General features: G+C 53.4%; 46 protein-coding genes and 2 pseudogenes (2 of these 48 only partly in view). 27 read left to right on the forward strand and 21 right to left on the reverse strand.

Annotated features, from left to right (window positions below):
* Window positions 1-181 carry the final stretch of a LutB/LldF family L-lactate oxidation iron-sulfur protein gene (locus WJU22_RS03680; protein ID WP_341841929.1) on the forward strand. Its footprint begins 1199 nt before the window's first position, so only the last 181 of its 1380 coding nucleotides appear in the window; its start codon lies beyond the left edge, outside the window; its stop codon occupies window positions 179-181.
* A 53-nt stretch (window positions 182-234) separates the two neighbouring features.
* On the opposite strand, the gene WJU22_RS03685 is transcribed toward WJU22_RS03680, so the two are convergent.
* The 7 genes and pseudogenes from WJU22_RS03685 to WJU22_RS03715 all read right to left on the reverse strand — a co-directional run bounded on the left by WJU22_RS03685 (window position 235) and on the right by WJU22_RS03715 (window position 11116).
* A complete protein-coding gene (locus WJU22_RS03685) occupies window positions 235-1656 on the reverse strand; it encodes a carboxypeptidase-like regulatory domain-containing protein (RefSeq protein ID WP_341841930.1) in 1422 nt (473 codons plus the stop codon).
* On the reverse strand, window positions 1657-2226 hold the full coding sequence (locus WJU22_RS03690; RefSeq protein ID WP_341841931.1) for a sigma-70 family RNA polymerase sigma factor: 570 nt from the start codon (window positions 2224-2226) through the stop codon (window positions 1657-1659).
* Window positions 2227-3169: 943 nt separating this feature from the next.
* Window positions 3170-4687, reverse strand: coding sequence for a bifunctional phosphoribosylaminoimidazolecarboxamide formyltransferase/IMP cyclohydrolase (gene purH, locus WJU22_RS03695; RefSeq protein ID WP_341841932.1), 1518 nt, complete (start codon window positions 4685-4687; stop codon window positions 3170-3172).
* A 12-nt stretch (window positions 4688-4699) separates the two neighbouring features.
* Complete coding sequence (locus WJU22_RS03700; protein ID WP_341841933.1) at window positions 4700-6739, reverse strand: ComEC/Rec2 family competence protein; 2040 nt, start codon at window positions 6737-6739, stop codon at window positions 4700-4702.
* Between the two features lie 139 nt (window positions 6740-6878).
* Window positions 6879-9694, reverse strand: a pseudogene (gene carB, locus WJU22_RS03705) (carbamoyl-phosphate synthase large subunit).
* Window positions 9695-9866: 172 nt separating this feature from the next.
* Complete coding sequence (locus tag WJU22_RS03710) at window positions 9867-10298, reverse strand: hypothetical protein (protein WP_341841934.1); 432 nt, start codon at window positions 10296-10298, stop codon at window positions 9867-9869.
* Window positions 10299-10540: 242 nt separating this feature from the next.
* Window positions 10541-11116, reverse strand: a complete 576-nt coding sequence (locus WJU22_RS03715; protein WP_341841935.1) for a helix-turn-helix transcriptional regulator — start codon at window positions 11114-11116, stop codon at window positions 10541-10543.
* A 122-nt stretch (window positions 11117-11238) separates the two neighbouring features.
* Between WJU22_RS03715 and WJU22_RS03720 the strand changes: the two genes are divergently transcribed.
* The 5 genes from WJU22_RS03720 (at window position 11239) to acs (ending at window position 17668) form a co-directional block, all read left to right on the forward strand.
* Window positions 11239-11481: a hypothetical protein gene (locus tag WJU22_RS03720; RefSeq protein WP_126244610.1), complete on the forward strand. Its 243-nt coding sequence runs from the start codon at window positions 11239-11241 to the stop codon at window positions 11479-11481.
* A 97-nt stretch (window positions 11482-11578) separates the two neighbouring features.
* The gene (locus WJU22_RS03725) at window positions 11579-11863 is read left to right on the forward strand and encodes a hypothetical protein (protein WP_341841936.1); all 285 of its coding nucleotides are present in this window, start codon (window positions 11579-11581) and stop codon (window positions 11861-11863) included.
* Window positions 11864-11977: 114 nt separating this feature from the next.
* Window positions 11978-14506: a mechanosensitive ion channel family protein gene (locus WJU22_RS03730; protein WP_341841937.1), complete on the forward strand. Its 2529-nt coding sequence runs from the start codon at window positions 11978-11980 to the stop codon at window positions 14504-14506.
* The gene (locus WJU22_RS03735) at window positions 14445-15587 is read left to right on the forward strand and encodes a hypothetical protein (protein WP_341841938.1); all 1143 of its coding nucleotides are present in this window, start codon (window positions 14445-14447) and stop codon (window positions 15585-15587) included. Before WJU22_RS03730 ends, WJU22_RS03735 begins: the two co-directional genes overlap by 62 nt.
* A gap of 167 nt (window positions 15588-15754) precedes the next feature.
* Window positions 15755-17668, forward strand: a complete 1914-nt coding sequence (gene acs, locus WJU22_RS03740; RefSeq protein ID WP_341841939.1) for an acetate--CoA ligase — start codon at window positions 15755-15757, stop codon at window positions 17666-17668.
* A gap of 82 nt (window positions 17669-17750) precedes the next feature.
* Here the strand turns inward: acs and WJU22_RS03745 are convergent, their stop codons facing one another.
* The 6 genes from WJU22_RS03745 to WJU22_RS03770 all read right to left on the reverse strand — a co-directional run bounded on the left by WJU22_RS03745 (window position 17751) and on the right by WJU22_RS03770 (window position 24438).
* Window positions 17751-18305 carry a L,D-transpeptidase gene (locus WJU22_RS03745; protein ID WP_341841940.1) on the reverse strand — a complete coding sequence of 185 codons (555 nt, stop codon included), beginning with the start codon at window positions 18303-18305 and terminating at the stop codon, window positions 17751-17753.
* 121 nt (window positions 18306-18426) lie between these two features.
* Entirely contained in the window at window positions 18427-21366 is a 2940-nt protein-coding gene (locus WJU22_RS03750) for a M16 family metallopeptidase (RefSeq protein ID WP_341841941.1), read from the reverse strand.
* A gap of 86 nt (window positions 21367-21452) precedes the next feature.
* Window positions 21453-21785, reverse strand: a complete 333-nt coding sequence (locus tag WJU22_RS03755) for a hypothetical protein (RefSeq protein ID WP_341841942.1) — start codon at window positions 21783-21785, stop codon at window positions 21453-21455.
* 109 nt (window positions 21786-21894) lie between these two features.
* Complete coding sequence (locus tag WJU22_RS03760) at window positions 21895-22842, reverse strand: outer membrane beta-barrel protein (protein WP_341841943.1); 948 nt, start codon at window positions 22840-22842, stop codon at window positions 21895-21897.
* A gap of 32 nt (window positions 22843-22874) precedes the next feature.
* Window positions 22875-23927, reverse strand: coding sequence for a hypothetical protein (locus tag WJU22_RS03765; protein WP_341841944.1), 1053 nt, complete (start codon window positions 23925-23927; stop codon window positions 22875-22877).
* Window positions 23928-23952: 25 nt separating this feature from the next.
* On the reverse strand, window positions 23953-24438 hold the full coding sequence (locus WJU22_RS03770; RefSeq protein ID WP_341841945.1) for an RNA polymerase sigma factor: 486 nt from the start codon (window positions 24436-24438) through the stop codon (window positions 23953-23955).
* 369 nt (window positions 24439-24807) lie between these two features.
* Between WJU22_RS03770 and WJU22_RS03775 the strand changes: the two are divergent.
* The 6 genes and pseudogenes from WJU22_RS03775 to WJU22_RS03800 all read left to right on the forward strand — a co-directional run.
* A pseudogene (locus WJU22_RS03775) lies at window positions 24808-25278 on the forward strand (aminotransferase class I/II-fold pyridoxal phosphate-dependent enzyme); the annotation flags it as partial.
* A 61-nt stretch (window positions 25279-25339) separates the two neighbouring features.
* Window positions 25340-26011: an aminotransferase class I/II-fold pyridoxal phosphate-dependent enzyme gene (locus WJU22_RS03780; RefSeq protein WP_341841946.1), complete on the forward strand. Its 672-nt coding sequence runs from the start codon at window positions 25340-25342 to the stop codon at window positions 26009-26011.
* A 140-nt stretch (window positions 26012-26151) separates the two neighbouring features.
* Window positions 26152-26916 carry a penicillin-binding transpeptidase domain-containing protein gene (locus WJU22_RS03785; protein WP_341843755.1) on the forward strand — a complete coding sequence of 255 codons (765 nt, stop codon included), beginning with the start codon at window positions 26152-26154 and terminating at the stop codon, window positions 26914-26916.
* Between the two features lie 108 nt (window positions 26917-27024).
* Window positions 27025-28065, forward strand: coding sequence for a VWA domain-containing protein (locus WJU22_RS03790; protein ID WP_341841947.1), 1041 nt, complete (start codon window positions 27025-27027; stop codon window positions 28063-28065).
* Window positions 28062-28814, forward strand: a complete 753-nt coding sequence (locus tag WJU22_RS03795; protein ID WP_341841948.1) for a tetratricopeptide repeat protein — start codon at window positions 28062-28064, stop codon at window positions 28812-28814. Before WJU22_RS03790 ends, WJU22_RS03795 begins: the two co-directional genes overlap by 4 nt.
* Before the next feature lie 27 nt (window positions 28815-28841).
* On the forward strand, window positions 28842-29678 hold the full coding sequence (locus WJU22_RS03800) for a YitT family protein (RefSeq protein ID WP_341841949.1): 837 nt from the start codon (window positions 28842-28844) through the stop codon (window positions 29676-29678).
* Window positions 29679-29841: 163 nt separating this feature from the next.
* On the opposite strand, the gene WJU22_RS03805 is transcribed toward WJU22_RS03800, so the two are convergent.
* Entirely contained in the window at window positions 29842-30702 is an 861-nt protein-coding gene (locus WJU22_RS03805) for a helix-turn-helix domain-containing protein (protein WP_341841950.1), read from the reverse strand.
* Window positions 30703-30999: 297 nt separating this feature from the next.
* Between WJU22_RS03805 and ispG the strand changes: the two genes are divergently transcribed.
* Together ispG and WJU22_RS03815 are read left to right on the forward strand one after the other, a co-directional pair.
* Entirely contained in the window at window positions 31000-32937 is a 1938-nt protein-coding gene (gene ispG / locus WJU22_RS03810) for a (E)-4-hydroxy-3-methylbut-2-enyl-diphosphate synthase (protein ID WP_341841951.1), read from the forward strand.
* Window positions 32938-33240: 303 nt separating this feature from the next.
* A complete protein-coding gene (locus tag WJU22_RS03815; protein ID WP_341841952.1) occupies window positions 33241-33780 on the forward strand; it encodes a hypothetical protein in 540 nt (179 codons plus the stop codon).
* A 68-nt stretch (window positions 33781-33848) separates the two neighbouring features.
* Here WJU22_RS03815 and metH read toward each other — a convergent pair whose 3' ends face one another.
* Complete coding sequence (gene metH, locus WJU22_RS03820; RefSeq protein ID WP_341841953.1) at window positions 33849-36548, reverse strand: methionine synthase; 2700 nt, start codon at window positions 36546-36548, stop codon at window positions 33849-33851.
* An 18-nt stretch (window positions 36549-36566) separates the two neighbouring features.
* Window positions 36567-37583: a homocysteine S-methyltransferase family protein gene (locus tag WJU22_RS03825; protein ID WP_341841954.1), complete on the reverse strand. Its 1017-nt coding sequence runs from the start codon at window positions 37581-37583 to the stop codon at window positions 36567-36569.
* A gap of 453 nt (window positions 37584-38036) precedes the next feature.
* Here WJU22_RS03825 and WJU22_RS03830 point away from each other — a divergent pair, with 453 nt between their 5' ends.
* A complete protein-coding gene (locus WJU22_RS03830) occupies window positions 38037-38222 on the forward strand; it encodes a hypothetical protein (protein WP_341841955.1) in 186 nt (61 codons plus the stop codon).
* Between the two features lie 238 nt (window positions 38223-38460).
* Here WJU22_RS03830 and WJU22_RS03835 read toward each other — a convergent pair whose 3' ends face one another.
* Window positions 38461-39144: a ComF family protein gene (locus tag WJU22_RS03835; RefSeq protein WP_341841956.1), complete on the reverse strand. Its 684-nt coding sequence runs from the start codon at window positions 39142-39144 to the stop codon at window positions 38461-38463.
* 41 nt (window positions 39145-39185) lie between these two features.
* A complete protein-coding gene (gene radA / locus WJU22_RS03840) occupies window positions 39186-40559 on the reverse strand; it encodes a DNA repair protein RadA (protein WP_341841957.1) in 1374 nt (457 codons plus the stop codon).
* 528 nt (window positions 40560-41087) lie between these two features.
* Between radA and WJU22_RS03845 the strand changes: the two genes are divergently transcribed.
* The 6 genes from WJU22_RS03845 (at window position 41088) to pyrH (ending at window position 45717) form a co-directional block, all read left to right on the forward strand.
* The gene (locus WJU22_RS03845) at window positions 41088-41777 is read left to right on the forward strand and encodes a zinc metallopeptidase (RefSeq protein WP_341841958.1); all 690 of its coding nucleotides are present in this window, start codon (window positions 41088-41090) and stop codon (window positions 41775-41777) included.
* A 246-nt stretch (window positions 41778-42023) separates the two neighbouring features.
* Window positions 42024-42467 (forward strand): 50S ribosomal protein L13, encoded by a 444-nt coding sequence (gene rplM, locus WJU22_RS03850; protein WP_126244656.1) that lies wholly within the window; start codon window positions 42024-42026, stop codon window positions 42465-42467.
* 13 nt (window positions 42468-42480) lie between these two features.
* Complete coding sequence (gene rpsI / locus WJU22_RS03855; protein WP_126244658.1) at window positions 42481-42870, forward strand: 30S ribosomal protein S9; 390 nt, start codon at window positions 42481-42483, stop codon at window positions 42868-42870.
* Between the two features lie 129 nt (window positions 42871-42999).
* Complete coding sequence (gene rpsB, locus WJU22_RS03860; RefSeq protein ID WP_341841959.1) at window positions 43000-43917, forward strand: 30S ribosomal protein S2; 918 nt, start codon at window positions 43000-43002, stop codon at window positions 43915-43917.
* A gap of 185 nt (window positions 43918-44102) precedes the next feature.
* The gene (gene tsf, locus WJU22_RS03865; RefSeq protein ID WP_341841960.1) at window positions 44103-44870 is read left to right on the forward strand and encodes a translation elongation factor Ts; all 768 of its coding nucleotides are present in this window, start codon (window positions 44103-44105) and stop codon (window positions 44868-44870) included.
* 133 nt (window positions 44871-45003) lie between these two features.
* Entirely contained in the window at window positions 45004-45717 is a 714-nt protein-coding gene (pyrH, locus tag WJU22_RS03870) for a UMP kinase (protein WP_126244662.1), read from the forward strand.
* Window positions 45718-50327: 4610 nt separating this feature from the next.
* On the opposite strand, the gene WJU22_RS03875 is transcribed toward pyrH, so the two are convergent.
* Entirely contained in the window at window positions 50328-51002 is a 675-nt protein-coding gene (locus WJU22_RS03875) for a hypothetical protein (protein ID WP_341841961.1), read from the reverse strand.
* Between the two features lie 748 nt (window positions 51003-51750).
* On the reverse strand, window positions 51751-53691 hold the full coding sequence (locus WJU22_RS03880; protein WP_341841962.1) for a tetratricopeptide repeat-containing sensor histidine kinase: 1941 nt from the start codon (window positions 53689-53691) through the stop codon (window positions 51751-51753).
* A gap of 387 nt (window positions 53692-54078) precedes the next feature.
* Between WJU22_RS03880 and WJU22_RS03885 the strand changes: the two genes are divergently transcribed.
* From WJU22_RS03885 to WJU22_RS03910, 6 genes are all read left to right on the forward strand, one after another.
* Window positions 54079-54360 carry a hypothetical protein gene (locus WJU22_RS03885; protein ID WP_341841963.1) on the forward strand — a complete coding sequence of 94 codons (282 nt, stop codon included), beginning with the start codon at window positions 54079-54081 and terminating at the stop codon, window positions 54358-54360.
* A gap of 70 nt (window positions 54361-54430) precedes the next feature.
* On the forward strand, window positions 54431-54655 hold the full coding sequence (locus WJU22_RS03890; protein ID WP_126244671.1) for a hypothetical protein: 225 nt from the start codon (window positions 54431-54433) through the stop codon (window positions 54653-54655).
* Between the two features lie 422 nt (window positions 54656-55077).
* Window positions 55078-55848 (forward strand): exodeoxyribonuclease III, encoded by a 771-nt coding sequence (locus WJU22_RS03895; RefSeq protein ID WP_341841964.1) that lies wholly within the window; start codon window positions 55078-55080, stop codon window positions 55846-55848.
* Window positions 55845-56147 carry a DUF4286 family protein gene (locus WJU22_RS03900; RefSeq protein WP_341841965.1) on the forward strand — a complete coding sequence of 101 codons (303 nt, stop codon included), beginning with the start codon at window positions 55845-55847 and terminating at the stop codon, window positions 56145-56147. Before WJU22_RS03895 ends, WJU22_RS03900 begins: the two co-directional genes overlap by 4 nt.
* Window positions 56148-56443: 296 nt before the next feature.
* Window positions 56444-56713: an HU family DNA-binding protein gene (locus tag WJU22_RS03905; protein ID WP_126244677.1), complete on the forward strand. Its 270-nt coding sequence runs from the start codon at window positions 56444-56446 to the stop codon at window positions 56711-56713.
* Between the two features lie 129 nt (window positions 56714-56842).
* Window positions 56843-56962, forward strand: coding sequence for a 30S ribosomal protein THX (locus WJU22_RS03910; RefSeq protein ID WP_126244800.1), 120 nt, complete (start codon window positions 56843-56845; stop codon window positions 56960-56962).
* A gap of 84 nt (window positions 56963-57046) precedes the next feature.
* Here WJU22_RS03910 and pdxH read toward each other — a convergent pair whose 3' ends face one another.
* A protein-coding gene (gene pdxH, locus WJU22_RS03915; protein WP_341841966.1) for a pyridoxamine 5'-phosphate oxidase crosses the window boundary here: on the reverse strand, window positions 57047-57671 show its 3' portion. The gene runs 23 nt beyond the window's last position; only the last 625 of its 648 coding nucleotides appear in the window; the start codon falls outside the window, past its right edge — the gene reads right to left on this strand; its stop codon occupies window positions 57047-57049.

The following is a 57671-nucleotide window of genomic DNA, read 5'->3' on the forward strand; positions in this document are numbered from 1 at the left end:
GGGATGGTTCGGCTGGAAACAGGCTTGCCTCAGCCGCAGGATGATGAATCTCGTGGGTGGAAAGACGAAGAACTTCGTGATCGGCAAACTGTTCGGCAGCGCCTGGGGCGACGATGAACGTGGGCTCCCCATTTTCGCGGCGAAATCTTTCAACCAGCTTTGGAAGGAAAGGAAGAAATAATTGATTTGAATGCTTGAATAATAGTGGAAAGGCCGGCGTTTTGCCGGTCTTTTTTATTTCATGGGGATGAGCTTCACCGGCACGTTGACCTCCGCTTTACGCTTGCGCCCGCTCACCGGCACCCATTTGGGGCCTTCTTCCACACGCTTCACGGCGGCTTCACCTGCGGCGGGATGGAACGGACGATCGGCTTTTACATTATGCAAAGAACCGTCGGGATGTACGGTGAACGTTACCCGCACTTCACCGGAAAGCGAGTCGGGCAGGGCGGTAACGGGCACTGGCGGCAGGAGGTCGAGATACTGGCGGTATGCGGCCTGGCCCAATCCTGGCTGGGGCGTTGCGCGGCCTTTGGCATATCCGACTACGACCGTTTCAGACAGGGCGTTTTCGTCGGTCGGGAGATAGATATCGAGCGAATTATTGTTTTCCGGGACGTTTACGACCGTGTTTTTGTATCCGAGCAGCGAAACGTCGAGGCTGGTACGGGCAGCGGACTTTACAGTGAAAGCGAACTGGCCGGCACTATCTGTCATCACGCGTTTATTGGTGGAACGTTCGTGCACGATGGCACCACGCATGAGCTCACCGGTAGACGCGTCGAGCACCTTGCCGCTGATGAGGCGGAGGTCGTGCGCTTCGTGATAAGACGAATAATTGGATTCCACACCCGCTACTTTGCCTTGCATTTTGCTGGCGATATCATCTGACTGCGGGTTTTTCCGCATGAGTTCGGAAGGTTTCCGGCCGATGTAAATCGTGTCGGTCACTTTTGCCTTGTTGACAAATCCGGATCCGAAAACGGCAGCTGGCGGAGGCGGCGGGGGCGCGAGCGCGGGAGCAGGCGCTGCCGCCAGTGCGGGTGCTGCTTCTGCGGCTCTATCTTCGGCAACGCGGGATTGCGCTGTTTTGCGGAATGCCTGATCTTTTTCTTCTGTAGCGTGTTGGCGGGCCGCTTTTGCCTTGCGGGACGCTGTAACGGCTTTCTTTTCCGCTTGAGCTTTGGGCTGATCTGCGGAGGAATTAGCGATGATGGCTTTGGCGGATTCCGGTTGCGCTGCGGCGGGAGCCGGCAGGGCTTGCGGTGTGGCGGAGTCCTGGGCTTGCGGGGCCGCGGGGAGTTCCTGGGCCACATCTTTCACGGAGGGGCCGCGGTTGATGAGGAATACGGCTGAAATGGCGATAAGGAGCAATACGCTTGCGGCGGCCAGCCAGCGGCGGTCGATGCGGCGTACAGTACCTGTGGGCGCGACGGGCGGTTGAGCCACGCGTTGCTGCAGGCGGGCGCGGAGAACGTTCAGCGCGGGCTCCTGGGCATGGGGGCTTTTGCCATATCCCTGAATCGCTTCGGCCAGGAAGGGGTCTTCCAGGGCCTGGCGCTCCAGGGCGTGCATGGTTTTATCGTCCAGCTCGCCTGCCAGGTACCGGCGGATAATGTCCGCAGTGGGCTCGATATGTTTTTTCGGCGTTGCCATTTATTTTTTCTCCATACAGATCTTCAGATTTCTCTTTCCGTTCTGGATGTAGCTTTTCACTTTGTTCATGTCGTAGCCGGTGATTTCGGCTACTTCGCGGTAGCTTTTTTCCTGCAGGTAAAACAGGTCTACGCTCTTTTTCTGTTCTTCGGGCAGGTGCTCCATACAGCGTTCCATGGCCTGGAGGTTATCTTCCAGCCCGTTCCCACTATCCGGATGAAAAAAAGGCCCGGATTCCACAAATCCCTCGTCATCCATTTCCACGATCCTGCCCCGGGTGCCGGCGGCACGGATCTTCATGAGGCAATGGTTCCTGGCCAGGACGTGCAGCCACCCTCTAAACGATTGAATTTCATGCTGTTTCACTTTCCCTATCAACTCTTCGAAAATCTGCATGACGGCATCCTTGGCGCTGTCTTCGTCCAGGTATTTGAGGCAAACACCGTATACGAGGTCCATATACCGCTCATAAAGCGCGGCCAAAGTCTCCAGCTGACCGGATTCCTTGTATTCCCGGACCAGCGCGGCGTCATCGGCTTCCTTCCTCGTATGTTGCTGTATAAAGGGCATTTGCTGTGTGGCAATAGTACAAAATTATTGGGCTGGGTGATGCGGAAAACAACGGGAAAAATAGAGATGAAAAAAAATCCGAGCTGCTTACGAAAAGGAAAAGTAATTCAAATCTTCCCGCAATGTTAATCAGGAATTTACAAAAAGCCAGTAGTATGTTGTTGAAAAACAATGATTTATGAACAGCGCAAGAAACATCTTTAACAAATAACTAACTATGTTAAAGATGATATTTTAAGAATTTGCAGGATACTGTAAATGAAAGGGCCGCTATTAAAGCGACCCCTGGTTTATGGAATACAAACCACCGAGGCAATTGCCTCAGAAAAATGGCTCAGACGGATTCGACCAGCTGATGCTGTGGATTATCCGTGGAGTAGTTGCGATAAAACTCATCGAACACCTCCTTTCCTGAACCTCGCCCCCTTTCGTTACTGCGATTGGGGGTTTTTATTTTAAGTATTTACGGGATGAATGTGATTCAATAGCTTTCAAAACAGCGTTGCTGTTGAGACTGTAATTAGAACTGAATGCCTTGTAATGAATTTTCCATTTGTCTTGCAAAAGTGTTGTCATCTTAAATTTCCAATGCTCGGACTACCCGAAGTACTTGTAAATTCGCTACTGTCTAAAGCACGTCAAACAAACTATTCCAAATTTATACAAAAGTAAAGTTGTACAACTTTACAACTAGTTGCGGCTTTGTTAACGGAAGCCTTCATGCAATTGATTATCAGAAATTTAACCCGTTTTTTTGTTAACGCCAGCTTAACATTTGAGAATTTTGTGCGAATTTATTCGCTATCGGGAGAATTTACTGATATATAAATCTCAATATGATACAATTTAAATCGTTAGCATCTGCGATACTCTTCTTCTTTTATAAAACAAAGGCCACCTGATCAGGTGGCCTTTGTTTTATAAAGTGACTTGGTCTTTACGATTAGTGACGGAAGTGACGCATTCCCGTAACGATCATCACCATGCCGTTTTCTTTGGCGAAGTTGATGGAATCGGCGTCGCGGATGGAGCCGCCGGGCTGGATCACGGCGTTGATGCCTTCTGCATGTGCGATGCGCACGCAATCGTCGAAGGGGAAGAACGCGTCAGACGCCATAGCAGCGCCTTCCAGGCTGAAGTTGAATTGTTTGGCTTTCTCGATCGCATGACGGAGCGCGTCGATGCGGGAGGTTTGGCCGCAGCCTTTACCTACGAGCTGACGATCTTTCACCAGCGCAATGGCGTTGGATTTGAGGTGTTTGCAGACGATGTTGGCAAACTCCAGGTCGGCACGCTGTGCGGCTGTGGCGGGCTGAGCGCCGGTATCGTTCCATTCTTTGAAGCTGCCTTCGTCGTTATCCTGCACCAGCACGCCGTTCAGTACGTTTTTGAACATGCTGGGGGATTTCAGGGGCTGTTTTTGCAGGAGGAGGATGCGGTTCTTCTTGGCCTGGAGAATTTCCAGAGCTGCGGGCTCAAAGCCGGGGGCGATGAGGATTTCGAAGAAAATCTCGTTGATGGATTGCGCCGTAGCCGCGTCTACCACCTTATTGCAGGCGAGCACGCCGCCGAAGGCGGATTCCTTGTCGCCGGCGAGCGCGGCTTCCCAGGCTTCGGAAAGCGTTGCACGGCTGGCGATGCCGCAGACGTTGGTGTGTTTGATCACGGCGAAAGTGGTTTCGCTGAATTCAGCGATCAGCTGAACGGCCGCGTCCACGTCTACCAGGTTGTTATAGGAAAGCTCCTTGCCGTGGAGCTTGTCGAACATTTCTGTGAGGTTGCCATAGAAAACGCCTTTCTGGTGGGGGTTTTCGCCGTAGCGGCACACCTGGCCCTGGGGAACGGAAAGCTGGAAATAATCTTTCACTTCTTCGTTACGCATCCACCAGGAAGCGATGGCTACGTCGTAATGCGCGCAAACTTCGAACGCTTTGGCGGCGAAGAAACGGCGCTGTTCCAGGGTAGTGGCGCCTTTGCCATCTACCAGCACCTGCTCCAGGGAGCCGTACTGGTCTTTGGAAGCTACGATCACCACGTCTTTATAGTTCTTGCCGGCTGCACGGATGAGGGAAACACCGCCGATGTCGATCTTCTCGATGATGGCTTGTTCTTCGGTCGTGCTTTTAACGGTTTCTTCGAAGGGATAGAGGTCCACGATCACGAGGTCGATCTCAGGGATCTCGTACTGGGCGAGCTGCTCCAGGTCCTGCGGGTTTTCCCGGCGGGCGAGGATGCCACCAAATACTTTCGGGTGAAGGGTTTTCACGCGGCCGCCGAGGATCGACGGATACGCGGTCAGGTCTTCCACAGCTACGCATTTCACACCGAGATCCTCGATGAATTTCTGCGTACCGCCGGTGGAATAAATAGTTACGCCCTGCTGGCCCAATGCTTTGACGATATTCTCCAGGTTGTCTTTATAGAACACGGAGATCAAAGCGGATTTGATTTGCTTCTGCATGCACAGTAATAATTAGAGATTTACAACTAAGGCTCCTTCGTCCGGAACCGAAAAGCAGCGCAAAGTTAGTTCCTTACACGCATTTTTCCATTCCCCCAGCCGGAATGAAGGCACTGAAGCGTCAAAAATCAGGAGGTCATATATGAAATATTCGTGCAAGCGCCTGATATTGATATCTGCTTTATGTGACAATAAAATATAATCGATCTTAATTTTTACGGTGGGTGGACGAGCCGGCAGTTTCCCGTCCAGCACCAGGAGGCGCTTCCCGCCAAAGCTCACCCACTTACGTTCCGGCACAAACGAAAATCCGTTCACATTCCAATACCACTCCGCACCCAGCAAAGCGTTCGCGCCCTGGAGCGAACTATCCCCGATGCACCACCCTTCACGCCCTTCCACACACGCCACCAGCGTCGATTTGGGGATGTTCATCACCACGAGGCGCCGCTGCGCGGAGGCGCTGATTTTCTCCCAACCGTGCATCGCAGACCAGGCCACCATCAAGATTCCCGCCCCCCACATCCAGCGCTTCCTTCCCACCGCTCCCGCCACCACAAACAGTGCGATCACCGCATATAAAACCATCGTTTCCGCCAGGGTGATCCGGATCTGGCTCCACACCGCGCCCGGAAGATCGCCGAGCCAGCCGATGACGATGTTCATTCCTTCGATCCCCCATCCCACGGCCCACCCTACCCATTCCGCCGCCCAATCCCATCCCGAAACGGCCATCAGCAGCAGTTCTCCGTACAGCAACATCGTGCTCCACGGCACCGCCACCAGGTTAGCCGGCAGAAAATACACCGGGAACTGCCGGAAATAATACAGGCACACCGGCAAAGTGAACACCTGCGCCGCCAGCGAAACCGCGGCCAGTTGCCAGATTTTGTCGAGCCACGACCACCGGGGAAGCCAAACCCCGTACAGCGGACGGTAACAAATTTGTATACCCGCCACTGCGAGAAAAGACAGTTGAAAACCCGCGTCCCCCAAAAACGAGGGCTTCGCCGCGATCAGCAGGAAAGCTGCTGCCGCCAGGTTATTGTAGGGCGAAACATGCCTGCTGATGAGAAAACTTCCCGCTGCAATGGCCGTGAACATAACGGCAGACCGCAACACCGACGCCGAAGCTCCCGTGAGCAGCGAGAAAAACCACAACACCGCGATCAGCAACAAAGCCCGCAGCAAATTGCCCCATCTGCGTTTCGGCAGCCATCGCAGCAACCCGACCCCGCCCAGGTAAATAAGCCCCAGGTGCAGTCCGGATATGGCGATGATATGCACAACGCCCGTATTCGTATAATCGCGCACCACATCCGCATCGAGATTCGCGCGATACCCCACCAGCAAGGCTTCCGCGATACCGGCGCGCTCCTTGCCCGGCACGTACCGCTGCAATGTCCGCAACGTATACGCATGTGCGTTATACAGCCATCGCTCCGGCAACGAAAACCCGTTCCCTGGAAGCCGCCACCACTGCGCCTTCGTGACGAACGCCCGGTGAAATATCCCGCGGCGCGCGCAATACGCCGCATAATCGTACCCACCCGGGTTCCCGGCATTCCTGATGGGCTCCGCGCGTGCGCAGGCAAAAAGCCGGTCGCCGGGAGCCACCTTCGGATCATCGGCGAAATACAGGATGATGGCCCCTTCCGCCGGTATCGTCCGCTTGTTTTCCCAGACACTTTCCAGCCTGCATTCCGCTTTCCAGGAGCGGGCTTTCTGCTGCGGCGCTTCGGTCAGCGTCAGCGCCATCTGCAAGGTATCTTCTCCCAAATGCCCGACCCATTGCGGGTTCCGGCGGATATCCGAGACGGCGGGCAGCATCATCCCCACACAAAAAACCATTCCCGTCACGCCCGCGCCCTGCAGCCAACGCAACGCAAACCGGGCACGAAGCCCCAGCAACGGCGGCACGGCCCAGCATAGCAGGCAGCACGTCATGATCATCCAGGGAATGGCGGGAACGAACGTCCCGGTGATGGCACCCGCCGCCAAAAAAGGCAACAGGCGCAGGAAAGGCGCAACTTTCCACGAGTGGTTTTTCATCGGTCACAAACAATGTTAGCCGCAATGTAGGATGGCGGCATCAAATGGCCAAACCGGGTTTCTCCGATTTTCGGAGATTTTGCGCACAAAAAAACCGCACCAGTTGCCTGGTGCGGTTTTTCATATGATTTGCCACCTCTTATTTGCTGAGGTGCATGCTTCTTTCTTTGTACAAAGTCCGGAAGTAAGGATCGCGGAGGTCTTTGATGAAACGGATGGCTTCGCCGGTAGATTTCATCTCAGGGCCGAGCTCCTTGTTCACGCCCGGGAACTTGTTGAAGGAGAACACCGGTTCCTTGATCGCATAACCCTTGAGGTTCTTCTTGATGGTGAAATCCGTGAGCTTGTTGGCGCCCAGCATCACTTTGGTGGCGATGTTCAGGTAAGGCACCTGGTACGCCTTGGCGATGAACGGCGTGGTACGGGAAGCGCGCGGATTGGCTTCGATCACGAACACGTTACCGTCTTTGATGGCGAACTGGATATTGATGAGTCCGCGGATATCGAGCGCACGGGCGATCTTTTCCGCATAATATTCCATGGTGGTCACCACGAGGCCGGTGAGGTTGAAAGCGGGCAGCACGGCGTTGGAGTCGCCGGAGTGGATACCTGCGGGCTCGATGTGCTCCATCACGCCCATCACATGGAAATTCTCACCGTCGAAGATCGCGTCGATCTCGGCTTCCTGGCAACGGTCGAGGAAGTGGTCGATGAGGATTTTATTGCCGGGCAGGTGTTTCAGCAGGCTGAGCACCGATTGTTCCAGTTCATCTTCGTTGATGACGATCCGCATGCGCTGACCGCCCAAAACGTAGGAGGGGCGTACCAGTACGGGGTAACCAACTTCCTTCGCCACTTCGATGGCGTCGTCTGTATTGTAAGCGGTACCGTATTTGGGGTACGGGATGCCGAGGTCTTTCAGCAGGTCGGAGAACCGGCCGCGGTCTTCGGCGATGTCCATGTTATCGAAAGAGGTGCCGATGATGCGGACGCCTTTTTCGGTGAGGCGTTTGGCCAGTTTCAGGGCGGTCTGGCCACCCAGCTGCACGATCACGCCTTCGGGTTTTTCCAGTTCGATGATCTCCCAGAGGTGCTCCCAGTATACCGGCTCGAAGTACAGCTTGTCGGCCATGTCGAAGTCGGTGGAAACGGTTTCCGGGTTACAGTTCACCATGATGGCTTCGTACCCGGATTCCTGGATGGCCTGGAGGCCATGGGTGCAGCAATAGTCGAATTCGATGCCCTGGCCGATGCGGTTGGGGCCGGAACCGAGCACGATCACTTTCTTCTTGTCGGAAGGGATGGATTCGTTTTCGGTATCGAAAGTGGAGTAGAAATAAGGTGTTTTCGCTTCGAACTCGGCGGCGCAGGTGTCTACCATTTTATAGGTGCGCACGATGCCGGCGGCCTTGCGTTTCTCGTATACTTCGTCTTCTTCGCAGTTGGTGAAGATGAGGGCGAGCTGTTTGTCGGAGAAGCCCATTTGCTTGGCTTCTTTCAGCAGGTGCAGGGGCACGGAGTCGAGGTCGTGCTCCATGAGCTGCTTCTCCAGGGTCACGATATCGTTGATCTGGTGCAGGAACCAGCGGTCGATCTGTGTGGCCTGGTGGATGGATTTCACGGAAACGCCTTCCATGAGCGCGTCTTTGATGCGGAAGATGCGGTCCCAGGTGGGGCGCTTCAGTTTTTCCAGCAGTGCGTCGCTTTTCATGAGGGATTTACCGTAGTAACCGAGGCCTACGGCATCGTTTTCGAGCGACTGGCAGGCTTTCTGGATGGCTTCGGTGAAGGTCCTGCCGATAGACATTACCTCGCCAACGGATTTCATCTGGAGGCCGAGGGTATCGTCTGCGCCTTTGAACTTGTCGAAGTTCCAGCGCGGCATTTTTACTATTACGTAGTCGAGCGCGGGTTCGAAGTAGGCGGAGGTGGTGCGGGTGATCTGGTTTTCCAGTTCGTCGAGCGTGTAGCCGATGGCGAGTTTGGAAGCGATCTTGGCGATGGGGTACCCGGTTGCTTTGGACGCGAGGGCGGATGAGCGGGATACGCGGGGGTTGATCTCGATGGCGATGAGCTCTTCGTTCTCGGGGTTCATGGCGAACTGAACGTTACAGCCGCCGGCGAAGTTGCCGAGGTCGCGCATCATCATGATGGCTTTGTTGCGCATGTCCTGGAACGCGGTGTCGGAGAGCGTCATGGCCGGGGCCACGGTGATGGAATCTCCGGTGTGCACGCCCATGGGGTCGAGGTTCTCCACGGTACAGATGATCACCACGTTATCGTTGCTGTCGCGCAGCAGTTCCAGTTCGTATTCCTTCCAGCCGAGCACTGCCTTTTCCACGAGCACTTCATGAACGGGGAGGCTTTGAGGCCGCGGTCGAGCTTTTCGTCGAGCTCGTCCTTATCGTGCACGAAACCGCCGCCGGTGCCACCGAGGGTGAAGCTGGGACGGATAACGAGGGGGAACCCGATTTCCTGGGCAAATTCCTTGCCTTCGAGGAGGGAGTTGGCCGTGCGGGCTTCCGCAACGGGGATCCCGATCTGAATCATCCACTGGCGGAACTGTTCGCGGTCTTCGGCTTTATCGATCGCCTTGATGTCTACCCCGATGAGGCGGACGTTGAATTTTTCCCAGATGCCCAGTTCGTCCACTTCCTTACAAAGGTTCAGCGCCGTCTGGCCGCCCATGGTGGGGAGCACGGCGTCGATGTCATTCTCTTCCAGGATCTGCTCGATACTTTCGACGGTGAGCGGCAACAGATAAACCTTGTCGGCCATCATGGGGTCGGTCATGATCGTGGCCGGATTGGAGTTGATGAGTATTACCTTGATCCCTTCTTCCCGCAGGGAGCGGGCCGCCTGGGAGCCGGAATAGTCAAATTCGCAAGCCTGACCGATAATAATGGGACCGGAACCGATAATGAGGACCGATTTGATTGATGTGTCTTTGGGCATCTTCGTTATTAGCTGTTTTTTAATGAAAAACCATCCGATTTCCCGTGCGAATTCAGCGCATAAAAAATCGTGCAAAATTAAGGGAATAATTGTTTTTCCCTTCAAAAAATTAGAAGATGCCGTGTAAAATTTCTCGGTAGCGATTTAATTTATATGTGAAAATACGATCAGATCATTCCCCGACGGTCGCGTAAACGTATACCAGTTTCCACTGTCCGTCTACTTTTTGGAACTCGAAATCTTCCATGGTGGCGGAATCTTCGGAGATCATGGACTTGTCGTCGTCGCTCAGATCGCGGCGGGATTTCAGGAGTCCGTACTTGTTGATGAACTGATCGCGGGCGGGCATTTCGAGATAGCCGTTGAAAAAAGTCGCGAAATCTTTTGCGGAAACGGTGGAAACGGCCGTATCGGAGATGCTTTTGCGGACAACGAGGGGGAATTCGATGTAGCCGGACACGGCGGGGAAGTCTTTTTTCATGATGGCGGCGTGCACCTTCCTCCAGAACGTTTCAAATTCTTTTACTTCGGGAGCGGATGCCTGCTGAGCTTTCCCCACCAGCAGGATGAGGCACATGGCCATGGCGAATAGGCAGTGTTTCATAGTTCGAGGGATAGATTCGTTTTACAGATATAGGATTGCTAATATATGTAAATCCGTTCTTTTTTCCTCATCGCGGTGAAAATTTTCCCGATCCGCCATATTCAAGTAACATGGCGCCAATACTTTTGTGGGGTAATTAGCTATCGTATTCGTCTGTGATTTGTTAACATCAAGCCCTCAAGTTCCTGACCTGTGAAACCCTGGAGATGCTGCTGCCCCATCAGGTGGCAGCATCTTTTTTATCAGGATGCGGCCGATGCGCCTTCCCGGAGCCGGGCAATTTCGAGCAGTGCCTGGTTATAATCTTCCAGGAGTTTATAGTATTTATCTTTCCAGGTTTCCGTTTCCGCCAGTTCCGCCCCGTCATCGTCTACCGCACCGCCAAGGAATTCTTTCTGACTGATTTCCAGTACCTGGCAGACTTTTTTGAGCTGATCGCCCGTGAAAGCGGGCTTATCCAGCAGGTTGTACAGCGCCCGCCTGCTGAGTGCCATGCGGTTGGCGAGGCGCGTTTTGTTCAACCCTTTTTCTTCGATAAGGGCGTCCAGCCGGTGGCCGTGGTGAAGGTCCTGCAAAGGCTGGGGAAGCGCGCGGCGCGGATGCGTCCACCCGTAAAATTCATCGAGGCTGATGCCCAACATTGTGCAGAACTCCAGCAGGGTAGACCGCTTGATGGCCTCCTTGCGGAAATAATAATGCGCGATCTGGTTGCTGAAACCGGCCTGCCTGGCGAAGTCCAGGATCTTCAAACCCCGGTCCCGCACGATCTGCTTGAGCCGCGCACCTTCGTGAATTATATTTTTTGAAACCGACTCCAATGTAAAGATATTTTGGTATACTTGTAATCGTTGTCAATATAAAATGTGATACAGACAATATCAATATAACATTTTTATTGACATTTTGTGCCAGAATCAATCAAAATGATAAAATTTTTTGCATGGAAACGTCGCCGATTTCATCCCACAACCTTTTGGTATACCTGCACAGTGAGCTCGTTCAGCTACCAAAATCGTTCCGGGACCACGTCTGCAGTGAATGCGGATGGAGCAATGCCACTTTTTACCGGAAAGCCAAAGGAGCTTACCCGATCAGTAACGCCGAACGGGACAAGATCATTTCCGTGGGCGACAAACTACTGAAAAACGTTGCCAGCGTGAGCAACCGATTCCGGAAACGTTAACGCCCGGCAGGCCGTTTTGGGCCATTTTGAACCGTCATTGCAATAACCCTCCGCCCGCCCGGCGGAACCATTGTCAAACACCCAAAAACCGAGAGCCATGCCATTACACATGCCGCCATCCGGCCCTGAAGATCAGCCCATCTACACCACGATCTCCCGCTTCCTGAGCGACCTCCACCGCCAGGAGGGGCGGAACATCTCGCATGTCACCGTCACCGTTCACGGCCAGGAATCGTATTTCCTACCCGGGCACGATGTGCACCGGCTGGACGTTACCCGCCAAAAAGGGTACGCTACCCTCACTTACCAGGAAATGACCCTGGAAGCACCGGTAGACAATACGGTGATGATGATCGCCATGGCGCCCGACGCGCCCCAATGATCGCACGCTATCAACTTTTACACAACCTAACCGGGCCTTCGGGCCCTTTTTTTATGCCCGGAAATGAACCGAAGCGTCAACATTTCAGTTAACTTTCCAATACAACCCATTGGCATGATTATCCGAGTTTACACGCTCCTTTGCTTCATCCTGTTCGGCACAGCAGCCGGCGCACAGTCGGTCCAGGTCCCCATCACGCCCGACGCAAAGCAGAAAACTTCCGATACGGTGGTGACGGACGCCGTCCAGCGCGTCGAAAACATCACCAAAATGCTCAACCGCGTCAACAACACCCTCCGCCGCGGGTTCGACACCACGGAGATTTCCGCCCAGCTCCCGGAATCGGAACGCCTCGTCAAAATCCTCCACACCGGCATCCTCACCAATCCCCGCGCCCTCAATATCAGGAGCCTCAACGCCCTCCAGGTTATCCTCCTCGAAATGGAACAAACCCACAACCGGTGGCAACAATCGCTTTCCTCCTATAGCCGCGCAGTGACGGATATGAGCGGCGAAATCAACCAAATCCTCCACGACACAGTGCTCGAACGCCTGCCCAAAGACCCCAGCCTGCAATCGCTGTACGTCAACCAGCTGTCGCAACTCAACCGCAAATGGCTGCAGGCAGACACCGCCAACCGCAACAGCCTCCTCCGCCTCGGCCTCCTGCAAAACCGCGTGGCCATGAATTATATCGCCATCACCGATATGCTCGACGAAGTCGACTTCAAACTCAAAACCGCCCAGCGCAACATCTGGAAACGCGAGGAAAAAGACCTCTGGAACGCACGGCCGGCCGATTACGAAAACAGTTTCCCGCAGGTAATGGAAGGTTCCATCCTCGCCACCCACCGCGTGTTCACGTTTTACCTCCGCTACAACTGGGACGTTCACCTGCTCAACCTCGCCCTGTTCCTCGCTTATTTCGGATGGCTGCTGGCCAGTATTTACCGCATCAAAAAATATCATCACGATAAAAAAGGCATCTTCGGGAATACGCGCTTCGCCGCGCGCCAACCTCTGCTCACCTCGCTCATTTTCATCCTCACGCTCGGGCCTTTCCTCTACACCAACCCGCCGATCATTTTCATGGTGATGTTGTGGACCGTGCTGGCCATTTGCGTAGGCCTCCTGCAAACGCGCGACATGCCCGTGTGGATGCGCTGGCTGTGGGGCACGATGCTGGCCGTGTACGTGGGCTACGCACTCCTGAACCTCCTGCTCCAAAGCTCTTTCACGGAACGGTGGGCGCAATTTGGTCTGCAGGCGGCCATGCTGTTCGTTTGCTGGCGGTTTTTGAAAAGGCAGGAACAGGAAACCGCCTACAACTGGCCGGAATACACCCGCCTGGTGGTATACCTCGCCATGGCCATGATGATCGCCGCGATGTTCGCCAATATCTTCGGGCGGGTGATGCTGGCCAAATTCTTCGGCATCAGCGCCGTGTTCGGCCTCATCTCCGCACAGGCGCTCGTGGTGCTCGTGCAGTTGCTGTTCGAAACGTTTTACCTGCACCTGGAAGCCAGCAAATCCAACAGCCGGTTCGCGGCGTTCCTCGATTTCAACCGCATCCGCGAAAGCCTCCGGTCTACCCTCTACCTCCTGGCGGCGGTGGCCTGGTTCGCCATCCTGTTGCGCAACCTCAATATTTACGGCATCATCCGCGACACGGTGCTCGCCTTCCTGGAAGCAGACCGCAAGCTGGGCAACACCACATTCAGCTTTTCCAGCATTTTCATTTTCATCGCGGTGATCTGGGTCGCGTTCCAGATCAGTAAAGTGATGATGTTCATCTTCGGGCACCAGGACGGCTCCGGCTCCGTGAAGAAGAACCGCTGGAACAGCGCCGTGCTGCTTATCCGGCTCGGCGTGCTGGGCGCGGGCATTTTACTCGCATTCACGGCGTCGGGGATACCGATGGACAAGCTCACGATCATCATCGGCGCGCTGAGCGTCGGCATCGGTTTCGGCTTGCAGAACATCGTGAACAACCTCGTTTCCGGGGTGATCCTGGCTTTCGAAAAGCCGGTGGAGATCGGGGACGTGGTAGATATCGGGACGCAATCCGGAACGGTAAAGGAAATCGGGATCAGGGCCAGTAAAATCGCGACGGTGGAGGGATCGGTGGTGATCGTCCCGAATGGCGACCTCCTTTCCCAGCACATCACCAACTGGACGCTCACCACCCAGCTGAAGCGCAGCGAACTGATCGTGGGCGTGGGTTATGGTTCGGATCTGAAGCAGGTGCAATCGTTGCTGGAAGCGGCCATCAAGACGCAAAAAGACATCCAGCAATTGCCGGCGCCGCTGGTCGTGATACATCTGCTGAATGACAGCTCGGTGGATTTCAGGCTGCTTTTCTGGACCGACATCGCCGTGGGACTGACGGTCAAATCCGAACTGTTGCGGGAAATATATGAGTCGATGAACAGCCACGGCGTAGAGATACCCTTCCCACAGCAGGATGTGCATATCAGAAGCGGAGGCGATTCCCCGGCTGCACCTTCCCCCCATCCACCCCTTGAAAATTTTAACTTTTACTTATCAACTAAATTCTTAGTTTTAGGAAAAATCCACGCTTATGCGATTCCTATTTACGCTCCTTTCCGTAGTGATTTGCGGCGGTGCTTCCGCGCAGGATAAAGTTGACAATGATTTGCTGATGGGCTATCTCCAGAACCAGGAATTTGAACAAGTGATCCGGTATATGGAGAAAACGGTGCAGCCGAAGCAACCCAACGGGCTGGTGATCCTCGCCAATGCCTACTACCAGAACGCGCAACTGACAGAAGCCGCCCACTACTACAAACTCATTCTTGACATCGATTCCAACCACATTACGGCTAACCAGCAGCTGGGCAATATCGCCGTGCAGGCGCAAAAATATACGATGGCCATTACCCATTTCCTGCGCATCGCCGAATTGCGGCCGAACAACGCCAACAGCTGGAAACAGCTCGCCCGCGCCTGCACAAACGTGACGGGTATGCAGGACTCCGCCTCCGTTTATATGGAAAAAGCTTACGCCATCAATCCGCAAGACCCCGGCGTGGTCGTTTTCATCGCGGATGAATATATGGGGAGGGATGAGTATGGCCGGGCAGACAGCTTGTTGAAAAAGTTTTACCAGTCGGACAGTACGAATATCAACGTCAATACCAAACTCGTTAAATCTTCTTACCTGCTCGACCGGTTCTCCGATGCGCGCCGTTATGGCCGGCAAATCATGGAACAACGCGCTTTTGCCCCGATCGCCTACAGTTACCTCGCCGGTGCTTATTACAGAATGAAGGAATATGACAGTTGCGTGCGGGTGGCGGATTTTATGGCGGAACTGCTGGGTGAAACGCCGGAATTCGTGAAGTATTACGCGGCACTGTCTTACGCAGAAATGAAGCAGTATGAAAAAAGCAACCAGTTACTGTTGGAATGCATCGCTTCGGCAAAGTCCAAATCCCTCGACAGCTACTACGCCACCATGGCGGATAACTACGAGAAGATGAAGAATTACCGTGCGGCGATCAATTATTATGACACGGCGTATTTCCTTTTCAAACAACCCATGCGCCAGTACGGTATCGCGCGGATTTACGACCAGCATATGCAAGACCCGCATAAGGCCAAAAGGCACTACCAGCTTTACCTGAAGAGCGCCAAGCCCGAAACCAAAAACGAAACCGATATCCACACGTATGTGAAAGAGCGGGTCAAAACCCTCCAGTAACAAGCGTTTCAGCGAAATACGAACGCCCGGCCGAGAAGCCGGGCGTTCGTCGTTATTGAACCAATTCCAATGTTATTTGATCATTATTTGATATTGTTCAAACTTAATTGTTTAAATTTAAGGCCCGTTAAAAAAACTGTTAAAAACATTTTAATCTATCTGGTATCATGTCGTACCCGTACCAACTCAAGAGTTTTGACGAATACAAGCAGGCCTGGCAGCACAGTGTTACGGATCCGGAGGGATTCTGGGCCAATGTGGCGGACCATTTTTACTGGCGCCGCAAATGGGATAAGGTGCTGGAATGGGATTTCAAGCAACCGGACGTAAAATGGTTCACCGGCGCGAAGCTGAACATTACCGAAAATTGTCTCGACAGGCACCTGGGCACCCTGGGCAATCAGCCCGCCATCATCTGGGAGCCCAACGATCCGGAGGAGCGCCATCGCATCCTTACTTACCGTGAATTGTACAATAAGGTTTGCCAGTTCGCCAATGTGCTGAAAAATAACGGCGTGAAGAAAGGCGACCGTGTTTGTATTTATATGGGGATGATCCCCGAGCTCGCCATCGCCGTACTGGCCTGCGCCCGCATCGGCGCCATCCACTCGGTGGTTTTCGGCGGCTTCTCCGCACAGTCGATCGCCGACCGTATCCAGGACGCCCAGGCTTCCCTGGTAATTACCTGCGACGGGGCTTTCCGCGGCGCAAAAGACATTCCGCTCAAATCCGTGATAGACGATGCCCTTATGGCTTGTCCGTCCGTTAAAAAAGTGATCGTCTGCACCCGCACCCGCACCCCGGTTTCCATGCTCAAAGGCCGCGACGTGTGGTGGGAAGACGAGATCAAAGCCGTGGAAACACAAGGCAACCCGCCCGTTCCCGCCGAAGAAATGGATGCTGAAGACATGCTCTTCATCCTCTACACTTCCGGCTCCACCGGCAAGCCCAAAGGCGTGGTGCACACCTGCGCCGGCTACATGGTTTACGCCAACTACACCTTCATCAATTCGTTCCAATATAAACCCGGCCAGGTATTTTTCTGCACGGCAGACATCGGCTGGATCACCGGTCACTCCTACATCGTGTACGGCCCTCTCAGCGCAGGCGCCACCACACTCATGTTCGAAGGCGTTCCCACTTACCCGGACGCCGGCCGCTTCTGGGACATCGTCGACAAATACCGTGTAAACGTGCTCTACACCGCGCCCACCGCCATTCGCAGCCTCATGGGCTTCGGGCTCGGGCCGGTCAACCATAAAGACCTCAGCTCCCTCACCACCCTCGGCACCGTGGGCGAGCCCATCAACGAGGAAGCCTGGCATTGGTATAAAGACCAGATCGGTAAAGGCAGATGCCCCATCACCGACACCTGGTGGCAAACCGAAACAGGCGGCATCATGATCGCCCCCATCGCCGGCATCACCCCGGAAAAACCAGGTTACGCCACCCTCCCGCTGCCCGGCATCCAGCCCGTGCTCGTGGATGAAAACGGCCAGGAAATCACCGGCAACGGCGTGAACGGCAACCTCTGCATCAAGTTCCCCTGGCCCGGCATGATCCGCACCACCTACGGCGATCACGAACGCTGCCGCACCACCTACTTCTCTACGTACGATAATCTCTACTTCACCGGCGACGGCTGTCTGCGCGACGAAGACGGATTTTACCGCATCACCGGCCGCGTAGACGATGTGCTCAACGTGAGCGGCCACCGCATCGGCACCGCAGAAGTGGAAAACGCCATCAACATGCACGCCGGCGTCGTGGAAAGCGCCGTGGTAGGCTATCCGCACGATATCAAAGGCCAGGGCATCTACGCTTACGTCATCTCCGAACTGCACGTAAAAGATCCCGAGCTTACGAAAAAAGATATCATGCAGACCGTTGCCCGCATCATCGGCCCCATCGCGAAACCGGACAAAATCCAGTTCGTGAGCGGCCTGCCGAAAACACGCTCGGGCAAAATCATGCGCCGCATCCTCCGCAAAATCGCCGAAGGCGAACTCGAAAATCTCGGCGACACGTCTACCCTGCTAGACCCTGCCGTTGTGGAGGAAATCAAACTCGGAAAACTGTAATTCATTCGCAGATACGCAAACGAAAAGAGGGATACGCATTGTATCCCTCTTTCTTTTTATATGGTTAACGTGGTTACGTATTTTACGGGCGGATCACGACGGGCGTTCCCACCTTCACGACGTTGTAAATTTCGTTGATGTCCCCGTTTTTCAGGCTGACGCAACCCAACGTCCAGTTGATGCGCCGGTCTACATAATAATCCAGAATGCCCGATGCACTCTCCACCCCATGAATCCCGATGCCGCCACCAAGGCTCGCATCAGACCTTACCTGCCCCGCATTCACTCGGCGCCCGTGCTTTTCGTACGACTCGCTGTTCGGATAATCCAGCAACATAAACCGGCTCCAGCGCCCGTCGACCCGCTTCTGCTGAATACGGAACGTGCCGTTGGGCGTGCGCTTGTCGCCCTCCACCAACTTGTCTGACTGATCATTGCTGCCAAAAACCACTTTGTAGATTTTGATCAGCGTAACATCTTCATACACATACATGCGGTAATCACTTTTATCGACCAGGAGGAAAACTTTGTCCGCATCGATGCGGGACGGGTCCAGCCGGACGGTGTAAAGGTCAGCGTAGTTGTGCTCAAACGCGAAAAGCGGCAACAGGAGGATCAGACAGCAAATTCGCCACATGGATATACAGTCGGTTATTCAGTTTATGTCTTTCCGTTTAACGCGTGAACGATTCCAATATTGTGCAAACGAAAAAGAGCGCCCGGGGGCGCTCTTTCAAGTGATTTATTATCAATGCGGATCAGTAACCGAAAATTTCTTCGAGGGAAAGTTTCTGTACATCGCCGTATTTCTTCAGATCGTCGGCCGCCAGTCTTTTCTCCGACGCCACGATGCAATAAGTGTAAGGTTTACCCGAAACCTCCGTTTGGTGAAGCTGTTGCAGGTCGCTGAATTTCAGCTGGCCGGCGCGCTCGTACACGGATTTGCGAATATCGGAATTGAGCCCCAGCTTGAGGGCGCCCAGGTAATTGAACACGATACCGTCTTGCGTGATGCGCTCGGTTTCAATACCTTTCCGCATGCTGCTCCGCGCCGTTTCGAACGCCTTATCGGATTCGGGAAGTGTGGTCAGCAGCTCGTTCATTCCCACGATCGCTTCGTTGATCTTGTCTGCCTGGCTGCCTACATACGCGAGCATGGAATATTTATCGTCCTTCTTCACGGGCGAAGCGTAAAATGCATACGTAGAATACGCCAGCGCCTTGGATTCGCGGATGGTCTGGAACACGATGGAGCCCATCCCGTAACCGAAATAGTTGTTGTAAAGGTCAACCACCGCGGTGCGGGAAGCGTCGTACCCATCGGTATTGCGCACCCAGTTCACTTCGGCCTGTACCATATCGTAATCGGCAAACAGCACTTTGTTGCCGGTGTTCACCGTGCGGGTAAACGCCGCGGCCGGTTTCGCATCCTTGAAAGCAGCCGGTTGTTTATGCAGGCGCGCCACGTCTCCGGAAACGCTCGCCATCGTAGCCGGACCGTAATAAATCACGGAGTGGCGGATGTTGGAAAGGTCGTGCAGTTGTTGCACCAGCCCTTCGGCCGTCAGCGCGTTCAGCTCTTCGTTGCTGAGTTGCAGGTTGAAGGGATTTTTAGCCCCGTAGGTTGCGTAGCTGCGCAGCCCGCGGAGGATCGACGCCTTGTTCAACTTGTTGTCTGCACGCGATTTCAGCATGCGGTTCTTCAGCCCGGTGAGCACTTTTTCGTCTGCCTTGCACTGCGTCAGCAAATGATCGAACAGGGCCACGGCTTTATCGAAATTTTCCTGGAGACCGGAAAGCGTTACGGTTGTTTCCTCGTTTTCCACGTTCACGGAAAAGTTGCACGCGATCTGGTAGAATTGCTTGCTGATGTCTTCCGACGTGAATTTATCGGTGCCGGCGAGCTTCAGGTATTCCAGCGCCATGCCGAGCTGGCGGTCGGAGAAGTTGCCCATGTCGAAACGGTAGTGGAGGCGGAAAAGGCTGTTATCCTTGTTCTGCACATACAGCAGTTCCGCGGGGCCGGCCTTGCCTTTCTGGATATCTTTCTGGAAATCGAGCCAGAGCGGCTGCACGGGCGTTTCGGGCATGGCGGCCACTTTCTTCAGGAAGTCGGATTGCGCGTCGCGGTTCACGGCTACGGGCGTGATCGGCGGCTTGTCTACTTTCGCGATATCCTTGTCTTCGCCTTTGCGTTTGTAGAGCAACACGTAATTGTTGGTCAGGAACTTGTTGGCAAAGTCGGTGATGTCTTTTTTGGTCACTTTGCTCATGGCGTCGATCATGCCCACGTCGTAATTCCAGTTTTGGCCGCGGTGTTTGATGAACGCGTCCATGAGGGAATTGGCGCGGGTTTCGTTGGATTCGAGCCCCTGTATTTCGTCCAGCTTGATGTTATTGACGATCGCCTTGATGAGGGATTCGTCGAAATCGCCGTTGCGGAGCGCGGTGAGCTGCGACAGCAGGAGATCTTTCACGTCATCCAGCGACTGGTCTTGCTTGGCGCGGCCGTTGAGCGAAAACACGGAATAGTCTTTCCAGGGATAGAGGCTGATGGATGCGCGGAGGAGTTTCTGTTGCTGGTTGAGGTTGAGATCGAGCAGACCGGCTTTGCCGTTAGACAGGACGTAGGCCACCACATTGAGGAGCACGGTGTTGCGGGTGTCTGTTGCGCCCGGCATGCGGAATGCGAGGCTGATATTTTCGGCATCGGGCCCGAACACTTCCTTCACGATGGGTTGGGTGATGGGGTGCTCTTTCGGGCCGGTGTATTCGGTAACGGGCTTGGGCTTCATGTAGCTGAAAGCCGCGTCTACCTTACGGATCACGTAATCCGGATCAAAGTCTCCGGCGAAGATGATGGCCATGTTGTTCGGTACGTAGTACTTGTTGTAGAACTTGCGGATCTCGATGAGCGAGGGGTTCTTCAGGTGCTCGATGGTACCGATGGTGGATTGCTGGCCGTAGTTGTGGGTGGGGAACAGCGCGGTGAGGGAAGTTTCGTACATCTTCCGGCCGTCGTTGTCCAGCCCGCGGTTCTTTTCTTCATACACGGCTTCGAGCTCGGTGTGGAAGATGCGGAACTGGGGGTCGCGGAAGCGTTCTGCCTGTACGGCGAGGAACTTGTCGACGGCGGTGGAGGGAATATCTTCCTGGTACACGGTTTCTTCGACCCAGGTGTGGGCGTTGGTGCCCTGGGCGCCCATGTTCGTCATCATTTTATCGTACTCGTTGGCGATGGCGAAGGTGGCCGCAACGCCGGAAACGCTGTCGATCTGCCGGTAGATGGCTTTCCGTTTGGCTTCGTCGGTGGTGCGGTTATAGGTATCGTACAGTTTTTCGATATTGTCGAGCAGGGGTTTTTCCTTTGCCCAATCGAGGCTGCCGAATTTGGAGGTGCCTTTGAACAGGAGGTGTTCCAGGTAATGCGCGAGGCCGGTGTGGGTGGCTGGGTCGCTGTTGGAGCCGGCCCTGACGCCGATGAGCGTCTGGATGCGGGGATCTTTCTTGTTAACGCTGAGGATAACGGTCAAGCCGTTGGAGAGGGTGTAAAACCGGGCCTGCATCGGGTCTCCGGGAATAAAGCGGTACTTGTAGCCGCCGGACTGGGCTTCTTTCCATACCGGTGGAGCGCTCTGCGAAAAGGCTGCCTGAACCAGCATAGTGGCCGATACCAGGAGCAGAAACATTTTTCTCATAAGGCGGTTGGTGTTTTATCCGCCAAATATAACGAACCCTGCGCCAAGCAAGCACGGCGTAACCGGAATATTTCCGCTCGAAAGGATTACCGGAACAAAACGTTCGTGGCCATCACCTTGCGATGGCTCTCCGGGCTTTGGGTAGTGAGGAATACCGTGTCGGTCTTCACGTACAGCACGTGATAATGATCGGTAACGAAAAGATTGTGATCGCGATAAACATGAAAAACGCTGTCTGGCATGTATACCACCGATTCGGAAGCATCGGGAGCGGGCAATGCTTTGGCACTGCCGGGAATAGAAACGTCCGAGTTTCCTCCGGTTGTGGGTGCATTTGGGGCATCCGGTAACTTCAGATTGCTTGCATGCATGGTCACGATTCCTCCAACCACTACAAGAAACATCAGGATAGAACGCATACTTCTCTACTTTTTGGGAGTTTTAGTCAGTTTTATAGGATACGTCTGCCGGGTCGCTTTGCCATTTTCCCGACAACGCCAAGTTTCCGTGATTTCAGTTTTCTCGGCCTTAAATGTACAAATTAGAATCCGTTAAACCTAAAACCAACTGAAAATGGATACTGCTCGAGCCCATACTCGTGAAGGGGGTGAGTGCGAAATTGCTATATAATTTAACAGGGCCGTAACCTAATTCGCCGGTCAGCGCAAAACGCCATTTGTTCAGGCTGAATTCGTCTGTCAATCTTTCCTTGCCTCTCTCCTCACTGATCTGTTTGGTGCGTGCCTTCAACAGGTACCCGCCCTGAACGCCCATGCTCATCTTGAAAGACCGGTTCGGGCGCGCGGGATTGGCTGTATAGTTCAGCATCAATGGAACGGACAGATACTCTACAAACAACTTGTTCTTCGAAAAGTTCACCGTATCGCGGATGATCGTGGTCGGGTAACCCGGTACATAGCTGATGTTCCGCGCGAAACGGTAATTATTCATCTCCAGGCCTGCCGCATAGATCAAATTGATCTTATGCTTGTACAGGTTCAGCTTCTGCATGATGACCCAGATATTCACGTTCATCGACTTCCCGGGGATCAGCTTGAACTCGGAAGGCGTCAGCGGCTGGCTCGCCATCCGCGGAGCAAAGCTGTTCAACGCCGCACCGGAATAATCGAAGCTCTTGTCATAATAAACAGGACTGGCGTAAGACGATCCCAGGAAACCGGAATTATTGGCCGGGTGCAAAGACACGATGGCCGCGCCGTTGTAATCGCTCTCGTCGCGATAGTTATTGAAACCCACGTCGAACACGAGCCAGCGGGTGTGGAGGTTCTTTTTCAGCTTCTGGCGGGCATATCCCGTATCCTGGTAAGCCCTGAACACGTTCTTCCCTTCGGCATTCCTGCCTTTGACGATCACCAGCCCCTTGATCTGAATGGTATCGATCGCAGCCTGCCTTTGCGCGAGCGCGGCGGCAGAAACGAAGACCAGTAAGCAACTGAGTAAAATTTTACACTTCATATATCTATACCGTTTAACCGGTTAGTTGGATGTTATCTGTTATTCCGTTTTTTGGCGAAGATGCGGGCCACGTTCGTCACTTTGTCCAGCACCTTGCTTTCGAGCCCGTTCCCCGTCACCGACATGATCAGCTCGCCGGGCGGCTCGGGCGCCGCCGTAGCCAGGGATGCAGTATGCTGCACGTCGATCGACGTTTTGACGGGTGCCGCTTCCGGCGCTTTAATTCCTGCCGCTGCACCGGAAATGCTGGCGTTCACCGAAGCCGCTTCGGGCCGCGGGGCCGGCCGGTCGATGGTGTTGAGCGCGAGCAGGGTATTGGAAGCCGCGGGCGTTGCGTCGGCAGGTTCGTTCACTTTAACGTCTTTCTCGGGCGAAACGGCTGTAGCCGCCGGGCGTTGCTTCGTGGCATTCGCGGTGTTACGCGGCTGAATGCCGGCGTCTGCCAGCGCAGCGGCTTTCTCCGGAGAAGCCGGAAGTGTTTCCGCGGCCTGCGGCACTACCGGCGTTGCGTCCGGTTGCGCGGAAGGCGCGGCGGGCTGCGTTACGGCCATGGGCTGGGTTGCGGGCGCGGCGTCGTCCTGGCGGAAGGAGTTGCGCAGCAGGAAGAGGGAACCGGCCAGCATGGCGGCGGCGGCCCACCAGTAGCGACGGTCCATCCGTACCACGCGCTGCTTTTCGGCATGGCGGTAGAGGGTGGATTTGTCGCCGAAGGATACCGCGGGGTCTGGCTGCAGGCGGGCCTTTTGCCAAACGGCCAGCTCCGCGCGCAGGGCGGGATGCTCGTCCATAAAGGCTTCCAGGGCGTTGACTTCCGCGGCGGACAGTTCGCCGTCGATATATTCGAGCAGAACGGTTTCGTAATTTCTTTCGGGAGCGGCGGATTGCCGGTAAAGGGCGGCTTTGCCGTCGAACACGGGGCCGGGTACCGGCAGTTTGGTGGCCAGCAGCTGATCGAGCTCGGCGCGCACGCGCGGGTTGGCAGCCACAAAAGCCTCCAGGGCAGCGGCTTCTTCGGGATTCAGCTCGCCGTCTACATAACTGTAGAGATACTCCTCGTAGTTCGATATGTGAATGTCGACTGACATAAAGTTCTGATTTTGAATACCTTGACTAAATCACGTTTTCCATTTTCACGAGATATTCCTTGAGATGCGCCCTGGCCCGGTGTAGATATACTTTTACCTGCGAGGCGTTGAGCTGCATGATTTCGCCGATCTCATCGTAACTGTACCCTTCATAGTCCTTCAGCAAGATGAGCGATCGCTGTACGTCGCTCAGCCGGTCGAGGGCTTTTTCTATGATACTCCGTGCGTTATGTATCTTCTGGTCCGATATTTTCGTTTCCTCCCGGAACTCTTCCACCAGCGTTACCCGCTTCACCTTCCGGACATGGTCGATCATATTATGGTAAGCTACGGTAAAGAGATAACTCTTGGCCTTTTCAAAAGGCACATCACTAACGTGCTTCCATAATATCTCGAACGCATTCTGGACAACGTCCCGGGCATCTTCCGAGTGCCCCAGGTTCTTCACGATGAAACGGAAGAGATTATCGCTGTACAGATCTACGCATTTGTTATACTCCTTTTCCGTCATCCGGCGATAGGTTCTTTAGCGTGCTAAGTTCCGACAAATTGTTGAATAGTGCCGTTTTCCCGGTCCAGCCACGGCGCTATGACAATTCTACGGAAAGCACGATGCCCGATTAGCCTGCACACGCTTCCGTTGGCGCAAAACGCCCTATTGGAAGATAAAATGTCAGCAAGCCTGCCGAATGCACCAGCAAACAGTTCGTCTCGTCATAATCCAACCGTCTGTGATAATTATATGACGCAAACCGTGATTTAAATGTTACACCTCCGTCAATTTTTTCCCTTGCGGCCGATTCCCCATTTCCGCCCGCAGGAAGCGTAATACATTTATTGCCCTAACTTTGTTAGACAAGAGCTATAAAAAAGGTGCAACATGAATCAGAACTTCGTAAAACGTTTACAAACCGAGCTGGAGGAAATCGATAACGCCGGCTTGTACAAGCGGGAAAGGATCATCACTTCCGAGCAGGGCGCCGAGATCACGGTGAACGGCAAAACCGTCATCAACCTCTGCGCAAACAACTACCTCGGGCTTTCATCCCACCCCAAAGTTGTGGCCGCCGCCAAAGACGCGATCGACACCCATGGCTACGGCATGAGCAGCGTAAGGTTCATCTGCGGCACCCAGGACATTCACCGCGAACTGGAAGAGAAAATCTCCAAATTCCTCGGCACGGAAGACACCATCCTCTATGTTGCCGCCTTCGACGCCAACGGCGGGGTATTCGAGCCACTCTTCGGCGAACAGGACGCCATCATCTCCGACGCCCTCAATCACGCCTCCATCATCGACGGCGTCCGCCTCTGCAAAGCACAGCGCTTCCGCTACGAACATAATAACATGGCCGACCTGGAAGCCAAGCTCCAGGAAGCCAAAGGCGCCCGCAGCCGCATTATCGTCACCGATGGCTCTGTTCTCCATGGACGGCACTATCGCCCAGCTCGACAAAATCTGCGACCTGGCCGACAAATACGACGCCATCGTTATGAGCGACGAATCCCATTCCAGCGGCTTCCTCGGCAAAACCGGCCGCGGCACCCACGAATACCGTGGCGTCATGGGCCGGGTAGATATTATCACCGGCACCCTCGGCAAAGCCCTCGGTGGCGCTTCCGGCGGTTTCACCAGCGGGCCGAAGGAAGTGATCGACATCCTCCGCCAGCGGAGCCGTCCGTACCTGTTCTCCAACTCCGTGGCCCCCAGCATCGTAGGCGCGTCCATCGCCGTGCTCGATATGCTGAGCGAAACCACCGAGCTGCGCGACCAGCTGGAATTCAACACGAAATATTTCCGGGAGAAAATGACCGCCGCCGGGTTCGACATCAAGCCGGGCGACCACCCCATCGTTCCCGTAATGCTGTACGACGCCAAGCTGAGCGCCGAGTTCGCCGACAGGCTGCTGGTGGAAGGCATTTACGTGATCGGGTTCTTTTTCCCCGTTGTGCCCAAAGGCCAGGCGCGCATCCGCGTGCAGCTGAGCGCGGGGCATACGCAGGCGCACCTGGACAAGGCCATCGCCGCGTTCACAAAGGTGGGCAGGGAACTGGGCGTGCTGAAAACGGCCGAAACCGTATAATATTCAAATACATATCAACCTTGAAGGCGGCTCCGGCCGCCTTTTTTCATGCCCCGGCGTCGAAACCTGATCTGCATCATCCCTCCTTTTACGGGGGAAGCCTTACTTTTGCAGTCTCGATCAAAAAAATTTACCGCTTGATGAAAAGATTCGGCCTGTTACTGATCGCCGCCGCCCTGGGGCTCGGCGCCTGCACTCCCAACAACGTGAAAGATGCGAAAGAGTGGCAGCAACACTTTGCGAAGCACAAGCTGGAAGGCTGTTTTATGCTGTTCGACAACGGGCAGGGCACCTTCCGGGTCTATAATATCGACCGCGCCAAAGAGCGCATGGTACCGGCCGGCATCTTTGAGCCGTTCCTCACCCTTACCGGCCTGCAAACGGGCGCCATCCGCGATTCTGTGGTGACCGTTGCCGGGGAGCCTTTCAACCAGGCCTTCCGCAACGCATCGCTGCCCGCCTTCCAGGAAGTGGCCCGCACCATCGGGAAAGACACCCTCCAGCGGTGGATGGACTCCGTCGGCTTCGGCAACCGCAAAATCAGCCGGGTAGACACCTTCTGGCTCGATAACTCGCTGCAGATCAGTCCAGACGAAGTGCTCGGCTTCACCAAACAACTCTATTTCTCCCAACTCCCCTACCAGAAGCGCGCGCAGGAGCTCACCGCCGGGCTCATGATCATGGAAAAGACGCCTAAATATATTTTCGCCTGGAAAGCCGGCGAAGCCCGCACCGGCGCCAAAAGGATCGGCTGGGTAACCGGCTGGATCGAGGAAAACCTCCATCCCTCCTTTTTCGTCCTCAATTTCGAGACGGAAGACCCTTCGGCCGACATGAAAGCTCTGGGCCAGGAGCTGACGCGCAACATCCTTTCCAGCGAAGGATTTTACAAAGGGGAACGATAGGCTGTTAAAAAACTGGTAAAACATTTCCCCTGACCCTTGTAATACGTTACAAAAAAATTATTTTTGAATCACTTCCCGGCCTTTGCCCGGGAAGTGGCGTTTTACAACATGCTTAGATTCCAACATACAGAGTATTTGTGGGCGTTCGCGCTCCTGATCGTACTGGCGCTCGCATTCTTCTGGGTTTCCTGGTGGAAGCGCCGGTCTATCCGCCGCATCGGCGACCCCGCTATGGTGGAAAAACTGTTTAGCGGATATTCCCGTAAACTCTTCACCCTCAAGTTCATCCTCGTTTTCCTCGCCTTTTTCTTCGGCGTGATCGGACTGGCCAACCTGCAGAAAGGAAGCCGCGTGGAAAAGATCACCCGTAAAGGCGTAGACGTGATCATCGCGCTGGACGTGAGCAAGAGCATGCTCGCCACAGACGCCAAGCCCGACCGGCTTACCCGGGCCAAGCAGCTCGTGACCCGGCTCATGGAAAAGATGGACAACGATCGAATCGGGATGGTCGTTTTCGCGGGGAACGCCTATCTCCAGATGCCGCTGACGGTCGATTATTCCGCCGCGCGCATGTACCTGGGCAGCATCACGCCCGATCTCATCCCCCGACAGGGCACCGAAATCGGCGAAGCTATCCGCGTGAGCGACGAAGCTTTCAACAAGAAAGAACGCAAGCATAAAGCCCTCATCGTTATTTCAGACGGCGAAGACCACCAGGAAGGCGCCGTTGCCGAAGCCAAAAAAGCCCTGGAAAACGGGGTGGTCATTTATACCGTAGGCATCGGCTCCCCCACCGGATCGCCCCTCCCCGACGCAGAATCCGGCGGCGTGAAAAAAGACAACGAAGGCAACACCGTTATCTCCAAACTCAACGAAGAAGAACTCAAAAAGATCGCTTCCGCCGGCAAAGGCATGTACCTGCAATTGCTGAACAATACGGACGAAGTGGTAGACGCCCTTTCCGACCGGATCGACAAAATGGAACAGAAAGAGTTCGGCGAGAACGTGTTCACCGACTACAATAGTTATTTTCAATATTTCCTCGGCATCTGCCTCGTGCTGATCGTGCTGGAATTCTTCATTCCCGAAGGCACTTCCCGCAAGAAAACCGACGCATTGCCCGGGATACAAAAAGCGGAGGCCGCATGAAAAAGAACATCCTCCTTACCATCAGCATCCTGACCGCATCGCTGCTCGCTTTCGCCCTGCCGGCGGCCGCGCAGCAAGGCACGTCCAAATACATCCGCCAGGGTAACGACCAGTATAAAAAGCAGCAGTACGCCGATGCGGAAGCCAGCTACAAAAAAGCACTGGAGCGCAACGCGAAATCCATGGAAGGCAACTTCAACCTCGGCAATTCGCTCTACGAACAGAAACGTTACGACGCCGCGCGCCAGCAATACGCCAACGCCCTGAAAGCCCCCACCCGGAAGGAAAACGCCGCCGATGCCATGTACAACATCGGCAATACCTTCATGGAAGATAAAAAATGGGAGGAAAGCATCGCCACTTACAAAAAAGCCCTCAAAGCCAACCCGGCCGACGAACAGGCGCGATACAACCTCGCCTACGCCCAGGAAATGCTGAAAAAGCAACAGCAGAACCAGAGCGGCGGGAAAGACAACAAAGAGCAGAAAGACAAAGACAAGCAGCAGAAAGACCAGCAAGACCAGCAGAACAAAGACAAGAAAGACCAGCAGGATAAAAAGGACCAGCAGCAAGACCAGAAAGATCAGAAAGACCAACAAGACCAGCAGCCCAAGCCCAAACCCAGCAAACTCTCGCAGGAAGAAGCGAAACGCCTCCTCCAGGCACTGGCGCAACAGGAAAAGAAGCTCCAGGAAGATAAAATGAAAAAAACCAAGGGCTCGCCCGTGAGCGTGGAAAAGGACTGGTAATTTCGGGCCTTCCCGTACCTTTGCGGCATGAAAGTGCACGCCTGGAACATTTTCCTGATCCTGCTCGGATCGTTCATATTCGCCATCGGCATCAATTTCCTCGCCATTCCCAGCCAGCTTTCCGAAGGCGGGGTGATCGGCATTTCCATATTATCGCATTATCTGTTGGGATGGTCTGCCGGCCTGGTGAACCTCCTCATCAACGCGGTGCTCATGATCGTGGGCTGGCGCCTGCTGAACCGGCGGACCGTTATCTACACCTTACTTTCCATTCTCTTTTGTTCCTTTTTCCTCTACATCACGGAGGCCAACCGGCAGCCGCCCACCAACGATCCTTTGCTGGCGGCCATCTTCGCGGGTTTGCTCGTAGGCATCGGGCTGGGGCTCGTTTTCCTTTCCGGCGGCACTACGGGCGGCGCTTCCATCGTGGCGCGGGTACTGAATAAATACTTCGGATGGAGCCTCGGCAACGCCATCCTCACGTTCGACGTGGTCGTTATTTCCGCAGGTATTTTCATGATCGGCATCGAGCGTACGATGTACACTTTTATTGCCGTGTATATTGGTGCGCGGGTGGTGGATTATGTGGTGGAAGGCTTCAACAGCAAGCGCGCCGTCACCATCATTTCGCCTTTCGCCGCCATCATCGCGGAAAAGATCACACGCGGCATGAACCGCGGCGCCACCGTGCTCCACGGCCACGGCGCCTATACGAAAGACCCCAAGGAAGTGCTGTACGTCATCATCAACAAACAGGAGCTCATGGAACTGAAAAGAGTGGTGGCGGAAGTGGATGCCGAAGCATTTACGGTCATCCATGAAGTGCATGAAGTGCTCGGCCGGGGGTTCTCCATCGGGAAATAAAAAAACCGTCCTGGTCGTAGGACGGCTTTTCGCTTACTTTCCTTTCCAAAATGTAAAAAAACGCGCTTGAAACGCGTTATAAAGCATGGTTTCCGTTTAAACAGATGTAAAAATAGCTTTGAATTTCTCCCCGGTGTTTGGACAAAAAGGCAATTCCATTGCACTATTTGAACACCGTTTCCCGGAATTCGTGGGGCGAAATGCCGGTATGATGCCGGAAAAAGCGGCTGAAATAGGCAGGATCTTCGAACCCCAGTTCATAACAAATCTCCTTCACATTGCGGTTGCTGAACGCCAGCTGCCTTTTGGCTTCCAGGACGAGGCGGTCGTGCACCATATCGGTCACGGTTTTACTGATGGCTTCCCGCGCGATTTCGTTTAACCGCTTGGCCGTCAACGAGAAATGAGCGGCATAAAAGCCGGCCTGGTGCTCCTGGCGGAAATGCTTCTCCACCAGCCGCCGCAGCTGAATGATGCGGGTATCGTGGTTATGGACGTCGGGACTGTTGACCGGGTTGTTCTTCTTCTCCCTTTCCGCCAGCAACAGAAAAGCGTTCAGGTAATGTTTGATCACGAAGCTGCTGCCGCCTTCCTGCCGCAACTCTTCGCGCATCAGCGCAATGAGCTTCTGCAGGGATTCCGCCGCCGTGTCGCCGATGCGGATTGGCGCGTATTCCTGGGAATCGTCGAACAGCGTGGTGAAATCGTACAGGGTTTGCCGCTCGTGCTTGTTTTCCCAGTAAAACTGTTCGGTGAAAGTGATGCTATATCCGTAAAAACCCGACTTGGGCAACTGGTGCACCTGGCCGGGGCGGAGGAGGAAAAGGATGTTATCGCCCAGTTCGTAGGTCACGAAATCGACGATATGATCGCCGGCGGATTTGGTGAACCATAGTATCTGGAAAACATGATGGCGATGGGGGACGCCGGCATATTCGGTCTGGAAATGTTCCATCTCGAAAACGCTGAACTGTCCGTTTAGCGGAATCTGCTGGTAGGGTATGGTATCCTCTATCTTATTCAAAATCGATGATAGGTTATTGATTCTCAGGTTAAATGGTGACACTGGCGATGCTGGTTACAAACATTTCGCACACAAAACTTGCTAAAACTAGGCAAATTATCGGGCGGGAAGCCTACCGTTCATATAATATAACAAATAGGAGGATAGCAGCGAACGGGGAATTATTTGCTAATTTTGAAAAAATGTACAACGTACGATACCGTTTCCGCGATACCTCCTACATGATACATTTCACACATTAAAATGTTTATTATCAATCCGTTGAAATAAACTCAAATCGATCAACATACCGCATTCATGCAATTATATTGTCCATCTCTGACGAAATACGAAAGACTGGCCACTTTGGAAGTAAAAGTGGGCGACCTCACCATCGGCAATTACCACCCGATCCGGATCCAAACGATGACCACGACCGACACGATGGACACTATGGGCACCGTTGAACAATCGATCCGCTGCATCGAAGCAGGCGCGGAACTGGTGCGGATCACCGCTCCCAGCATCAAGGAAGCGCATAATTTGCTCCCCATTAAAAACGAACTGCGGAAACGCGGGTACACCACGCCGCTGGTCGCCGACATCCACTTCACGCCCAACGCCGCCGAAGTGGCGGCCCGCATCGTGGAAAAAGTCCGCATCAACCCCGGCAACTACATCGATAAAAAGAAATTCGAGCTCCTCGAATATACCGACGCAGAATACCAGGAAGAAATCGACCGCATCCGCGACCGGTTCACGCCACTGGTCAACATCTGCAAGGAACACGGCACCGCCATGCGCATCGGCACCAACCACGGCTCCCTCAGCGACCGGATCATGAGCCGTTATGGCGACACCGCAAACGGGATGGTGGAAAGCGCCATGGAATTTCTCCGCATCGCCGAAGACCTCCATTTCCGCAACATCGTGCTCAGCATGAAATCCAGCAACCCGCAGGTAATGGTGCAGGCCTATCGCCTCCTCGTGAGCACCATGCAGCAGGAGCTCGGCCATTGCTACCCGCTCCACCTCGGCGTTACCGAAGCGGGCGACGGGGAAGACGGCCGCATCAAATCGGCCGCGGGGATCGGCACTTTGCTGGAAGACGGCGTGGGAGATACGATCCGCGTATCGCTCACCGAAGATCCGGAATTCGAGCTGCCCGTTTGCCGCGACCTCGTGCGCCGGTACACCCAGCGCGCAGGCCACGCGCCCATTGCGCCGGTCGCCGATCCGGAGAAACTGCCGTATTCGCCTTTCCAGTTCGCTAAACGTGAATCCATCGCCATCGGCAACATCGGTGGCAAACAGGTGCCCGTGGTAGTGGCGGACCTCCGTCATATCCCCACCATCACACCAGCCCATCTCGAAGGCATCGGGTATCATTACGATGCAGCCACCGACAAGTGGAACATCGGCGACGCAGCGGCGGACTACCTGTTTACCGGCCGTCAGATCCTCCCGTTCGCGCTGCCCGGCACTTTGCAGGTGATCGTGGACCAGGATACCTGGCAGCAGGCGGAAGACAAATCCAAATACCATCCGTATTTCAACGATATCAACAATATTTCCGCGACCAGCGATATCGTGAATTTCGTGCAGGTGGACGCAGACCAGTTGGGCAACGGCGTGCTGGACACGCTGGCGCAGTTGAAAGGGAACATAGTGCCGGTGGTGGCCAGCGGCAACGCGCACGCCATGGCATCGGTACGCCGGTTACTGGTGGGGATGATGGAACAAAAACTCCCCCACCCCGTGATCCTCCAATGCAACAGCGCCCATCAAAATGCCGACGAAGATCTGATCCATTTCGCTACCGAAACCGGCGCGCTACTGCTGGACGGCTTCGGCGACGGACTGTGGCTCAGCGCTGCGGAAAAATCTTCTTCCCCCGCCACGCTGAACAACGTTGCCTTCGGAATTCTCCAGGCCACCCGTTCGCGCATCTCCAAAACGGAATACATTTCGTGCCCCTCCTGCGGCCGGACGTTGTTCGACCTCCAGGAAACCACGGCCCGCATCCGCGCGGTGACCAACCATCTCAAGGGTGTGAAAATCGCCATTATGGGGTGTATCGTAAACGGCCCGGGAGAAATGGCCGACGCCGATTTCGGGTATGTGGGCAGCGGCGTGGGGAAAATTACCCTGTACCGCGGGAAGGAAGTCGTGAAACGCGGCCTTTCCAGCGATGTGGCCGTTACCGAGCTCATCAACCTCATCCGCGATAACGGGATGTGGGTAGACGTTAAATAATCCTGTCAAACAAGTTTGAACATAAAAAGGCCGCCCTTACCGGCGGCCTTAAAACTGTAACTGGGGTTAACTGAACAGTGTGTACCTTAACTTTCTGAACTGCTTTTTTGGGGTTACATGCGATCTAATTGCATAGCACAAAGGTAATACCCTCCGGAGGGTATTTTCAAGCGTAATTCTACGCATTTTCCTGCGTGGTTCTCCTGTTTTCAACTTCTTCTGTCATGAAAATGTTATAGAAGCCGGGGTTCCCGGTATCGTGTTTGCGGTATCCTCCCCATCAGCAACACCAAAACCATCATTATGAAAAGCTTATCCATGGCAGGTTTACTGCTGTCCCTCGCCGCCTGTGGCCCCGGTACTTCGCGCTCCGACGAGCATTCTTCTTCGAAAGACACGCTGGGCACGGATTCAGCGGGTATCGTCATGCAGAAAGAGGTGGTGATCCGCCCGCTCAGCGGTTACTTCGTCAACAATACCGTCAAATTCAACAGCGACATTCAGTGCTGGGTCATCAACAATCCCGAAGAAATGAAAAAGGTCTTCGGCGTCGCCAAAACGATGAACAATACGATAGACACCGTCGATTTCAGCCAGAACCTCCTTGCCGCCGTTGTTTTGCGCCCCAGCGAGCTCACCCAGTCGATCGAACTGAAGCGTGTCCTGCAATCGAAAAACGAGCTCATACTGGATTTCATCATCAAGGTGGATACCCCGAAAACCTCCTACACCAAAGCCATGGCCTGGCTCGGCGCCATTCCCAAAACAGAGGCGAAGGAAATCCGTTTCATGATGGGCGACCGCATGCTCCATTCATTCAATGTCGCGGATTTGCCGAAATAGCGGATTTGACAGCATAAAAAAGGCGCAGTCCGGGAGAACTGCGCCTGTAAATATTTGAACGGTTACGCCTAATCGAGACTGGGACGCAGCCATTTTTCGGCTGTTTCCAGGTCCCAACCCTTGCGTTCCGCATAATCCTGCAACTGGTCCCTTTCGATTTTGCCCAGGCCGAAATACTTGGATTGCGGGTTGGCGAAATACCAGCCGCTCACGCTCGCTGCGGGATACATCGCCAGCGATTCGGTAAGCGTAATGCCGGTGGATGCGGTGGCGCCCAGCAGATCGAACAGTTTGTATTTTTCCGTGTGCTCGGGGCAGGCAGGGTAGCCCGGGGCGGGACGGATGCCGAGATATTCTTCGGCGATCAGCTGGTCGTTGGACAGGTGCTCTTCCGTTGCGTAGCCCCAGAATTCTTTCCGCACCCTTTCGTGCAGCAATTCCGTGAACGCTTCGGCGAGGCGGTCTGCCAGCGCCTTCAGCATGATACTGGAATAATCGTCATGCTCTTTTTTGAATTTATCCAGCCACTTTTCGATGCCTTCGCCTGCGGTTACGGCAAATCCACCGATCCAGTCCTGCTTGCCGGTTGCTGCCGGAGCAATGAAGTCGGACAGGTTGATGTTCGGCTGGCCCGGCGCTTTCTTGATCTGCTGCCGGAGAAACTCCAGCGGCACCTGCGCGCCGTCTGGCGAAGTGACCATTACGGTATCCAGTCCATTGGAATTGGCGGGGAAAAGGCCGATCACGGCGCGGGCGGTGAGCCACTTTTCGTCGATGATCTTTTTCAGCATGGCCTGCGCATCGTTATACAAATCGGAGGCTTGCTGGCCTACCACTTCATCTTTCAGGATGGCGGGGAATTTCCCGTGCAGTTCCCAGGCGATGAAGAACGGGTTCCAGTCGATGTACTGTGCGATTTCGCCCAGGTCGTAGTGCTGGAATTCGTGGATCCCGGGCTGAACGGGCTTCACGGGCGTGAAAGCGTTCCAGTCGATGGGAACTTTGTTGGCCCTTGCGTCTGCCAGTGTGAGATACTGTTTGACGGGCTTTTTATTCCTGAATTGTTCGTTGAGTTTATGGTATTCCTGTTTTACTTCCGACAGGAAGTTTTTGTGCAGCGATTTGTTGAGCAGGTTGCCGGTTACGGTTACGCTGCGCGAAGCATCGAGCACATGTACCACGCCGTTATCGTATTCCGGCGCGATCTTCACGGCCGTGTGCGTGCGGGAAGTGGTGGCGCCGCCGATGAGGAGCGGGATGTCGAAGTTCTGGCGTTTCAGTTCGCGGGCGATGTGGACCATTTCGTCGAGGCTCGGCGTGATGAGACCGCTGAGCCCGATGATATCCACATTTTCGTCGCGAGCGGCCTGGAGGATTTTCTCCGCCGGTACCATTACGCCGAGGTCGATGATGTCGTAGCCGTTACAGCCGAGCACCACGCCCACGATGTTTTTGCCGATATCATGCACGTCTCCCTTCACGGTGGCGAGGAGGATTTTACCTGCGGATTTAACCACGCCGCCGTTTTCGGCAACATATTTCGCTTTTTCCTCTTCGATGAAAGGGGTGAGGACGGCCACGGATTTTTTCATCACGCGGGCGCTTTTCACGACCTGCGGGAGGAACATTTTTCCGGAACCGAACAGGTCGCCGACGATGTTCATGCCATCCATGAGCGGCCCTTCGATCACTTCCAGCGGACGGGGATATTTCTGACGGGCTTCTTCCGTATCGGCTTCGATATAATCGGTGATGCCGTTTACCAGCGCATGGCTCAGTCTTTCTTCTACCGTTCCTTTGCGCCAGGTTTCATCTTTTTCGATCACTTTCCCTTTCGCCTTCACGGTGTCTGCGTAGGCGATGAGCCTTTCGGTAGCATCGTCTCTGCGGTTGAGGATGGCGTCTTCCACCAGTTCGCGCATTTCCGGGTTGATCTCGTCATAGATCTGGATCATCCCGGCGTTCACAATCCCCATGTCCAGGCCGGCCTGGATGGCGTAGTAGAGGAACACGGAGTGCATGGCTTCGCGCATCACGTCGTTTCCGCGGAACGAGAACGATACGTTGGAAACGCCGCCGCTGATTTTGGCGAGCGGCATGCGCTGTTTGATCTGGCGGCAGGCTTCGATGAAGTCTACGGCATAGTTATTATGTTCTTCGATGCCGGTGGCGATGGCGAAGATGTTGGGGTCGAAGATAATGTCTTGCGGGTCGAAGCCTACGCGGTCTACCAGGATGTCGTACGCACGCTGGCAGATGGTTACGCGTTTTTCGAGCGTATCTGCCTGGCCGTTTTCATCGAAGGCCATTACGACAACGGATGCGCCGTAGCTTTGGCAGATGATGGCCTGGTCGATGAATTTCTCCTCGCCTTCCTTGAGGGAGATGGAGTTCACGATACATTTGCCCTGGAGGCATTTGAGGCCGGCTTCGATCACGGAGAACTTGCTGGAGTCGATCATCACCGGGATGCGGGAGATGTCTGGCTCGGAGGCAAGGAGATTGAGGAAGGTGGTCATGGCCTTTTCGCCGTCGAGCAGCGCATCGTCCATGTTCACATCGATGATCTGCGCGCCGCTTTCCACCTGTTGGCGGGCAACGGAGAGCGCTTCTTCGTATAGTCCTTCGCGTATGAGCCGTGCGAATTTCTTGGAGCCGGTAACGTTGGTCCTTTCGCCGACGTTGAGGAAGTTGGTTTCCGGTCTAACTACGAGCGGTTCGAGGCCGCTGAGCCGCAGGAATGGCCGGATCGTATGTGTTGTACTCATGGTGGTAGGTCCCCTGTCTTATGCGAGCGTAGCTTCCACGATGGGGAGCGGGCGCGGTGCAATATCTTTTACATGTTGGGCAATATGGCGGATGTGATCGGGCGTAGTGCCGCAGCAGCCACCAACGATATTAACGAATCCATCTTTGGCGAAGTCTTCCAGGATGCAGGCCGTTTCGTGCGGGGTTTCGTCGTATTCCCCGAAGGTGTTGGGGAGGCCGGCGTTGGGGTAGCAGGAAACGTAGCAGTTGGCGATCTGGGAGAGCTCTTCCACATACGGGCGCATCTGGTTGCCGCCGAGGGCGCAGTTGAGGCCGATGGAGAAGGGTTTTGCGTGCATGACGGAGATGTAGAACGCTTCGAGGGTCTGGCCGCTGAGGGTGCGCCCGGAAGCATCCGTGATGGTGCCGGAGATCATGACGGGCAGCTGCGGGCGGCCGGATTCGCGGAAGTATTTCTTGATCGCGAAGATGGCGCCTTTGGCGTTGAGCGTGTCGAAGATGGTTTCGATGAGCAGGATGTCTGCGCCCGCTTCCGTCAATGCTTTGATCTGCTCGTAATATGCGTCTACCACTTCGTCGAAGGTAACGGAACGGAAGCCCGGGTTGTTAACGTCGGGTGAAATGGAGAGCGTTTTGTTGAGGGGACCGATGGCGCCCGCTACGAAGCGGGGTTTTTCGGGATTGCGGGCGGTGAAGTCGTCCGCCGCTTTACGGGCAACTTTCACGGAGGCCGTGTTCATTTCCGCCGCCAGGTGCTGCAGGTCGTAATCGGCCTGGGCGATGACGGTGGCGCTGAAGGTGTTGGTCTCGATAATATCCGCGCCGGCTTCCAGGTATTCGCGATGGATGGCTTCGATGATATCGGGCCGGGTAATGGAGAGGAGCTCGTTATTCCCTTTCACGTCTGAATGGTGACCGGCGAAGCGTTCGCCCCTGTAGTCGGATTCCTGGAGTTTGTATCGCTGGATCATGGTGCCCATGGCACCGTCGATGATGAGGATGCGCTCTGCGGCGCATTGATGCAAAGATTTCATGGCTTGTACGTTTATTAGTTACATTTCAAGATGAAACCCGGGGCCGAACAATAAACAAATCCACCCGCGGGCATTTGCAAAGATAGAAAACTCCCACATAATAAATGAAAGACTGCCGATGCGGCGTCCCCTATCCCATGAAAGTGTTTTTTTGTCCATCATAATCAACTGTATAACAACAACATACATCCAATCCCCCCATTCTTCCCAAAAAATAATTTTGGTTAGTCTATTTAGTCTACTATATTTGTAGGGTAATACAACGAAATCAGAAACGAAGACCAACCATTAAACTCATTGAAGATGTTATTACCAGGAAGAAAAACGGAACCGGACTCGCGCCCCTCGGCGTACTCCTACCACTGCCGTTCGGCAGCTGGCTGCTGTTATATGTGCCGCTGATCGTAACCCACATCAGACCGAAACATATTCAGCAACCGCAAATTCAAACAAATGGACAATAATGACATCCGGCAGCTTAGCCGGCATCTCGCGAAGCTGGGCCTCGAACAGGTTGTAGCCGAGCGCACCGCTTCCGGCGGGGGATTCAGGATCGTGTACGTGAACCCAAACGCTTCTGCCGCGCAGAAACAGGGTAAGCCCCGCCAGCACAAGCAAAAGGTGAATAAATCCTCTTAAGCTGTAGTTGACATAATGCAACAATTGCGTATTCATAACGTGGAATAGTTACCAGAGACAGGTGTTTTCGAACACCTGTATTTTTTTGTGCCTACCCTTCCCAGCAAAAATCTTCCCGCATATGGAATCACCAACACTTCCACGCTGATTTCTCCGGCTGTTAATTTCCTTCCCGGCAATACAATCCCTATCCAGGCCATCCAGCCCGGAACACCGCAACTCCGACCACCCTTCCGCCTCAGCCTGCCCAGGCCAGGCAGCAAACGCTCAGCTTCGTTTCCGGAGAAGCCCCCAGCACCGCGCGCCCGCAAGCCTCGATCGTTGCCCCGGTCGTCAGCACATCATCTACCAGCAACAAATGCGCACCGGTTCCCGGCAACGCGCCACGCCAGCCGTAACCCGCGGAAACGTTCTCCCACCGGTCGATGCGCGACCGCTTCGTTTGCGACTCCGCCGCCACCTGGCGCACGAGCCCCTTCACCAGCCCGGGCATCCCTTCCACGCCGGCGATCCCTTCCGCCAGCGCCTCGGCCTGGTTATAACCGCGCTTCCGCAACTTCGCCGGATGCAGCGGCACCGGCAAAACACCCGTCCATTCCCGGCTCACGCCCAGCTCCCGCAACTGCAATCCCAGCTGCCGGCCCAGGTGCACCGCCACATCGCGGCGCGCACCGTACTTGAACAAATGAATGAGCGATTGCAAACCGGAATGCTGGCTGAACACGTAACCTGCAGAAGCGAATTCCACCGGCACCCGTCCCCAAAGCGATCTTTCAACCGGATTGCCGCGAACGGCATGAAATCCTGAAACCGGCATGCGCATGGAACAGCGCAGGCACAACAGCTGTTCGGACGGCGAAAGATCCCGCCCGCAAAGCTCACAGGCATGCGGATAGAGCAGCTGCAAAAGTGCTCGCAACATAATTGGTGATTTTTGGGTTAACAAATACGCGAAGCGTCCGGTCAGAAGAGCAACCGGTACACTTCGTCCACCCGCCCGAGCGGCACCACTTCGATGTTCATCTTACTGAAATCGAGGCCTTTTTTATTATACCGGGAGATGAATATTTTTTCGAAACCGAGCTTTTCCGCTTCCGCGATCCGCTGCTCGATGCGGTTTACCGCACGGATCTCCCCGCTGAGGCCCACCTCCCCCGCGAAACACACCTTGTGCGAAATGCCCACGTCTTCGTAAGACGATAACAACGCGCAAAGTACCGCCAGGTCGATCGACGGATCCTCGACCCGCAAGCCGCCTGCGATGTTGAGGAATACGTCTTTCACGCCGAAATGGAAGCCGCCGCGTTTTTCCAGCACGGCCAGCAACAGCTGCAGGCGCCGGAGGTCGAAGCCGGTGGCCGTGCGCTGCGGGGTACCGTAAACCGATTGCGTCACCAATGCCTGCACTTCCACGAGCATCGGCCGCAAACCTTCTATGGTGGCTGCGATCGCTACGCCGCTAAGCATATCGTCGCGCTGGGAGATGAGGATTTCCGAAGGGTTGCTCACCTGCCGGAGCCCCGTGCCGGTCATCTCGTAAATGCCGAGTTCGGCCGTGGAGCCGAAGCGGTTTTTGATGGTGCGGAGGATGCGGTATGCATAATGCTGATCGCCTTCGAATTGAAGCACGGTGTCAACGATATGCTCGAGTATTTTGGGCCCTGCAATGGAGCCGTCTTTCGTGATATGTCCGATGAGGAATACCGGCGTGTTGGACTCTTTGGCGAAGCGTTGCATTTCAGCGGCTGTTTCGCGGATTTGCGACACGCTGCCGGGCGCGGATTCGATCAGCGGGGATTGCAGGGTTTGAATGGAATCGATGATGACGAGTTGCGGCTCGAGCTTCCTGATTTCCTGGAAGATCGTTTGCGTGGAGGTTTCCGTCAGCAGGTAAAATTCATCGTTTTGTATCTGCAACCTGTCTGCCCGCATTTTGATCTGCTGTTCGCTTTCTTCTCCGCTGACATACAGTGTGCGCACGCCTTTGAGCAGCAATGCATTTTGCAGGAAAAGGGTGGATTTTCCGATACCTGGCTCACCGCCGACGAGTACGAGCGAACCGGCAACGATGCCGCCGCCGAGCACGCGGTTGAGCTCATTGTCGGGCGTGTGCAGGCGTTTTTCTTCCATGGTTTCCACATCGGAAAGATGGATGGTTTTTGGTGCGCGCGCGTCGTCCGACTTCCAGCCTTGTTGTCTTAGCGGGATCTCTTTTTGTACCTTTTCTTCCACGAATGTGTTCCATTGATTGCACGCCGGACATTTTCCGGTCCATTTCGCTGATTCATATCCGCAGTTCTGACAAAAAAAGCTGTTCTGATTTTGCTCATGGAACAAAATAAAGGGAAAAAAATTGACGGAGGGAAATTCGGATTTGGGTAAAAATGAGAAAAGAGCCAACGGATGATTCCGCTGACTCTTTCTACTTACTAACCCATTAAATTCAGGACTAAATTACTAAATGGGATGAGAATAAAAAAGTTTATTTGATGGATGTTGATAACTTTTAAAGTGTTAATTGTTTTGGCAGTCGGTCGGCTGGAAGCCACTATCGACGCCTATTTCGCTTGCAGTTCAATTTCGGCGGGCGATCATAAATCCTTGATAGCGAGGGACGCTAAAGCGGATAATCACATATGATTTTTTGAATATATTATGAATATTAATTAATTTACATATAACCATGCGAAATCGGTAAATCGCCCGATTTTTACGCCAAACTGTCAGTGTTAAATTTCGGAAAACCGGTAAATCCGGACAAATTCGTCCATCTTTCGGCCGGCTGTCAGCTTCGGGCCGGCTGGTAAGGGATTTGATAGGAAATAAGTACATTTACAAACAGCATTAAATTAAACCAGGACTCAGATGACACCATCAATCATGATAATTTCCCTCGTTTTTGTAGGGATCAGTGCTTTGGTCAGCTGGCGATTGCGGAGCAAGTTCAAGCAATACAGCGAAGTGCCCACCTCTTCGGGGCTGACCGGTAGGGAGATCGCGGAAAAGATGCTCCGCGACAATGGCATCACCGACGTAAAGGTATTATCCGCCGAGGGCTTCCTCAGCGACCACTATAACCCGTCCAACAAGACCGTCAACCTCAGCCCGGACGTATATAATTCGGCCAGCGTGGCCGCAGCTGCGGTGGCCGCCCACGAGTGCGGGCACGCCGTGCAGCACGCTACGGGCTATACCTGGCTGCAGTTCCGGTCCAAAATGGTACCGGCCGTGCAGGTGAGCTCTTACCTGGTGCAGATCGTGCTGATCGCGGGCATCCTGATGGTCAATATCTGGCCGAACCTGCTCCTGCTGGGCATCGGCCTGTTTGCGGTGACCACCGTGTTTTCGGTGGTGACCCTGCCCGTGGAGTTCGACGCTTCCAAGCGCGCCCTTGCGTGGCTGGACGGTGCCGGCATTACCTATAAGAAGGAGCACGACCAGGCGAAGGATGCGCTCTGGTGGGCGGCTATGACCTATGTAGTGGCAGCCGTATCTTCCGTGGTAATTCTATTACAATATTTAATGATATATCTGGGTGCCAGCCGCCGCGATTAAGCTGATTAACATAACAGCAAATGCAGAAGGGCCGGGCAACCGGTCCTTTTTGCTGTACGGAAACCCTTGAAAATCAAGGAAAAAGTAGAATGATTTCAATAACGATACAAATTCTTTATTGAAAATCAATAACTTGCGAAGGCCCTCCCGAAAAAACCCTTCCCATTTGCTGGTTTATATAAAATATCGACTTAGCTTTGCACTCCCATAACTGGGCGAGACTTTAATTTTTATTATCAATAAGCAATGAATACTTTAAGTTTCAAAACAAAATCTGCTAACGACGCTTACGTAAAGCGTGACTGGTACGTTATTGACGCTACCAACCAGACTGTAGGCAGAATGAGCGCCAAAATTGCGGCGATCCTCAGAGGCAAGAACAAGCCTTATTACACTCCTCATACCGATTGCGGCGACAACATCATCGTGATCAACGTTGAGAAAGTGAAATTTACCGGTAACAAACTGAACGACAAGGAATACCTGACCTACTCCGGTTACCCCGGCGGTCAGAAAGCAGAGGTTGCGAAAGACCTGCTGAAACGTCGTCCTGAAGTGGTGATCGAGCGTGCTGTTAAAGGTATGCTGCCGAAAAACCGTCTGGGCCGCGCCATGTACAAGAAACTCTTCGTTTACGCCGGTGCCGAGCATCCGCATACAGCTCAGCAACCGAAGTCTTTAACTTTCTAATATCGCCTGAATAATGGAAAAACAAAAAAATACTATCGGTCGTCGTAAGGAAGCAGTTGCCCGCGTTTATGTGAGCAAAGGTACCGGCACCATCCTGGTGAACGACAAGGACTATAAAACATATTTCGCGCTGATTTACCTGCAGAACCAGGTAGAAGCGCCGATGAAGACCATTGACGCGCTTGACAAGTTCGATGTTAAGGTGAATGCACAGGGTGGTGGCATCAAAGGTCAGGCGGAAGCGGTGAAACTGGGTATTGCGCGCGCACTGTGCGAGATCAACCCTGAGTTCCGTCCTGCGCTGAAAGCTGCAGGCCTGCTGAAACGTGACCCGAGATCAGTAGAACGTAAGAAACCCGGTAAAGCTAAAGCCAGAAGAAGCTTCCAGTTCTCTAAACGTTAATGATTGTATCATTCAATTCTTGAACATCAATTCGACAAAAACAACATGGAAAATAATACTTCATTACAGCAGCAGTTACTGGAAGCCGGTGTACACTTCGGTCACCTGAAGAAGAAGTGGAACCCCAAGATGCTGCCTTATATCTTCGCCGAGAAGAAAGGTATTCACATCATCGACCTGAACAAAACCGTTGAAGGTCTGCAGGAAACAGCCGCTGCGCTGAAATCCATCGCCAAAAGCGGTAAAAAGATCATGTTCGTTGCTACCAAAAAGCAGGCGAAAGAAATCGTAGCCGAAGCTGCCAAGCGCGTAAACATGCCTTATGTTACCGAGCGTTGGCTGGGTGGCATGCTCACCAACTTCGCCACGATCCGCAAGAGCGTGAAGAAGATGCAGAGCATCGAGAAAATGCTGGCAGACGGCACTTTCGACAACATTACCAAGAAAGAGCGCCTGACGCTCTCCCGCGATAAGGACAAAATGGAAAAAGTGCTGGGCGGTATCGCTCAACTGGCACGTGTTCCGGCTGCCCTGTTCATCGTAGACATCAGCCACGAGCATATCGCTATGGCAGAAGCAAAACGTCTCGGTATCTCTACTTTCGGTATGGTTGACACCAACTCCGACCCCACCAAGGTAGACTTCGCAATCCCTGCGAACGACGACGCTACCAAATCCATCGCCATCATCGTTAGCTACATCGCTGCAGCTATCGCCGAAGGTCTGGCTGAGCGCGCCGTAGAGAAAACCGACGAGGTTGAAGAAGAAGAAGCCGACAGCAAAGTTCGCAAGTTCGAACTGGAAGGTGGCGACGAGCGTGGCGAAAGAGGCCGTAAACCTGGTGGTCCTGGTGGCCCGGGTGGTCGCGGTCCTGGTGGCCCCGGCGGTCGTGGTGGTAACAACCGTCCTGGTGGCGGTGGTGGCCGCTCCGGCGGTGGTAACCGTCCTGGTGGCGGTGGTGGCCGCTCTGGCGGTGGTAACCGTCCTGGTGGCGGTGGTGGCGGATTCCGTCCCTCCGGTGCAGGCAGACCCGGTGGCGCTCGCTAAGCACTGACCAAGTCAACATAACTATACGTAAATCGTGAATGACCAAAAATCGTTCACGATTTACGGTTATAAAGATTCCCTGCAAGGGAAATTTCAATAAACGTTAACATATAAACGAATTATATACAATGGCAACAATTACAGCAGCTGATGTAAATAAACTGCGTCAGCAAACCGGAGCCGGTATGATGGATTGCAGAAAAGCACTCGTTGAAACCGATGGCGATTTCGAGAAAGCAATTGATTACCTCCGCAAGAAAGGTCAGAAAGTGGCCGCCCTGCGTTCCGACCGTGAAACCAAAGAAGGTGTTGTAATCGCAAAGACCGCTGCAGACGGTAAATCCGGTGTTGTGGTACTGCTGAGCTGCGAAACCGACTTTGTGGCCAAGAACGAAGATTTCGTAAAATTCGCTCAATCCATCGCTGACCTGGCGCTGGCCAACAATACCCAGACCGTAGAAGAGCTGAACGCAGCTCCCCTCGACGGCGCTACCGTTGCCGACAAGGTGAACGACCAGGTGGCTAAAATCGGTGAGAAAATCACCCTGAGCCGCTTCGAAAGAGTAGATGCCGCCAGCGTAACCGCTTACATCCACGGTAACTACCGTATGGGCGTACTGGTGGGCCTGAGCAAAGCCGTAAACGAGGAAGTAGGTAAAGACATCGCCATGCAGATCGCAGCTATGAATCCCGCAGCTGTAGACGCAGACGGTATCTCCCCCGAAGCCATCGCCCGCGAGAAAGAAATCGCGATCGAGCAGATCAAAGCCGAAGGCAAACCCGCCGAAATGGCCGAGAAAATCGCTGCCGGTAAAATCAACAAATTCCTGAAAGACAGCACCCTGCTGGGTCAGCCTTTCGTGAAGGACGGCAACAAAACCGTAGCCGACCATCTGAAATCAATCGACGCTGAACTGAAGGTTTCCGCCTTCAAACGCGTAGCTTTAGGTTAATCGCTTTTAGCAAAATATAGAGGAGAGAATGAAAATTTCTCTCCTTTTTTTGCCCTTACGATTACAGGGGATAATTTTGAGGCAGATTTGTATATTTAACAAATTCTGCGAATTACTCATAATCATAGTTGACATGTTGCCAAAGTACAAACGAATTCTGCTCAAACTGAGTGGTGAATCTCTGATGGGAGATAGTAATTATGGAATTGACCCGAAGGTAATTGCCCAATATGCACACGATATCAAGTCGGTGACCGACCTGGGCGTCCAGGTGGCCATCGTGATCGGTGGCGGCAATATTTACCGGGGGATGAATGAAGCAGAAACCGGTATTGAGCGGGCACAGGGCGACTATATGGGTATGCTCGCCACCGTGATCAACGGGATGGCAATGCAAAGCGGCCTTGAGAAAGAGGGTATGTATACCCGCTTGCAATCCGCTATCAAGATGGAACAGATCGCCGAGCCCTACATCCGCCGCCGGGCTATCCGCCACCTGGAGAAAGGCCGTGTGGTTATCTTTGGCGCAGGTACCGGTAACCCGTACTTTACGACGGATACCGCAGCTTCCCTCCGCGCGATCGAGATCCAGGCGGACGTGATCCTGAAGGGCACCCGCGTAGATGGTATTTATACCGCAGACCCCGAGAAAGATCCGACCGCTACTAAATTTGAGACCATTACTTTTTCCGAAGTATATCAGAAGTCATTGAATGTCATGGACATGACGGCGTTTACCCTCTGCCAGGAGAACAAATTGCCGATCATCGTATTCGACATGAACAAACCCGGCAACCTGCTCCATGTGATCATGGGCCGGAACGTCGGGACCCTGGTGAAGGGATAGTAAAATATTGACTGGATGCCTCTTAAAGGAGGCGCCGGGAAATTTGTAAGCCGGGAAGCGAAAGCTTTCCGGTTTTTGCTTTTTTGGGGGATTGGGCCGTTTTGGATATGGTTGATGGATTGGGTTACCTCTTAGGTTGTTTTGGTATTCTTGGCTTGGGGGTTCTGATTTAGGAAGGGCGGCCTCGGAGTCGTTGTGAGGCGATGGTTGTGGTTTGGGGTTCCGGGTTTGGGGGTACTGATTTAGTAAGGGGCGGTCTCGGAGTTTTTGAGGAGGCGATGGTTATGTTTTGGGGTACCGGGTTAGGGGTACTGACTTAGAAAGGGCGGTCTCGGAGTCGTTGTGAGGCGATGGTTGTGGTTTGGGGGACCGGGGTTGGGAGTGCTGTTTTAGGAAGGGCGGTCTCGGAGTCGTTGTGAGGCGATGGTTGTGGTTTGGGGTTCCGGGGTCGGGGATACTGATTTAGTAAGGGCGGTCTCGGAGTCTTTGAGGAGGCAATGGTTATGGTTTGGGGTTATGGGATTGGAGATATTAGTTTAGCAAGGGCGGTCTCGGAGTATTTGAAGAGGTGCTGTTTATGGTTTGGGGTTTCTGGGGCGGGGTGATTCTATCAGGGCTTGTCTTCGAGTCCAGATGAAATTCATTGTTTCCGATTTGGGTTATGAGGCTTGGGACTACTGATTTCACCATATGAGGTGCCCCGGAATCACAGCAGGCATCGACCCGAACCAAATGGCGGGGCAGTTATTCAATTAGTCACTGGCGCCCCAGAATTGAAAAATGAAGGCAGCAAGCATATGCAAGCCAGCCGTTATTCATTAAGTGAACAATATGCCCACGGGAGTTGACGATAACTTTGATTATTAACAATCTTTCAGGAAACCGCTACTGAGATTTGGAAAATTCTTTGCTGTGACGCTTTTATAAACAGCCGTTCTATTAGCTTTTTCTGAAAATTATCCTTGGTTTAATGGGCCGGCACATCTGACAAATGGGACAAGCATCGGTAATTCGCAAAGAAAGACTACCCCTACCAAAGTTTGCCTGGAGAGGAATCTCCGGGCATCATTTCATGTGTCCATTAGTAACTGTGTAGATTGAAAACGTTGAAGTATTGTAACATAAAAAGAATAAGGGAAGTACCCCGGGAAGAATCCCAGGGTGGTTGAACATGCAATCGACATTGAATTCAAAAGCAAAATGGCCTGTCTAATTGTTAATGGATCGTTGTACTAATCTGTTTGAATATTTTAATATGGGTTCGTGAAGTAGCCGATCCGCTGTTAAGAAATTTCAGAAGGCCTGGAAAACGGCCAGGGAAGAATCCCCGGCCCCAACATCCATTCTGTTAAACTCTAACCCCAGTTTAAAAAGCAACAAAAATTCATTCACCCAATTTATCCTGTACTTACCGTTTCGTACAAACGAAGCTGCATGATTGATCATCGAAAAATCCGATGACATGCTGCAGGGTGTTTCCGCGCTGCGGTGTGAAAAATGCCTGAAGAAGAATCTCCAGGCCCGTTTGCTCAAGCGAGCGTATGTCGAATCGGTAAGGAGTATCTTTATTGATTGTGTTTCACCTGATCAGGAAGAAAAGGCCCAGAGGATGAATCCCCAGGCCGTGCGTTGTCGAACAAAAAAATCGTTTCCCGCCATCACTGGTACCAACTTGGCTTAATTTCTTTTATATCTATTTGCGGATAATTCCATGCTCTTTCAAGTCGCATCATACAAACTTGCTTGCAGTTTTCGGTTACAATAAACCTCCTGTTCGATTTGCGTCAAGGAAGAAAAAGGCCCCCGAAGAAGAATCCCCAGACCGAGCGTTCTAGAACAAAAAACACGTTGCCAGCTGCCACAGGCGCAAACTTGGCTTAATTTCTTTTATATCTATTTACGGATAAATTCATGCTCTTTCAAGCCGAAGTACACAAGCTTGTTTGCTAATTTCCGTTGCAATAGACTTCCTGTTCGATTTGCAACAAGGGAAGAAAAGGCCCAGAGGATGAATCCACAGGCCGTGCGTTGTCGAACAAAAAAATCGTTTCCCGCCATCACTGGTACCAACTTGGTTCAATTCGTTGTGCATCCCTTTTTGGTTAACTTATGCTCAATTACATTGTATCACACAATATTGTTTACGTATTTTTCTTAATGGTGAACGTGATGTTCGATTTACATCGAAGAAAGAAAAGGCCCAGAGGAAGAATCCCCAGGCCGAGCGTTGTCGAACAAAAAAATCGTTGCCGGCCATCACTGGAACCAACTTGGCTCAATTCGTTTTGCATTCCTTTCGGTTAACTTATGCTCAATCCTATTGCTGCATACAATAATGTTTGCATATTTTGTAAGTGGTGATCGTAATGTTCGATTTCCGTCAAGGAAAAACAAGGCCCCCGAAGAAGAATCCCCAGGCCGAGCGTTCTAGAACAAAAAATACGTCACCAGCAACCACTGGCGCCAACCTGGCGAAATTTTTTATGCATTCCTTTTCGTTTAACTTCTGCTCAACCCCATTACAACACACAATAATATTTGTTTAGTTATGCCTTGGTAAACTTGCCATACCATACGTGGAAAAGAATGAAAATACCCGGGGAAGAATCCCCAGGTAGGAAATCTCATCCAATGAAAATGAATCGATCAACATCTATTTCGTTTCAAGTCAACTTCCGTACTATGCCGCATTCTTCGGCCCAAATTTTTACCATTGAATATGGGAAACTCCACCCAGGGAAGATTCCCCGGGTTTCATTTCATCAAAGTCAAAGAATCAGTATTGCATTTTTACCCACCTATTCCTGCGCGTCGCTGCATTGCCTGATTCACGACATCTTCGCCATATGTGCCGGAGGAAGAATCCCCCAGCCCTTTTTTTCTTCCGTATCAATCAAGATTCATATCTGATCAAATCCGGATACACCAGCCTATCTATTCAGCATTGCTATCTTTAGCACCGGGAGTCAATTCCCGGGCAAACTCCTCCGGTCGAAAAACATTGCCCGGGGAGAAATCCCCAGGCGTTGTTAATCTGGCATTTGCGTTATTGAAGGAATTCAGGGAAGAAGGTGTCTGCTCTCGTGTTCATCTCGTCATAAAAATGCCGGGGAAGAATCCCCTGGCTTGCACCTACAGTTAACCATTAAAAATTTACAACCCCGTAAAATCTTACACCGATCTGCTAATGAAATGAGCCCGGAGAGGAATCTCCAGACCGGTAATAATGGAAAATGTATGAATTTGACCTATCCTGATAATTTATGCTGCAGGTATGTCTGATAGAATTGCAGCCCGGGATGAATCCCCGGCCGGTTATCACTTGTGTACAGATAACTGCATTTTCAGACATAACCCCATAGTTATTCATGCTGGTTTGTCCCGCCTTTCAAAGAACTTTTTGTGTGGAAACAGCGCCCGGGGAAGAATCCCCAGGCCGTTTTATTCCCATTGGTTGGTTCGTTAATACCCACATGTTAGAACCTTTCAAATCTTTTCCGGTATAGCTTCACCGGTCAATACACATGCGATCGCCCGATCATGCTATTTCAGGTTTTCATCCGGCACAGCTAATTCCATTCATCCCACTTGCCGGCGGTTGCAACATTCTGGAAAGTCCAGGGCCTGAGGAAGAATCCCCACCCCGTTTTAACCCTTTCAAAAGTGTGCATCCATCATGCGTATTCTTTAATTTCTTCATCACCACATCGATCCGCGCCGGCACATTCAATCTTTGATTCCGGTCCTCCCGGAGGTCCGATCGCCCGCCTAACCCTGCGGACAGAACGGAGCACTCCGCAGGAGGGATCCCGGCCCCATTTGCGGATGCAAACGGGCTGTCTGTGAAACCAATCGTTATGAATACACCCATAGCGCATTATGCTATTCCTTTGTCAATCTTATTTGTTGCCCAGTTTCCGGGGCTTTTTACAAGGGCCCGCTTCCGGGCACTTTAATGTGACTTTTCACGATTCCCCAATGAGCGAGGCGCACTTCTTCACATGCGAATCCCAAACCCGTACGTGTTGACAAACGAGTGCGACTGAGATCGCTACTATTTTACCATTACAGCCCCTCTTCCGGAGGCTCGCCCTCAGCACCCAGCCAGATGCCGCGATGCGAACCTCCTTCCAAGGGATCCAATCCCAAAAACGGAACATAATCGAGCGGCAAAGCATTAAACCACTCCCGGAGTTCTCCCCGCAAAGCACAACGAAATGCGCAGGTGCGGAACCTTCCGGCAAAGGATGCCCTATCCCGAATTCGAGACATTTATTGATCGGCAAAGCATCTCACCAAGCCCGATGTTCTCCCCGCACCGCACAACGAAATGTGCCTGGCGGAACCTTTCGGCAAAGGATGCCTTATCCCTCATTCAAAACATTGCCGGCCTTATCCCGGAGCCTTCCCCGCAAGACGCAACGAGATGCGCAGGTGCGGAACCTCCAGGCAGTGAATCACCGTTTCCTTGCACACGCCTTTTCCCAAATATGGTCCAGCGTGCGCCGGTAACCTGCCGGCATAGCACTCCCGTTCTCGCTTACGTACATAAACGAGTGGGCGTACCCGACAAAATCGTTACCTGATCCTGTCAGTAATGAAACAGGCCATTAATCGGCGTCCGGGCCGGAAAACTTGCTACGTGGCGGCTTGGGCAACAACAATCCTCCCTTGCTACGGATGAACCGCTTCCTGATCCGGCCGGATTCCGGTTTTACATTCATGGATTCCGGGTGCTGGAAAGCATTGGAAAAGTCGGTCAGCTCCGGTACAGGAATATCCGCCGGCGGAACCCGATCCCCATAAAACCAGGCACTGGAATATGGATATTCGATCTGATCGCCGCACAACCCGGAATTAACCGGCGCCTGGTGCATGTTTTCCAGCATTTCTCCGGCTGCCGAAAAGCTGGTGATTTCCACCCGGATCTTCTGCTTCTCCCAGAACTGGAATACACGGTCTGCCAGGTGACTCCGGTAAAGCTCCAACGCTCCGGGGTCCGTTGCCCGTAAATCATACTTGATACGCCGGGCGATGTGCCGCAGCAGCGGCTGGCGGACGTTGGCCTTCTCCCAGGGAGGCCGTTGCTGCCACATGGCATGAAACTCGTCTTCCAGCAACACATAACCATACAGCCAAATCCGCTGCTGGGCCACCATGAACGTCAGGCCCTCCATTACGAACTGCTTGTATCGGTCATCGCGCAACAAAGCATGGTCTTTGTAGCAGCAGGCCGTCATCAACTGGACGCAGCCTGGTTGTTTTATAGGGTAAAAATTGCTCATAAACAGATTACAAAAACTTGGGTCCAAACTGGTCAGCAGGTATAAACACCCTGCGTACCTATGTGCTCTCCAACTTATAATAACCAACTGCCCGTCTGGCTCAAAATGCCCTACCACACAGCACCTCGGCATTGATCGGGCGCTTCATCAACAGATGGCAATTCAGGCTACATGTTTTTACATATCCGAATAACTTTATGGTTCTCAATATGTTTGTTCATCATCAGGCGACAAAACCTCCCGCCCAAACCCACCGGCAAGCAATGTCCATCCGTCACCGCCGCAAAACCGGCGCAGGCTCCTATTTGCAGGCACCGGCTGCGCGGCAAAGCCGAAACACCCTGCCACACAGCACGCTGGCACCTAATCGGGCTAACTCATCAATAGATGAAAGGCAAAGCTGACCTGGCTATATGTTTTGATATACATACATGATTTTTATGCGCTCAATAAATATCCACTTTGGGTTTGTGGCAAGACGGGCACCATACCCAAAACCGGCACGCCTGTAGCAACAGGAGCATCCAGCTGTCGGCAGCATTGGCGCCATGGTTGGCTTTCTTTGTTCGGGAACGCTGTATTTGTGTAAGTCCGGCACTTTCCACCGGGGAGAACGATCATCGGGGTTAACGCGTGATCCGTTCCGCTTCAATCATTTTGACTCCTGCATCATCAATTTGATATTTGGTGTGTCAAACAATGCCTGCAATTTAGTCGGAGGAATTGACATATCGATCGTTCATTTTATTCAGTTTATGGGTATGGTATTAATACCTTCGTCCTCCAACATTAGTGTATATTCGAACGTCGTGTAGGAAGTTCCGTCGCTTTTAACGATAATCGATCCTTCCATTTTTTCGATGAAATCTTTACAGATGATCAACGCCAAACCCGCTCCCCTATTACCTTCCCGCGCATACTTGCCCGGCACCTTGTATTCGAAGATGTGATAAATGTCGATATCGGAAATTCCCGAACCACCATTCGTAACGGAAATGACTGCACGCTCTTTCTGTTTCGATGCACGGATACTCACCGCACTCGCCTTCAACGAAAATTTGATCGCATTGTGCAGCAGGTTCCGATGCACGAATTGCATCATCTCCCGGTCCCCCTTCACCTGCATACCCGCCGGGATGGCCATTTCCAGCACCAATCCCTTATCGCGGATATCGGCAGCGTAAAGGTCCAGCACTTCCTGCCACAACTCTTCCAGCGAATACGGCAGCGGGTTGTACTCGAAACCCGTCAACTGCGAACGTATCCAGCTCAGCACCGTTTCGAAAAGTTGCAGCGTATCCGCCGCCATGGCGGCAATCGTGTTGGCGATCTCCTGGTACTGCGCCGGCCGCAGGTCTTTCTGCCGGAAAAGTTCCGCCACGTTGATGATATGGCTCAGCGGCAAACGGAAATCATGTGCGAGGATCGTCAGCAGTTTATTCTTGAAATCGTCGTGATGATGCAGCAGCTGGTTCTTCTCGATCACCATCCGGTTGATCGTACTGATGCGCTTTTTAATGCGTTTGTTCTCCCGTTGCGCACGGTACCAAGTGAACAGCAACATTGCGGAAAGCACCAGGCACACAGCGATGAAAACGAATACCGTGGCCCGGTTGCGGCTTTCCATCCGGTCGTACGTTTCGGTTTGTTCGCGCAACTGTTTATCCAAACGGTAATTGCTCAGTTCCTGGTCGCGCAGGAATGATTCCATGTAATCCTGCTCCTGCCGCGAGCGCAGGTTCTCCTGGTGCGAAGCGATCTCTTCGAGCATGTCGGCGTACTGCAGGGCTTTGACGGGGTCCGACTTTTTGTAGAATTCGTACAGCGCAATGACGGGCTTGATCATGAGTTTCTTGTACCCGCCGGCCGCCGCTGCATCCAGCACGCGCTGCCGGTAAAGGGTAGAATCCGGGAGCTTCGACCATGCCGCGTAAATGACCATCTGCGCGTTCCCGTACAGATCGAGGTAATGCATTTTCTCCGCGCCGGCATGCGCCGTCAGCATCTGAAGTTCCAGCATGGCGGAGTCGAGCTTGTTCTCGCGGACTTTTTCATGCGCGAGGAAAAGGCCGGTGTAAGTGATCATGCGATCGTCGTGATATCGAACGGCGATATCGCGCGCTTTATGCAGCGCCCATCTTGCGGAGTCTGCCTTGGCGGAATCGGAGGAGAAAACGATGTAGTAGTTGGCGAGCATGGTGGTCCAGATAGAATCCTTCAGCAGCCGGCTACCTACGCCCATGGCAGATTCCATGTACTGATGCGCCTGGGGCAGGTTGCCTTCGTAATGATAGTAACCGCCGATGCAGTAGAGCGCGGTGCAAACGCCGGCGGAATCGCCGAGGGTGCGGTACAGGCTGAGGGCTTCGATGTAAAGCCGGTGCGCTACGTTGGAGTTGTTCTGGAAGGTGAAGCAGGCGCCGAGGTTGACGGATGCGTCTGCCAGTCCTTTTTGATAATGGATGCGCCGGGAGAGGTCGCGCGCGCGTTCGGCGTATCGCAGGGCGCTGTCGAGATGGGTGACGAGGTAAATGGCGCTGAGGACGTTGAGCTGATCGTTGTATGCGGTGCTGTCTTTTGTACGGTGCAGTTCGGTTTTGAGGCGTTGGATGAGGGAAGCCTGGGCGAAGGAGCTGAAAGCGGCCAGGCAGCAGCACAAAAGCAGGCAGAGGCCCTTCCGGGAGGGCATCAGGGGGTTTGGGGAGGGAAGAGGGGCGAGGCTGGTCATATTGCTGTGTGTGAACCCGGAGGTGTTTCCGGCCGGTAACATGGCGCTGCTACATATATAATTTACGCAAAATCCGGCTATTTCAATATGCCGTTTGCCGGTCGGATTTTATGTTAACGGTTTGCAAATGCCCTCTCTGTTCAAAAAATGAACAGATTTTTCAATTATTCCGTTGAAAATGAACAGAAATGAACGACCGTCGATCGATTGCAGCTCCGTAATTTACGGCCGTTAACGGAAATGCGTTTCCCCGCGCGATGTTTGCCTGCCGCCAAAGAACTCATCCGGGAGAAGTACTGCCGATACCTTAAAGACATAACGCGCTTTTTAACCAAACCTCCTATAATCATGGAAAACTTGCAAGTTCAAAATTTCGGTTGCCAGGAACTCGACGCAACTACTGCCCAGGAAGTAAACGGGGGCTTCCTTTCCCTCGGCCTTACAAATGTAAACGGTAAAATTACCCTTGGAGCACAACTTGACACCAACGCATTACTGGGTAGCCTTCCCGGCTTGCCCGGCACTGGCGGCGGCCTGCCTGGCCTCGGTGGCCTGGGCGACCTCCTGTCTCCCGTGACCAACCTGCTGAACAGCCTCCTCGGCGGCCTCGGCGGCGGTCTGCTGCGCTAGTCGTACCTGAACCCTGGTGGCGCCCGCGGTACTGGGCGCCACTATTCTTTTTAACCATAAACCTGAACACATGGAAAACTTCAAACTCGAAGAACTGGGCTGCGAAGAACTGACCCAAATCGAAGCCGTAGACACCCAGGGCGGCCTGCTGGACCTTAGCGGCTTGCTGGACGGCCTGCTCGGCGGCATCCTCGGCGGCGGCGAAGGCAACCCCGTAGGCGGTCTCCTTTCCACCGTTACCAACCTCCTCAACAGCCTCCTCGGCGGCCTCGGCGGGATCGTAAGACCCCTCTAATGCTCCGGCGGAGGACCACACTTTCCTCCTAAGCATCACAAGCGGCTGACGCCCCCATGCGCAGCCGCTTTTTCTTTTCTCCCTCCCCCGAATTTACCCGGCCGGCCAGTATCCGATCCCCAGGGAATTACCACAAAATGGTGTGCTTCCCCCTTACGGCCCCGCCGTTCAGCATCCCGTCTTCTTCCAGTCTTTCTCCAACCAATATCCGATCCCAAGCGCATCCTAAAAACGTGTGTGCTTCTCCCTTACAGCCATCGCCGTTCAGTATCCCATCTCCTTCCAGTCTTTCCCCGACCAGCATCGGCCGGCCGCGGGCACCCACCTTAACAGGGCGTTTATCCATCCCCATAAAAATCTTACCGGCCCACGGTCATCCATCCATTCCCCGAAACCTGTATTTTTGCCGCAAACATTATCACATGAGGATCGTCACTTATAACGTCAACGGCCTGCGTTCGGCCATGACCAAAGGATTCACCGAATGGCTCAAAACCGACCCGGCAGACGTGATCTGCCTGCAGGAAGTGAAAGCCCACCGCGATAACGTGGACTATCAGCAGTTCGAAGAGCTCGGCTTCCATGATTACTGGCACCCCGCCCAGAAAAAAGGGTACAGCGGCGTGGCCATCCTCTCCAAATTCAAACCCGACAACGTACAATACGGGAACGGATATATGCAGAGCGACGCCGAAGGAAGGGTGATCCGCGCCGATTATGGCGACCTCACCCTCATCAACGCCTACTTCCCCTCCGGCACCACCGGCGAGGAACGCCAGACCTATAAATACCAGTGGCTCGACGAGTTCTACGAATACCTCCAGCAACTGCGCAAGGAACGCCCGAACCTGGTGGTAGTCGGCGATTACAACATCGCGCACGAGGCGATCGATATCCATAATCCCGTTTCCAACAAGGATTCTTCCGGATTCCTGCCCGAAGAGCGCGCCTGGATGACGAAGCTCCTCAGCAACGGGTTCACAGACAGCTTCCGCGCCATGCACCCCGGGGCCGCCGACCATTACTCCTGGTGGAGCTTCCGCGCCAACGCCCGCGCCAATAACAAAGGATGGCGCATCGATTACATCACCGTTTCCGATCCCCTCCGCCAACGCATCGAAGACGCAGCGATCCGCCCGGATGTGAAACACAGCGACCATTGCCCCGTATACCTCAAACTCAAACAAGCATGATCATATATAACGTCACCACCAAAGTAACGCCCGAAATCCATGCCCGGTGGCTCCAATGGATGCGGGAGGAACACATCCCCACCATCATCGGCACCGGCTTTTTCCATGATTACCGCATGTGCCGCCTGCTGGACCAGGACGATTCCGACGGGCCGACATATACCGTTCAGTACTTCGCAGACACCCTGGAGAACTATAATACCTACATCCAGGAGCACGCTCCGCGCTTGCGGCAGCAGGCTTTTGAGCTGTTCGGGGACCAGTTCGTAGCCTTCAGAACCGTGATGCAGGTGGTATGATCCACATAACTTATCCACAGGTAATCCACTGTTTTCAAAGAGGTGGGTATTTGGCATAAAACTTGGCAGGGACGGGCCTTTCAGCGCAAATAGCATTCAAACTCAATGCAGTAGCGCATTTCAGCAGAACGGGCAAATCGCCGGCTTTCTGTTTTTGCATATCTCAATCTGCTGTAAACGTTACCTGTAGGGTTTTTCAGCCCGTAAAAAAGTTTTGCGGTAATTTGGTAATCTTGTAAAAGGCTTTATATTTGCTCACATCAAACATTTTCTCACTAGTTAAATCTTAACTAACTATGAACAAAGCCGAAGCAGTAGAAGTCATTGCAAAAAACGCCGGTATTACCAAAACCCAGGCCAACGACGCTCTGGACGCATTCACCAAAGCAGTTACCGATACCCTGAAAAAAGGTGGTAAAGTTACCCTGGTAGGCTTTGGTACTTTCTCTGTTAGCAAACGCGCTGCACGTAACGGTAGAAACCCCCAGACTGGCCAGATCATCAAGATCAAGGCTAAGAAAGTGGCTAAATTCAAAGCCGGTAAAGCGCTGTCCGACAAGATCTAACACTTGGCGACCCAACTTTATTAAGCAAGGAACATCAAATGTTTCTTGCTTTTTTTATTTTTGCAGCCGGAAGCCCTCCCACCGGAGGCAACTTCCCCTTATCATTCATCAATAAAAAATCATTCGACCATGGGTAGAGGTGATATCAAAACCAAGAAAGGCAAGATCTCCAACGGATCTTTTGGCAAAAGCCGTCCGGCTAAAACCAAGAAAGCCACTGCTGCTAAAGCCGCCGCTAAGAAAGCTTAATCGCACGCAGACAATAAAAGGGGATACCAGGCAATGCCGCCAAGGCATATGACCGGTATCCCCTTTATTATTTTCACCCCCTGATCAGGGCGCCAATCGCTCGATCTTCCAACTGCCAGCGGGTTCCAGGGTATACAGCAACCTGTCGTGCAGCCGGCTGCTCCGCCCCTGCCAGAACTCCACCATTTCCGGCACCACCAGGTATCCGCCCCAATGTTCCGGGCGATGCGGCGCATGCTGAAGGTATTGCGCTTCCAGGGATTTCACCTTTTCTTCCAGCACTTCCCTCCCCGGTATCACCCGGCTTTGCGGGCTCGCAATCGCCCCGATGCGGCTCCCCACGGGGCGGGAATCGAAGTATTCGTCGCTCACCGCCGGTGCCACTTTCACCACCCGGCCTTCCACCCTCACCTGCCGTTCCAGCTCCTTCCAGAAGAAAAGCAACGTGGCCCGGGGGTTCTCCGCCAGCTCCTGCCCCTTCCGGCTTTCGTAGTTCGTGAAGAACATAAATCCCTTTTCGTCGAAGCTCTTCAACAATACGATCCGCGCAGAAGGCATGCCCTCAGGCGTACAGGTAGCCAGCGTCATGGCATTCGGCTCTTCGATCTCCCCCGCCAGCACCTCCTGCCACCAATGGTCGAACTGCTGCACCGGATGAGCGGCTACTTCCCGCTCGTTGAGCGTGGCGCGGCGATAATCCTGCCGCAGG

The sequence above is a fragment of the Chitinophaga caseinilytica genome (assembly GCF_038396765.1).
Lineage (GTDB): Bacteria > Bacteroidota > Bacteroidia > Chitinophagales > Chitinophagaceae > Chitinophaga > Chitinophaga caseinilytica.

Excerpts from the sequence above, each read along its gene's own strand:
- WJU22_RS03685 (WP_341841930.1), bottom strand. The coding sequence starts at position 1,656 with ATGGCAACGCCGAAAAAACATATCGAGCCCACTGCGGACATTATCCGC.
- WJU22_RS03770 (WP_341841945.1), bottom strand. The coding sequence starts at position 24,438 with ATGACGGAAAAGGAGTATAACAAATGCGTAGATCTGTACAGCGATAAT.
- WJU22_RS03780 (WP_341841946.1), top strand. The coding sequence starts at position 25,340 with ATGGCTCTGTTCTCCATGGACGGCACTATCGCCCAGCTCGACAAAATC.
- WJU22_RS03825 (WP_341841954.1), bottom strand. The coding sequence starts at position 37,583 with ATGAAATCTTTGCATCAATGCGCCGCAGAGCGCATCCTCATCATCGAC.
- ispG (WP_341841951.1), top strand. The coding sequence starts at position 31,000 with ATGCAATTATATTGTCCATCTCTGACGAAATACGAAAGACTGGCCACT.
- WJU22_RS03890 (WP_126244671.1), top strand. The coding sequence starts at position 54,431 with ATGGAAAACTTCAAACTCGAAGAACTGGGCTGCGAAGAACTGACCCAA.
- WJU22_RS03885 (WP_341841963.1), top strand. The coding sequence starts at position 54,079 with ATGGAAAACTTGCAAGTTCAAAATTTCGGTTGCCAGGAACTCGACGCA.
- WJU22_RS03735 (WP_341841938.1), top strand. The coding sequence starts at position 14,445 with ATGCGATTCCTATTTACGCTCCTTTCCGTAGTGATTTGCGGCGGTGCT.
- WJU22_RS03745 (WP_341841940.1), bottom strand. The coding sequence starts at position 18,305 with ATGTGGCGAATTTGCTGTCTGATCCTCCTGTTGCCGCTTTTCGCGTTT.
- WJU22_RS03755 (WP_341841942.1), bottom strand. The coding sequence starts at position 21,785 with ATGCGTTCTATCCTGATGTTTCTTGTAGTGGTTGGAGGAATCGTGACC.
- WJU22_RS03895 (WP_341841964.1), top strand. The coding sequence starts at position 55,078 with ATGAGGATCGTCACTTATAACGTCAACGGCCTGCGTTCGGCCATGACC.
- tsf (WP_341841960.1), top strand. The coding sequence starts at position 44,103 with ATGATGGATTGCAGAAAAGCACTCGTTGAAACCGATGGCGATTTCGAG.
- rplM (WP_126244656.1), top strand. The coding sequence starts at position 42,024 with ATGAATACTTTAAGTTTCAAAACAAAATCTGCTAACGACGCTTACGTA.
- WJU22_RS03785 (WP_341843755.1), top strand. The coding sequence starts at position 26,152 with ATGAAAAGATTCGGCCTGTTACTGATCGCCGCCGCCCTGGGGCTCGGC.
- WJU22_RS03760 (WP_341841943.1), bottom strand. The coding sequence starts at position 22,842 with ATGAAGTGTAAAATTTTACTCAGTTGCTTACTGGTCTTCGTTTCTGCC.
- acs (WP_341841939.1), top strand. The coding sequence starts at position 15,755 with ATGTCGTACCCGTACCAACTCAAGAGTTTTGACGAATACAAGCAGGCC.
- WJU22_RS03910 (WP_126244800.1), top strand. The coding sequence starts at position 56,843 with ATGGGTAGAGGTGATATCAAAACCAAGAAAGGCAAGATCTCCAACGGA.
- WJU22_RS03720 (WP_126244610.1), top strand. The coding sequence starts at position 11,239 with ATGGAAACGTCGCCGATTTCATCCCACAACCTTTTGGTATACCTGCAC.
- WJU22_RS03750 (WP_341841941.1), bottom strand. The coding sequence starts at position 21,366 with ATGAGAAAAATGTTTCTGCTCCTGGTATCGGCCACTATGCTGGTTCAG.
- WJU22_RS03830 (WP_341841955.1), top strand. The coding sequence starts at position 38,037 with ATGGACAATAATGACATCCGGCAGCTTAGCCGGCATCTCGCGAAGCTG.
- WJU22_RS03905 (WP_126244677.1), top strand. The coding sequence starts at position 56,444 with ATGAACAAAGCCGAAGCAGTAGAAGTCATTGCAAAAAACGCCGGTATT.
- WJU22_RS03815 (WP_341841952.1), top strand. The coding sequence starts at position 33,241 with ATGAAAAGCTTATCCATGGCAGGTTTACTGCTGTCCCTCGCCGCCTGT.
- WJU22_RS03790 (WP_341841947.1), top strand. The coding sequence starts at position 27,025 with ATGCTTAGATTCCAACATACAGAGTATTTGTGGGCGTTCGCGCTCCTG.
- WJU22_RS03875 (WP_341841961.1), bottom strand. The coding sequence starts at position 51,002 with ATGAGCAATTTTTACCCTATAAAACAACCAGGCTGCGTCCAGTTGATG.
- WJU22_RS03800 (WP_341841949.1), top strand. The coding sequence starts at position 28,842 with ATGAAAGTGCACGCCTGGAACATTTTCCTGATCCTGCTCGGATCGTTC.
- WJU22_RS03835 (WP_341841956.1), bottom strand. The coding sequence starts at position 39,144 with ATGTTGCGAGCACTTTTGCAGCTGCTCTATCCGCATGCCTGTGAGCTT.
- WJU22_RS03795 (WP_341841948.1), top strand. The coding sequence starts at position 28,062 with ATGAAAAAGAACATCCTCCTTACCATCAGCATCCTGACCGCATCGCTG.
- metH (WP_341841953.1), bottom strand. The coding sequence starts at position 36,548 with ATGAGTACAACACATACGATCCGGCCATTCCTGCGGCTCAGCGGCCTC.
- WJU22_RS03900 (WP_341841965.1), top strand. The coding sequence starts at position 55,845 with ATGATCATATATAACGTCACCACCAAAGTAACGCCCGAAATCCATGCC.
- WJU22_RS03730 (WP_341841937.1), top strand. The coding sequence starts at position 11,978 with ATGATTATCCGAGTTTACACGCTCCTTTGCTTCATCCTGTTCGGCACA.
- WJU22_RS03690 (WP_341841931.1), bottom strand. The coding sequence starts at position 2,226 with ATGCCCTTTATACAGCAACATACGAGGAAGGAAGCCGATGACGCCGCG.
- WJU22_RS03725 (WP_341841936.1), top strand. The coding sequence starts at position 11,579 with ATGCCATTACACATGCCGCCATCCGGCCCTGAAGATCAGCCCATCTAC.
- WJU22_RS03710 (WP_341841934.1), bottom strand. The coding sequence starts at position 10,298 with ATGAAACACTGCCTATTCGCCATGGCCATGTGCCTCATCCTGCTGGTG.
- WJU22_RS03845 (WP_341841958.1), top strand. The coding sequence starts at position 41,088 with ATGACACCATCAATCATGATAATTTCCCTCGTTTTTGTAGGGATCAGT.
- purH (WP_341841932.1), bottom strand. The coding sequence starts at position 4,687 with ATGCAGAAGCAAATCAAATCCGCTTTGATCTCCGTGTTCTATAAAGAC.
- rpsI (WP_126244658.1), top strand. The coding sequence starts at position 42,481 with ATGGAAAAACAAAAAAATACTATCGGTCGTCGTAAGGAAGCAGTTGCC.
- rpsB (WP_341841959.1), top strand. The coding sequence starts at position 43,000 with ATGCTGCCTTATATCTTCGCCGAGAAGAAAGGTATTCACATCATCGAC.
- pyrH (WP_126244662.1), top strand. The coding sequence starts at position 45,004 with ATGTTGCCAAAGTACAAACGAATTCTGCTCAAACTGAGTGGTGAATCT.
- WJU22_RS03880 (WP_341841962.1), bottom strand. The coding sequence starts at position 53,691 with ATGCCCTCCCGGAAGGGCCTCTGCCTGCTTTTGTGCTGCTGCCTGGCC.
- WJU22_RS03765 (WP_341841944.1), bottom strand. The coding sequence starts at position 23,927 with ATGTCAGTCGACATTCACATATCGAACTACGAGGAGTATCTCTACAGT.
- WJU22_RS03700 (WP_341841933.1), bottom strand. The coding sequence starts at position 6,739 with ATGAAAAACCACTCGTGGAAAGTTGCGCCTTTCCTGCGCCTGTTGCCT.